50 protein-coding genes and 1 pseudogene (1 of these 51 running past the window's edge) are annotated in these 57671 nt (G+C 33.0%); 29 read left to right on the top strand and 22 right to left on the bottom strand.

Going from position 1 to position 57671, the window contains the following annotated elements; translation table 11 throughout:
- The 14 genes from dnaK to Q7C23_RS06990 all read left to right on the top strand — a co-directional run.
- On the top strand, positions 1-171 hold the 3' end of the coding sequence (dnaK, locus tag Q7C23_RS07055; RefSeq protein WP_194655646.1) for a molecular chaperone DnaK. 1713 nt of this gene lie to the left of the window's left edge; only the last 171 of its 1884 coding nucleotides appear in the window; its start codon lies off the left edge, out of view; it ends in the stop codon at positions 169-171.
- Between the two features lie 189 nt (positions 172-360).
- Complete coding sequence (locus Q7C23_RS07050; protein WP_375031847.1) at positions 361-915, top strand: hypothetical protein; 555 nt, start codon at positions 361-363, stop codon at positions 913-915.
- Positions 916-1097: 182 nt separating this feature from the next.
- A complete protein-coding gene (corA, locus tag Q7C23_RS07045; RefSeq protein WP_375031846.1) occupies positions 1098-2168 on the top strand; it encodes a magnesium/cobalt transporter CorA in 1071 nt (356 codons plus the stop codon).
- A gap of 53 nt (positions 2169-2221) precedes the next feature.
- Positions 2222-4315, top strand: coding sequence for a phosphate acetyltransferase (gene pta, locus Q7C23_RS07040; protein ID WP_375031845.1), 2094 nt, complete (start codon positions 2222-2224; stop codon positions 4313-4315).
- A 178-nt stretch (positions 4316-4493) separates the two neighbouring features.
- Positions 4494-5678 (top strand): acetate/propionate family kinase, encoded by a 1185-nt coding sequence (locus Q7C23_RS07035; RefSeq protein ID WP_375031844.1) that lies wholly within the window; start codon positions 4494-4496, stop codon positions 5676-5678.
- A gap of 95 nt (positions 5679-5773) precedes the next feature.
- A complete protein-coding gene (locus Q7C23_RS07030) occupies positions 5774-8518 on the top strand; it encodes a LuxR C-terminal-related transcriptional regulator (RefSeq protein ID WP_375031843.1) in 2745 nt (914 codons plus the stop codon).
- Positions 8519-8762: 244 nt separating this feature from the next.
- A complete protein-coding gene (locus tag Q7C23_RS07025; RefSeq protein WP_375031842.1) occupies positions 8763-11777 on the top strand; it encodes a SusC/RagA family TonB-linked outer membrane protein in 3015 nt (1004 codons plus the stop codon).
- A 4-nt stretch (positions 11778-11781) separates the two neighbouring features.
- Positions 11782-13236 (top strand): RagB/SusD family nutrient uptake outer membrane protein, encoded by a 1455-nt coding sequence (locus Q7C23_RS07020; protein WP_375031841.1) that lies wholly within the window; start codon positions 11782-11784, stop codon positions 13234-13236.
- 17 nt (positions 13237-13253) lie between these two features.
- A complete protein-coding gene (locus tag Q7C23_RS07015) occupies positions 13254-14153 on the top strand; it encodes a LamG domain-containing protein (RefSeq protein WP_375031840.1) in 900 nt (299 codons plus the stop codon).
- A gap of 74 nt (positions 14154-14227) precedes the next feature.
- Complete coding sequence (locus Q7C23_RS07010; protein WP_375031839.1) at positions 14228-15616, top strand: glucoamylase family protein; 1389 nt, start codon at positions 14228-14230, stop codon at positions 15614-15616.
- A gap of 52 nt (positions 15617-15668) precedes the next feature.
- The gene (gene bglX, locus Q7C23_RS07005; protein ID WP_375031838.1) at positions 15669-17969 is read left to right on the top strand and encodes a beta-glucosidase BglX; all 2301 of its coding nucleotides are present in this window, start codon (positions 15669-15671) and stop codon (positions 17967-17969) included.
- 93 nt (positions 17970-18062) lie between these two features.
- The gene (locus Q7C23_RS07000; protein WP_375031837.1) at positions 18063-18848 is read left to right on the top strand and encodes a glycerophosphodiester phosphodiesterase family protein; all 786 of its coding nucleotides are present in this window, start codon (positions 18063-18065) and stop codon (positions 18846-18848) included.
- A gap of 31 nt (positions 18849-18879) precedes the next feature.
- Positions 18880-20808: a discoidin domain-containing protein gene (locus Q7C23_RS06995; protein WP_375031836.1), complete on the top strand. Its 1929-nt coding sequence runs from the start codon at positions 18880-18882 to the stop codon at positions 20806-20808.
- An 85-nt stretch (positions 20809-20893) separates the two neighbouring features.
- On the top strand, positions 20894-22282 hold the full coding sequence (locus Q7C23_RS06990) for a M28 family peptidase (protein WP_375031835.1): 1389 nt from the start codon (positions 20894-20896) through the stop codon (positions 22280-22282).
- A 114-nt stretch (positions 22283-22396) separates the two neighbouring features.
- Here Q7C23_RS06990 and Q7C23_RS06985 read toward each other — a convergent pair whose 3' ends face one another.
- The 14 genes from Q7C23_RS06985 to Q7C23_RS06920 all read right to left on the bottom strand — a co-directional run bounded on the left by Q7C23_RS06985 (position 22397) and on the right by Q7C23_RS06920 (position 34923).
- Positions 22397-23074 carry a YiiX family permuted papain-like enzyme gene (locus tag Q7C23_RS06985; protein ID WP_375031834.1) on the bottom strand — a complete coding sequence of 226 codons (678 nt, stop codon included), beginning with the start codon at positions 23072-23074 and terminating at the stop codon, positions 22397-22399.
- A 97-nt stretch (positions 23075-23171) separates the two neighbouring features.
- Positions 23172-24086 (bottom strand): hypothetical protein, encoded by a 915-nt coding sequence (locus tag Q7C23_RS06980; RefSeq protein ID WP_375031833.1) that lies wholly within the window; start codon positions 24084-24086, stop codon positions 23172-23174.
- A 16-nt stretch (positions 24087-24102) separates the two neighbouring features.
- A complete protein-coding gene (gene kdsA, locus Q7C23_RS06975; protein ID WP_155100910.1) occupies positions 24103-24921 on the bottom strand; it encodes a 3-deoxy-8-phosphooctulonate synthase in 819 nt (272 codons plus the stop codon).
- Positions 24922-25163: 242 nt separating this feature from the next.
- Entirely contained in the window at positions 25164-25961 is a 798-nt protein-coding gene (locus tag Q7C23_RS06970) for an arylamine N-acetyltransferase (protein ID WP_375031832.1), read from the bottom strand.
- Between the two features lie 170 nt (positions 25962-26131).
- A complete protein-coding gene (locus Q7C23_RS06965) occupies positions 26132-26764 on the bottom strand; it encodes a hypothetical protein (protein WP_375031831.1) in 633 nt (210 codons plus the stop codon).
- 824 nt (positions 26765-27588) lie between these two features.
- Positions 27589-28041 (bottom strand): 2-dehydro-3-deoxyphosphooctonate aldolase, encoded by a 453-nt coding sequence (locus tag Q7C23_RS06960; RefSeq protein ID WP_375031830.1) that lies wholly within the window; start codon positions 28039-28041, stop codon positions 27589-27591.
- A gap of 128 nt (positions 28042-28169) precedes the next feature.
- Entirely contained in the window at positions 28170-28847 is a 678-nt protein-coding gene (locus tag Q7C23_RS06955) for a lysoplasmalogenase (RefSeq protein ID WP_375031829.1), read from the bottom strand.
- Between the two features lie 8 nt (positions 28848-28855).
- Positions 28856-30127 carry a sterol desaturase family protein gene (locus Q7C23_RS06950; protein ID WP_375031828.1) on the bottom strand — a complete coding sequence of 424 codons (1272 nt, stop codon included), beginning with the start codon at positions 30125-30127 and terminating at the stop codon, positions 28856-28858.
- Positions 30128-30191: 64 nt separating this feature from the next.
- Positions 30192-30467 (bottom strand): ATP-dependent Clp protease adaptor ClpS, encoded by a 276-nt coding sequence (locus tag Q7C23_RS06945; protein ID WP_074657446.1) that lies wholly within the window; start codon positions 30465-30467, stop codon positions 30192-30194.
- A 35-nt stretch (positions 30468-30502) separates the two neighbouring features.
- Positions 30503-31336 (bottom strand): 50S ribosomal protein L11 methyltransferase, encoded by an 834-nt coding sequence (gene prmA, locus Q7C23_RS06940; RefSeq protein ID WP_375031827.1) that lies wholly within the window; start codon positions 31334-31336, stop codon positions 30503-30505.
- Positions 31337-31492: 156 nt separating this feature from the next.
- Positions 31493-32245, bottom strand: a complete 753-nt coding sequence (tpiA, locus tag Q7C23_RS06935; protein ID WP_375031826.1) for a triose-phosphate isomerase — start codon at positions 32243-32245, stop codon at positions 31493-31495.
- A 59-nt stretch (positions 32246-32304) separates the two neighbouring features.
- Positions 32305-32805, bottom strand: a complete 501-nt coding sequence (locus tag Q7C23_RS06930) for a TlpA family protein disulfide reductase (protein ID WP_375031825.1) — start codon at positions 32803-32805, stop codon at positions 32305-32307.
- Positions 32806-33189: 384 nt separating this feature from the next.
- Complete coding sequence (locus tag Q7C23_RS06925) at positions 33190-34290, bottom strand: BT_3928 family protein (RefSeq protein WP_375031824.1); 1101 nt, start codon at positions 34288-34290, stop codon at positions 33190-33192.
- Between the two features lie 90 nt (positions 34291-34380).
- Positions 34381-34923, bottom strand: a complete 543-nt coding sequence (locus tag Q7C23_RS06920; RefSeq protein ID WP_072971155.1) for a DUF1599 domain-containing protein — start codon at positions 34921-34923, stop codon at positions 34381-34383.
- 224 nt (positions 34924-35147) lie between these two features.
- On the opposite strand from Q7C23_RS06920, the gene folP reads away from it, so the two are divergent.
- From folP to Q7C23_RS06905, 3 genes are read left to right on the top strand one after another with little or no spacing between them, the layout of a single operon-like run.
- A complete protein-coding gene (gene folP / locus Q7C23_RS06915) occupies positions 35148-35975 on the top strand; it encodes a dihydropteroate synthase (protein WP_375031823.1) in 828 nt (275 codons plus the stop codon).
- A gap of 17 nt (positions 35976-35992) precedes the next feature.
- A complete protein-coding gene (locus Q7C23_RS06910; RefSeq protein ID WP_375031822.1) occupies positions 35993-36625 on the top strand; it encodes a hypothetical protein in 633 nt (210 codons plus the stop codon).
- Positions 36626-36662: 37 nt separating this feature from the next.
- Entirely contained in the window at positions 36663-37313 is a 651-nt protein-coding gene (locus Q7C23_RS06905; protein ID WP_375031821.1) for a hypothetical protein, read from the top strand.
- A 40-nt stretch (positions 37314-37353) separates the two neighbouring features.
- Here Q7C23_RS06905 and rlmH read toward each other — a convergent pair whose 3' ends face one another.
- The 7 genes from rlmH to Q7C23_RS06870 form a co-directional block, all read right to left on the bottom strand.
- Positions 37354-37827 carry a 23S rRNA (pseudouridine(1915)-N(3))-methyltransferase RlmH gene (gene rlmH / locus Q7C23_RS06900; RefSeq protein WP_375031820.1) on the bottom strand — a complete coding sequence of 158 codons (474 nt, stop codon included), beginning with the start codon at positions 37825-37827 and terminating at the stop codon, positions 37354-37356.
- Positions 37828-37910: 83 nt separating this feature from the next.
- A complete protein-coding gene (locus Q7C23_RS06895; protein WP_375031819.1) occupies positions 37911-38213 on the bottom strand; it encodes an antibiotic biosynthesis monooxygenase family protein in 303 nt (100 codons plus the stop codon).
- A 50-nt stretch (positions 38214-38263) separates the two neighbouring features.
- Positions 38264-39682, bottom strand: coding sequence for an adenosine deaminase (locus Q7C23_RS06890; RefSeq protein WP_375031818.1), 1419 nt, complete (start codon positions 39680-39682; stop codon positions 38264-38266).
- A 246-nt stretch (positions 39683-39928) separates the two neighbouring features.
- Positions 39929-40213: a GNAT family N-acetyltransferase gene (locus Q7C23_RS06885; protein ID WP_375031817.1), complete on the bottom strand. Its 285-nt coding sequence runs from the start codon at positions 40211-40213 to the stop codon at positions 39929-39931.
- Positions 40214-40219: 6 nt separating this feature from the next.
- Positions 40220-40615: an OsmC family protein gene (locus tag Q7C23_RS06880; protein WP_072971149.1), complete on the bottom strand. Its 396-nt coding sequence runs from the start codon at positions 40613-40615 to the stop codon at positions 40220-40222.
- Between the two features lie 3 nt (positions 40616-40618).
- The gene (locus Q7C23_RS06875) at positions 40619-41500 is read right to left on the bottom strand and encodes a pirin family protein (protein ID WP_375031816.1); all 882 of its coding nucleotides are present in this window, start codon (positions 41498-41500) and stop codon (positions 40619-40621) included.
- A gap of 319 nt (positions 41501-41819) precedes the next feature.
- Positions 41820-42920: a DNA alkylation repair protein gene (locus Q7C23_RS06870; RefSeq protein WP_375031815.1), complete on the bottom strand. Its 1101-nt coding sequence runs from the start codon at positions 42918-42920 to the stop codon at positions 41820-41822.
- Positions 42921-43158: 238 nt separating this feature from the next.
- Between Q7C23_RS06870 and nadC the strand changes: the two genes are divergently transcribed.
- From nadC to priA, 6 genes are read left to right on the top strand one after another with little or no spacing between them, the layout of a single operon-like run.
- Complete coding sequence (nadC, locus tag Q7C23_RS06865; protein ID WP_375031814.1) at positions 43159-44016, top strand: carboxylating nicotinate-nucleotide diphosphorylase; 858 nt, start codon at positions 43159-43161, stop codon at positions 44014-44016.
- Positions 44017-44040: 24 nt separating this feature from the next.
- A complete protein-coding gene (locus tag Q7C23_RS06860) occupies positions 44041-44814 on the top strand; it encodes a hypothetical protein (protein WP_375031813.1) in 774 nt (257 codons plus the stop codon).
- Positions 44815-44853: 39 nt separating this feature from the next.
- Positions 44854-45777, top strand: coding sequence for a YihY/virulence factor BrkB family protein (locus Q7C23_RS06855; protein ID WP_375031812.1), 924 nt, complete (start codon positions 44854-44856; stop codon positions 45775-45777).
- Between the two features lies 1 nt (position 45778).
- Positions 45779-46207 (top strand): DUF2147 domain-containing protein, encoded by a 429-nt coding sequence (locus Q7C23_RS06850; RefSeq protein WP_375031811.1) that lies wholly within the window; start codon positions 45779-45781, stop codon positions 46205-46207.
- A 7-nt stretch (positions 46208-46214) separates the two neighbouring features.
- Complete coding sequence (bla-B1-FLAV, locus tag Q7C23_RS06845) at positions 46215-46961, top strand: subclass B1 metallo-beta-lactamase (protein WP_375031810.1); 747 nt, start codon at positions 46215-46217, stop codon at positions 46959-46961.
- Positions 46962-46987: 26 nt separating this feature from the next.
- Entirely contained in the window at positions 46988-49435 is a 2448-nt protein-coding gene (priA, locus tag Q7C23_RS06840) for a primosomal protein N' (RefSeq protein ID WP_375031809.1), read from the top strand.
- Here the strand turns inward: priA and Q7C23_RS06835 are convergent, their stop codons facing one another.
- Positions 49436-50134: a LytTR family DNA-binding domain-containing protein gene (locus Q7C23_RS06835; RefSeq protein WP_072971141.1), complete on the bottom strand. Its 699-nt coding sequence runs from the start codon at positions 50132-50134 to the stop codon at positions 49436-49438.
- 177 nt (positions 50135-50311) lie between these two features.
- Between Q7C23_RS06835 and rpsF the strand changes: the two genes are divergently transcribed.
- From rpsF to Q7C23_RS06805, 6 genes and pseudogenes are all read left to right on the top strand, one after another.
- Positions 50312-50653, top strand: a complete 342-nt coding sequence (gene rpsF, locus Q7C23_RS06830) for a 30S ribosomal protein S6 (protein WP_007810575.1) — start codon at positions 50312-50314, stop codon at positions 50651-50653.
- A 5-nt stretch (positions 50654-50658) separates the two neighbouring features.
- On the top strand, positions 50659-50955 hold the full coding sequence (gene rpsR / locus Q7C23_RS06825; protein WP_002987043.1) for a 30S ribosomal protein S18: 297 nt from the start codon (positions 50659-50661) through the stop codon (positions 50953-50955).
- Positions 50956-51021: 66 nt separating this feature from the next.
- On the top strand, positions 51022-51462 hold the full coding sequence (gene rplI / locus Q7C23_RS06820; protein ID WP_072971140.1) for a 50S ribosomal protein L9: 441 nt from the start codon (positions 51022-51024) through the stop codon (positions 51460-51462).
- 100 nt (positions 51463-51562) lie between these two features.
- Entirely contained in the window at positions 51563-54733 is a 3171-nt protein-coding gene (locus Q7C23_RS06815) for a carboxypeptidase regulatory-like domain-containing protein (protein ID WP_375031808.1), read from the top strand.
- A 111-nt stretch (positions 54734-54844) separates the two neighbouring features.
- Positions 54845-55318, top strand: a complete 474-nt coding sequence (locus Q7C23_RS06810; RefSeq protein WP_056185413.1) for a DUF6495 family protein — start codon at positions 54845-54847, stop codon at positions 55316-55318.
- A 1211-nt stretch (positions 55319-56529) separates the two neighbouring features.
- Positions 56530-57671 (top strand): annotated as a pseudogene (locus Q7C23_RS06805) (hypothetical protein); the annotation flags it as partial.

Raw genomic sequence — 57671 nt, 5'->3', positions numbered from 1 at the left:
TCTCAAGACATTCCAGCTATTCAAACTGCTCTTGACAACATCAATGCAGCTTGGAAAACAGCTACAGAAGCTATGTACGCTCAAGGTGAACAAGGTCAACAAGCAGCTCCACAACAAGAGCAATCGCAAGGTGACAATGTTGAAGACGTTGAATTCGAAGAAGTAAAATAATTCTTCTTTAATGATAATGAAAAACCGGACTAGAAATAGTCCGGTTTTTTTTATGCAAAAAAAGCGAGTGTTTCTCTATTAAAAGAAGGTTCTGTATATTTATTTTTAGGAATGAGGTTTTCCGTACTTTTTTTACAAGTTTTAGTGTTTAATTTGAAAAAAAAATAACCAAAACTTAACCTAAAAACTATGAAAAAAATTCTTGGAGGATTATTGTTATTATCTATCTTATTTACAGGCTGTAGCAGTGATGAAAACGACGACGATAACAGCTCAATTTCGGCAACTATAAACGGAGTAGAATGGAAGCCAACGAAAATTAATAGTGTTACTTTAATTAAAATTTCCGGAAGTGGACAAAGATTTGATATAAATATGCAAGATGGCTCGCAAATGCTTATGCTGGCTTGTGAAAGTGAGGTTACAAGTAACGACGCAATGCCATTGAAAGAATATAATTTTTATGAAGATTTAGAAGATACTGATGGGAATGAATGGATTCCTAGTGATGCCTTGTTTGTAAATACTTATTTAATAGACGGAAATACTTATACGGAGCATATGCCAGTGGTTGGAAAAATGACAATAACTGCAATGGATCCTGAGAAAAAAACAGTATCGGGAACTTTTAGCTTTAAGTCTGAAAAAGGTGGTGCTCTCCAAACTAAAATTGTAACTCCTGACATTTTTGAAGTAAAAAATGGAGTTTTTAACAATTTATCTTATACTGTCTTGTCTCAATAAAACTTTGTAGTGTACATAATTATGAACCGGACTACAAATAGTCCGGTTTTTTTATGACTAAGTTTTTAAGATCAAGAAGTTTGCAATAGCAGGTTTTTACTATTTGTATATCTTCACAAAATGACAAATGTCATTTCCCGTTCAAAATCTTTTTTGTAATATTACTATATAAATCATTTTGAATGAGAAAGATAAAATACAAAAAAGGACGCAAACTGCAACATACTAGTTTAGAGTATACTGGATCTCATAAAGATCATGAAACAGAAATGCAGCTTTTTGTATATAACGATGCTGACGTTATCGAATATGAGAAATTTACCGTTTTTGCCTTAAATACCTGCATAGATTACACTAAAAATAATTGGCTGAATATTCATGGATTAAATAATCTCGAATTAATTAAAACGATTGGAGCGCATTTTAAGCTTGATGATTTTTTATTAGCAGATATATTAAACACTACCAAAAGAACTAAATTAGAAGAACAACAAGATGTTTTGTTCTTTAATATAAAATCGCTTTTGCCTTCTGAATATTCTGATGGTCTTAAAGTAGAACAGTTGAGTTTTATTTTAAAAGACGGAATTCTGATTTCTTTTCAGGAAAAACGAAGCGATTTCTTCACTCATATACGGGAACGTTTACGCACGCACGCTGGAATTGTAAGAACAAAAAAAGTAGATTATTTGCTTTATTTATTATTAGACGCTGTAATGGAGAATTTTTACATTACAATTGAAGATGAAGAGGATAATATTGAAGAATTGATTGATCTGACTAAAAAAGGTGCTGATCCGATTATTTTGGAAAAGATAGAAAATCATCGTGATAATTTTAATTTTTTAAAGCGTTCCATTATACCATTGCGTGATTCATTATATTATCTGAAGACTATTAAAGATGATGATACAAACAGTTTGATTCAGAAAGAAACGTTCAATTTTTTTATAAGATTGCATCAAAAAAGTTTAGAACTATTGGAACAAATTGATTCCGATATGAGTTCATTAGAAAGTGCCTCTAACTTTTATTTTTCGGAACAAAGCCGAAAAATGAATGAAATAATGAAAACACTGACGATCATTTCTGCTATTTTTATTCCGCTTACCTTTATTGTTGGAGTATACGGAATGAATTTCGAATATATGCCGGAGCTTAAAGAGAGAAACGGCTATTTTATGGTCATGGGAGCCATGTTTTTATTGGTTATTGCCTTGATTATTTATTTCAAAAGAAGACGTTGGTTTTAATGCTTTTTTAATTAAAGAATTAAAATTACATATTAGTTTTAAAATAATAAATTATGAGTAAAGCGATATATATAGCGACAAGCGATCAAAATAGCGGAAAATCAATTGTGACACTTGGTTTGATGAGTATTTTGATTGGAAAGACAGCTAAAGTAGGCTATTTTAGACCTATTGTAGAGGATTTTGTAGATGGAGAATTAGACAATCATATCGAAACAGTGCTTTCGCATTTTAACCTTGATATTAAGTTTGAAGACGCCTATGCGATTACCAAAAGCAAATTAATCAAGAAGAAGAATAAAGGCAAAATAGGCGAGGTTTTAGATTTAATTATTGAGAAATATAAAAAGCTTGAAGAACGTTTTGATTTTGTTCTGGTTGAGGGAACAAGTTTTACTGGTGAAGGAACTTCAATCGAACTAGATACGAATGTTTTAATTGCTAAAAATCTTGGAATTCCAACTGTAATTATCGGGTCTGGAGTTGGCAAAACGCTTGATGAATTAGTAGACAGTTTGTATTTGGTTTATGATTCATTCAAAGTAAAGGAGGTTGAAGTATTGTCTGTTTTTGCCAATAAAGTGCAGCCTGAAAATATCGAATTGGTAACAAAAGGATTGCAGAAAAGTTTACCTGCCAATGTTTTGGTGAATACCATTCCGCTGATTTCCAGTTTGAATAATCCAACTATGCAGGAGATTGTTAATGAACTTGATGCAAAAGTAATGTTTGGTGAAAACTACCTAAACAATGAAATTGGGCATTTTAGTGTTGGTGCCATGCAGTTGCACAATTATTTAGTCCACTTACATGATAATGCATTAGTAATCACACCGGGAGATCGTTCAGACATTATTTTAGGAGCTTTACAAGCTAATGAGTCAGCTAATTATCCAACGATTTCCGGTATAATTCTGACTGGAAATATTATTCCCGAACAAAGTATTTTAAAGCTTATTGAGGGACTCTCATCTATTGTTCCGATTATAGCAGTTGAAGGAGGAACTTATAACGTAACAAATAAAATTGGATCGATAAAATCGAAAATTTACGCTAATAATACCCATAAAATAGAAACGTCGATTAATACTTTTGAAAAATACGTAGAGGTCGAAGCTTTGTCTCAAAGAGTAATTACGTTTGAAGCAGAAGGAATGACACCAAAAATGTTTCAATACAATATGGTGAAACGTGCAAAACAACATCGTAAGCATATTGTTTTACCTGAAGGAACTGACGAACGAATTATTATTGCAGCTTCAAGATTGCTAACCATGGATGTTGTTGATATTTCAATGATTGGCGATAAAAAACAAATAGAAAGTAAAGTTGCAGAACTCGGAATTACCTTTGATTTTTCAAAAATAAAAATCATCAATCCAATTGAATCTGAGTTTTATGAAGATTATGCCAATACATATTATGAGCTACGAAAAGCCAAAAATGTAAGTATTACTATGGCAAGGGATTTAATGGAAGATGTGTCGTATTTTGGAACGATGATGGTGTATAAAGGCCATGCTGACGGAATGGTTTCAGGAGCAGCACATACCACGCAACATACTATTTTACCGGCATTGCAATTCATAAAAACGAAACCAAATTCATCTGTAGTTTCTTCCGTGTTTTTTATGTGTTTAGAAGACAGGGTTTCCGTTTTTGGAGATTGCGCCATTAATCCAAACCCAACAGCAGAGCAATTGGCAGAAATCGCTATTTCATCAGCAGATTCAAGTTCGGCTTTCGGAATTGAACCTAAAATTGCGATGCTTTCGTATTCTTCGGGAACTTCAGGAAAAGGTGATGAAGTAGAAAAAGTGAGAACAGCAACAGAAATAGTGAAACAAAAGCGTCCTGATTTAAAAATTGAAGGACCAATTCAGTATGATGCCGCTGTAGATCGCGCTGTCGGAAAAAGCAAAATGCCGGACTCTGAAGTGGCAGGGCAGGCGAGTGTGCTTATTTTTCCGGATTTAAATACAGGAAATAATACGTATAAGGCTGTTCAGAGAGAAACCGGAGCATTAGCCATTGGTCCAATGTTACAAGGCTTAAACAAGCCCGTAAACGATTTAAGCCGCGGTTGCACCGTAGACGATATTATTAATACAGTTGTAATTACAGCGATCCAGGCTCAAGGACTTTAATTAATTATTAATTGTGAATTATAAATTATTAATCTTTGAGTTGGATTAAAAAAAACGTTTTTTATCCGCGTTTTTGCTTTAGCAAATCTGTTTCATCCGCGTTCAAATTCGCAGTCCAATAAATAAATTAAAAAAGCTCAGCAACTTAGAGTCTTAGTATTTTAGAAACTATAAAAAAATGAAAATATTAATAATAAATTCAGGGAGTTCATCCATAAAATATCAATTAATGGTAATGCCAACAAACGAAGTAATTTGTTCTGGTATGATTGATAGAATTGGTTTGGAAACTTCAAATATTACCTTTAAAACGACATCTGATTCGATAGAAGAAACATCTCCAATTTCCAATCATAAAGTTGGTTTGCAAAAAGTTGCTAATATGCTTTTGGATGTTGAAAAAGGAGTTATTAAATCAACCTCAGAAATTGCAGCGGTAGGTCATCGCGTAGTGCACGGAGGAAGTGACTTTAGTGATACTGTGAAAATTGATGAAAAGGTAAAAGCAAAAATAAAACAACTTTTTGAACTTGCTCCCTTGCATAATCCTGCCAATTTAGAAGGAATTAATGTTGCTGAGGAAATCTTTAGTTCAGCGGAACAAATTGCGGTTTTTGATACTGCTTTTCATCAAACAATGCCAGAAGTGGCGTATAAATATGCGATTCCAAATTATCTTTTAACAGAAAATAAAGTTCGTGTTTATGGTTTTCACGGAACGAGCCACAAATATGTTTCTGAAAAAGCAATTGATTTTTTAGAGCATAATTCTAAAATCATTACCATTCATTTAGGAAATGGTTGTAGTATGGCAGCTGTTAAAAATGGAAAGTGTATTGATACCACGATGGGTTTTTCGCCGTCAAATGGGTTAATTATGGGAACACGCTCCGGTGATATTGACCAGTCGATCGTTTTTTATATGATTAAAAATCTTGGTTATACGGCTGATGAAGTAAATGCAGTTTTACTAAAACAAAGTGGGATGCTAGGACTTACCGGTTACAGTGATTTGCGTGATATTGAAGCCGAAGCGGAAAAGGGTAATAAAGAATGTCAATTGGCTTTGTTAATGAATGCCTACCGTATTAAAAAGTTTATTGGTGCCTATGCCGCAGCATTAAATGGTTTAGATGCCATTGTTTTCACGGCTGGAATTGGCGAAAACTCTTCGTATATGCGTAACTTGGTTTGTATGGATATGGATTATTTTGGAATAGAAATAGACGAAGAAAAGAATCAGATACGTTCTAAATCAATAAGAGAAATTAATAAAGCAGCTGCAAAAGCTAAAGTTTTGGTCGTACCAACAGATGAAGAATATGAAATTGCAAATCAGGTGTATCATTTGCTTAAGCATTAGGTTATATACGTTCAGAACAAAAAAAGCTTCTCAATAGAGAGGCTTTTTTACTTATTAAATATTTGTCAGTATCTTTGGCTATAAAACTGAATATTTTGAAATCGATACTTCTAAAATCACTTTTCTTCTTTTTCATCGCTTCTCAAATTCAAGCACAAGAATTACTTCCTTTTGTTGAAAATTATAATAAATCAAATTATCAGGGCGACAACCAAATCTGGAATGTTGTCCAGGGAAAAGATAATGCCATGTATTTTGCCAATAATCATTATTTATTGCGATATGATGGCGTAAAATGGGAGAAATATACATTGCCCAATAAAACGATCATTCGTTCAATTCTGATTGAAGGAGATCGAATTTATTCTGGTTCTTATAAGGAATTTGGTTATTGGTATCGAAAAGAAGGTAAAATGAATTATGTCTCAATTACCAAAAATCTGCGTTTGTTTGATGAGAAAGACAATGAGGAAATATGGAAAATTTTCAGATTCAATGGTTCTTTATATTTCCAGTCTTTCAATGATGTTTTTATTTATAACGGAAAACACATTCAGAAAATTAAATTTCCATTTTTAATCTCGTACTGTTTTGTTGTCGATCAAAATCTTTATGTTGCGTCAGTAGCGAAGGGCACTTTTAAAATGAACGGTTCAAGAATTGCAAATCCCAATGGATGGAATGTTCTTAAAAATTGTGTCGTTCATGCTATCGAAAAGTATCAAAACAAGACTTACATTTTTACGCAGAAAAAAGGAATTTTTACCGCAGAAAAAGAGGGTTTAAAGCCTTGGAATAATCCATTAAATGAAATTTTAAAAAGCGCTACCATTAATGTGGGTAAGTTTACTAAAAACAATAAACTTATTGTAGGTACCGGAAACAGAGGTGTTTTTATTTATGATTTTAGCTCTGATACTTATAAAAATATTGACAGAAAAAATGTTTTAATGAATAACTCTATTCTGAGTATTGGTTTTGACAAAGAAAATGATTTGTGGCTGGGCTTAGATAACGGAATTGCTCATGTTGAGATTAATTCACCTATTGCAATCTTTTATGATAATTCAGGTATTTTAGGTTCAGTTTATTCTGTCGCCACAACTAACAGTGGTTATTTAATAGCGACAAACCATGGTGTTTTTGAGTTTGATTCGGGTAAATTTACAATGATGCCCAATACTCAGGGACAGGCATGGAATATTACAGAAATTAATAATAAATATATTATAGGCCATAATGACGGTACATTTTCTTATGCTAATGGTTCGTTATCTAAAATAAACAATATTAGTGGAGGCTGGAATTTATCTAAAAGCAGTATCAATAATACTTATTTTCAATCAACTTATAGCGGTGTTATCGCATATGATAATCTTTCAGATTTAAGTCAAAGGAAAGTTATTAAAGATCTTTCGAAACCAATTAAATATGTAGCCCAGAACAAAAAGAATGAAATTTGGGCAGCAGATAATTATCGTGGTTTATATCGTGTGGTATATGATGATAATTTTAAAACTAAAAAGGTTGAAAATATCACACAACAAAGCAAGATCAAAAATGATTTTGGAGTTAAAATATTTGAGTTTAGAAATGAAATTTTATTTCTCATCAATAATTCATGGTACACTTATAATTCAATAACCAACAAGTTAGAAGAAAACGAATTATTTAATCAGAATTTTAAAAATGTTTCTGATATAATTAATATTGATGAAGATCATTTTATGGTACTACAGGATGGAATTCTATACCATATTAAAGCGACCGGAAATAAATTTTTATGGAATATTATTCAGGCAAAGTATTACAAGGGAAAATTAATCAACGATAATTTAAGGATTTTTAAGCATGCCAACCATTATTTGTTAAATCTTGATGACGGTTTTATATCCTTACAATTAAAATACGAGAATAAACAAAATTCAGCCGTTAAGATTGAATCCTTTAATGATGAAAATTTAGTTCCAAACGATTCAAAAATTAAATATAATACGGAATTGCAAATAAATGTTATCTCTGGAATTTACGGAGCAAGCAAACCGAATTTGTTTTATAAATTGGATAATAATAAGGAATATATCCCAGTCTCAAACGGATTGATTGTTCTAAACAATTTAAGCAGTGGAAGTCATACTGTCAAAGTTTATAAACACGATGGAGCGAATTATGATAATGTTGCCAATTTTGATTTTAGTGTCGCCAAACCATGGTATTTTTCATTTTGGATGATACTCTTATACTTGCTAATAATAGGAGCGGTGCTGTTTTTCTACTACAAGTGGAACAAACTTCGTTATATGCAAAAATTAAGATTGCAGGCAGAAGAATTAAAACATCAGAGAGAAATTCTTGAAATGGAATTAAAAGCGGAGAATGAACTAAATATGCAGGAATATCAAAAGCATATTTTGGAACTTGAATTGCAAACGAAATCCTCGGAAGTTGCCGGAAAATCATTGTCAATAGCCAAACAAAGTGAAATGATCGAAAACATTCAGAATATTCTTGATTCTGAAAAAGACTTCAATAAACTAAAAAGTGAAATAAAGAAAGCGATTAAGATTAATGAAGTTAACAAACACGAATGGGAGATTTTTGAAACCAATTTGAATCAGATTCACAATGAATTTATTATAAACCTTTCAAAGAAATATCCAATCCTTACTCCCAAGGATATTAAACTGTGTGTTTACTTGAAAATGAACCTTTCTTCAAAGGAAATTGCACCTATGATGAATATATCTTTTAGAGGAGTAGAATTGCACAGATATCGTCTTAGAAAGAAATTAAATCTCTCGCAGGAAGAAAACCTGTCAAAGTTTTTATTAAGTGTGTAAGATTTGCATGTAAATTTTACATTTTTTATATTTTTGAATGTAATTTTTTATATAATTCCAATACATCATTACTACATCATAACGTTATGTTAAAGAAATAAATTTAACATTTATTATATTGGTTTTCAGTAGTGTATGATTGATTTTTAACATAATGATGTAGCTGTGTAGTAGTGGTATTTGATGTACTACAACGTTGTAATTGTTTAATTTGGCTCTACTAACTTAAACGATTACGAACTGTATGAAAAATTTTATTTTTAGCTTTTTAGCACTTTTGCTATTACCGGCATATATGTCAGGACAAGCAATTAAAGGAAAAATAGTAGATAGTAGTGGAATGGGTGTTCCTGGAGCAGTTATTAGTGCTCCGCAATCCCGAACATCTGCCGATGCTGATTTCGACGGAAATTTTACAATTAATGCTAAAGAAGGCGAGGTTTTAAAGGTCTCAATGCTCGGTTTTGACGCGGTTTCCGTACCAGCAACAACAGCTCCAATGACAATAACCTTAAAAGAAGCAGAAGATACTGCTTTAAAAGAAGTAGTTGTTATTGGATATGGTACCAGAAAGAAAATTGACAATACAACGGCAATATCTTCTATAAAGGCAGAAGATATTACAAAAACTAAGGTATTAAATGCTTCTCAGGCAATTCAGGGAAAAGCTGCCGGTGTGCAGGTAACCTCTTCTGATTTACCAGGAAGCACTCCCTCTGTGGTTATTAGAGGTTTAGGTACAGCATTGGGGGGTAGAACGCCACTCTATATTGTAGATGGTATGGCAACAGAAAATATCAATAATATTAATACCAATGATATTGTTACATATGATATTTTAAAAGATGCATCTGCATTAGCCATTTATGGTACAAGAGCTGCAAACGGTGTTATCATTATTACAACCAAAAAAGGTAAAGGAGAAAAAGTATCTATTGAGATAGAAAGCTTTGGAGGTGTAAGAACACCACTTAAGAAAGTAAAAATGGCAGGTAGTAATAAATATGCTTATTACACCAATACGGCTTTACAAGCTACTACATATTCTCAGGATCAACCTGTTAATACAGATTGGTTTGATGAGATAACAAGAACAGGATCGTATACTCAAAATAATATCTCTGTTTCAGGAGCTAGTGAAAACATAAATTACTTTTTCAGTTTAGGAAACTATGAAGAAAAAGCTATTTTAAACGGTTTAGATTATGGCCGTACTACTTTTAGAAATAATAATGAATTTAAAATTTCAAAGAAACTTAAGTTAACTCAAAACTTTAGTGTAACCTCTACTAAATCGGCTCCAAAGCCATTAGGAGCTTTTACAAATGCATATAAACAATCTCCTATAGTTCCTGTTTATTTTGCCGATGGTAAATATGGTGTGGCACGTGTTGGTGATGATGGTTTTGCAAGCGAAGTTGGAAATTCAATTAATAATGTTGGAAATCCGGTTGCTCAATTAGATTTTTATGACGAACAACAACGCAGTGTGATGTTGCAGGGTGGTTTAAAATTAGATTATGAAATCATACCTTCCTTAAAGTTTACCTCTCAATATAATGGTGAATACTATACATGGAATCAATATAATTTTGATGATACCAAAAATATCTGGTTAGCTGCTAATCCTAATAAAGAAGCAAGTGACTATGAAAAAGAATTTCCAAATGCTAATATCAACTTATTAACAAAAGGACGAGAAGAATACTATAACTGGAGTTTATCTAATTATTTGACTTACAATAAAGTATTTAATGAGATTCACGATATCGAAGCAACCGCTGGTGTTGAAACATATGTGAAAGGTGCCAGACAAAAATTAACTATAAAAAGAAAAAATGTTAATCCGGATTCTAACTATTGGGCGTTAAAAGATAATGAATACGCTACAAATGTTACAAGTTATAAAGATGAAGTTTTTAACGAAATTAAACTTGCATCATATTTAGGTCGTTTCCAGTACAAATTAATGGACCGATATTTAGTTACCGGAACAGTGAGACGTGACGGATCTTCAAATTTTGGTAAAGATTATCGTTGGGGAACCTTTCCAGCATTCGGTGCAGGATGGATCATCACCAAAGAAAACTTTATGGCTGATGCTAAAATGATCAATTTATTGAAATTAAGAGGAAGCTGGGGTAAATTAGGAAATCAAAATGTACCACTTAATAGTCAAGGTTATACTTCTGGTTTGAATGCTTACTTAGGAGGTTCAATTTTGAATGAAGGAACAACGATTAACTCTCAAATTGATCCAAGTTTATCTTGGGAGGTTACTGAAGAATCTTCAGTAGGTTTAGATGTTGAACTTTTAGACAGCAGATTAAAAGGAACTTTTGACGTGTATGATAAAAATACAAACAATGTAATTTTAAATACAAAACCTTATATGTCATCTGGAATTACGACTGCATCACCAGCACACGTTGGAGAAGTATCAAACAAAGGATATGAAATCTCTTTACGTTGGGATGATAAAATTGGTGAAAATTTCAGCTATTATATTGGAGGTAACTTTTCAAACAACAAAAATGAACTAACAGGCTTGAAAAATGTTGTTTTATCTCCTGTGATTGGTGGAGGTTTAGGAAACGGTCAGGATACAAAATTACTTGATAATACAACAATTGGTCAGCCATTAGGAAGTTTTTATATCTATGAATACGCTGGTTTTGATGCAGCAAACGGAAAAATGCTTTACTACAATGCTGCCGGAGACAAAGTTACTCAGGATGCATTGAGCGCTACTGCTGATAAAAAATATGTCGGTTCAAGTTTACCAAAATCTAACTATGGGGTTTCTTTAGGTTTCAATTACAAAAACTTTGATTTTTCTGTTGATGGCTATGGTACGTCTGGTGCAAAAGTTTACAATGGTAAAAAAGCACAGCGTTTTTATGGAGAAAACATTGAAAATTCACTTGCTACTGATTTCTGGACGCCAAATAATTTAACAGCTTCAAATCCTGCACCTTTTAATCAGGTACCAGTAGCTTCAACTTATTACTTAGAATCAGGTGATTTTTTCAGAGTTAATAATATCACAATAGGATATAAATTGCCTTTGCAAGAGAATTCTTTTATAAGCGCATGCAGAATTTATGTAAATGCAATTAACCCATTTATTACGCAAAAATTCTCAGGATTTTCTCCAGAATTAAACGGAGATGGAAATCCTTATGGAACTCAGGGTGTTGAGCTTGATGCTTATCCAACATTGAGATCATTTGTAATTGGTGCTAATTTAAAATTTTAATATTATGAAAAAGATATATATAGCAACGTTTGTATTTTCAGCATTCTTTTTTACAGGATGTGCAGACGATTATTTAGATGTAGACCAAACGGAGTCTATTTCGACAGACGATGTGGAGTTATTTAATAATGAAGCTGGGGCAGCGCAGTTTGTGACTTCAATTTATAACAAGTTTTTAAATTGGGACATGACCTCTTTCGGTTGGATTGGTTTATCAAGTATTACGTCTGATGATGCTGACAAAGGATCTTCTGCCGGTGATACAGGAACAGACAAAGATGTATTGGATGCTTTGACTTATAATGCTTCTAATCCTTCTGCTGAAAGTACTTTTATTGCGAATTACGATGGAATAAACAGATGTAATCAGGCTTTGAACATGCTTCCAAAATTAGATAAAGTAAATGCTGGTTTAAGAAACAGACTAGCTGGTGAAGCTAAGTTTTTAAGAGCTTTTATGTATTTTACTTTAGTAAAATGTTATGGAGGTGTGCCAATTGTAGATCATTTACCGGTTCCTGGTTCAGATTCTGACAGAATTATGCAGTTAACTCGTAAAACATCTGCTGAAGTATACGCATTTATTGAGGCTGATTTAAATGATGCTATCGCTGCGTTACCTGAAAAAACAGCTTATTCAGCTAATGAAAAATCAAGAGCTTCAAAAGGTGCTGCTTATGCATTGCTTGCAAAAGTAAGTATGTATCAAAAGAAATGGCAACAAGTAATCGATAATGCTAACAAAGTAACAGGTTACGCTATCGTTACTGATTATGCATCGATGTACAAAGCAACTGGAAAATTTGATTCTGAATCAATTTTTGAAATTTATGCACAAGGAGCTGTTCCAGCTAAGGGAATTGAAGGTTATTCTAACACGCAAGGTGCTCGTGGTACCGGTGGTTGGGGCTGGGGTTTTAATACACCATCTCAAAGTTTGGTAAATGCTTACGAGCCAGGAGATGTCAGAAAAGCAGCAACCATTATTTTTAGAGGTTCAACTTTATATGATGGAAGAGTAGTGCCAACAACAGTTGAAAACGAAAGATATAATTATAAAGCTTACTCATCAGCATATACAGATGCATGGGAAACGGATGTTGATATTAAATACCTGAGATATGCTGAAGTTTTACTAATGAAAGCTGAGGCTATGAATGAGTTAGGACAAACTACAGATGCGATTCCATTGTTGAACCAAATCAGAAACAGAGCTGGTTTAGCTAATACAACTTATTCTTCACAGGGAGATATTAGAAATGCAATCTGGAGAGAAAGAAGAGTAGAAATGGCTTTTGAACACGACAGATTTTTTGATTTAGTTCGTACAGGTCAGGCCAAAGCAGCTTTTGCTGTAGATGGAAAAACTTTTACTGAAGGTAAAAATGAATTATTCCCTATTCCGGCATCATTCATCAAACAGGCCGATGGTTTATCACAGCAAAATCCTGGTTATTAATTCTAAAGACATTAAAAATGAAAAAAAATAAATCCATTTTCTTGCTTTCTTTCGCTTTAACTTCAGCATTTTTTGTGAGCTGCGAGGATAGTATTGATAAAGTAAATAGCTCAATTCCTTACGAGTCAATTGGTGGTTATGATAATTCTGATGATGTTGCAGCTACTCATTTAGTATCTAAATTTAGTTTTGATGGTAATATTGCCGATTCAAAAAATGGCATAACAGATGGATCAGAAACTAATGTAACATATGGTACCGGTATAAAAGGAGAAGCTTATCAAGGATCTGCAAATTCTTTTATTGCATATAACACAGTTGCTAGTTCGATAGTAAATTTAAAAAGCGTTACAATTTCAATGTGGATTAAAACGGATCCGCATACTGGTGGCGCACAATCGTTATTTATGCTTCCTAAAAAAACAGATTTTTGGGGTAATATCTTTACACTTATTGAAGGAACAGGACCAGCAGCAACAATGTTGTTAAAAAATCATGTTCAAAAAGATGTTATGCCTAGTATTCCTTGGGCGGGACAATTTATTGAACATGGGGGAACAAATGTTCTGGCTAATATGTTTGGATCATGGAAACATTTATTATGGACTTATAATGGTACAAGCTCTACATATAGTCTTTATATTGACGGGCAAAAAATAGTTTTGCCTGAATCTATTTCGAAAAGGTATGCAAGTGATCCTTTAACCGGAGGTCTTCCTTATGGTGAATTAGCCAATTCTGAAGTTTCTAAATTTATTATTGGAGGTTACCAACAACATTTGGGAACTCCTTGGGGAGCTCCTGATGGGTGGATGCTTAATTATACTGGTTCAATGGATGAGTTCAGAATTTATGACGCAGCCTTGACTGATAATGAAGTTGTGGCTCTTTACAAATTAGAGAAAGACAAACGATAAATTTTCTTCAAAATACACCTGGAGTAAATTCCAGGTGTATTTTTTTAGTTATTAATATTACAAAATTTATAAAAATGAGAATTGGTTTATATATCATATTACTTGTTGGTGCTTTTTGCTCTTGTTCTTCTTCTTCGCCAGATGAAGGGAAAAGCGGCGGAACACCATTACCAACAAATCCAACAACTCCAACAAAACCTCTAACCGATAATGAGGCTATGGATCAGGTTCAAAAAGATGCAATTAAATATTTTTGGGAGTATGCTGATCCTAATTCAAAATTAGCTCGTGAAAGATATCTTACGGAAGACCCAAATTTTGAGTCAAACATTATTACTACAGGTGGTTCTGGTTTTGGGTTAATGACTATTGTTGTAGGTGTAGAAAGAGGTTTTTTGCCAAGAGCTGAAGCTGTTTCTAGACTTACTACGGCTTTAACTTTTCTTGAGAAAGCAGACCGTTTTCACGGTGCTTGGCCACACTGGATGGATAATAAAGAGGGAAAAGTAATTCCGTTTGGTACAAAAGATAATGGGGGAGATTTAGTAGAAACTTCTTTCGTTTGCCAGGCTCTAATTACCATCAGAGAATATTTTAAAAATGGAAGTGCGGCTGAAAAAGCATTGGCGGTGAAAGCTGATGAACTTTGGAAAGGTGTAGAATGGGATTGGTATACTCAGGGACAAGATGCATTATACTGGCATTGGTCTCCAAATTATGGATGGGAAATGAATTTTAAATTAGAAGGCTATAATGAATGTCTGATTACCTATGTAATGGCAGCTTCTTCGCCAACACATCCAATTTCTGCTGAAGCTTATCATAAAGCATGGGCGAGAAGTGGAGCTATTGTGAATGGAGGTTCTCAATATGGAATTCCGGTTATTTTAAATTATAATGGAGCGACAGGAAATGTAGGCCCAATGTTTTGGTCACACTATTCTTATTTAGGTTTAGATCCAAATAATTTAAAAGATAAATATGCTGATTATTGGGCATTGACACAAAATCATGCTAAAATAATGGTTCAGTATAGTGTCGCTAATCCAAAAGGATTTAAAGATTATTCAGATAAATGCTGGGGATTAACAGCAAGTTATACCCGTAATCCTGATGGAACTACTGGATACACAGCTCATCAGCCTAACAACGATAACGGCGTTATTTCTCCAACAGCTGCATTATCTTCTTTCCCATATACACCTGTAGAATCTATGAAGTTTTTGCATTATTTGTATGATAATAATAAATCAAAATATGTTGGAGTCGCAGGGCCTTATGATGCTTTTTCCCCACAATACAATTGGGTAACAGCTCGTTATTTGGCAATCGATCAGGGAACAATTGCTCCTATGATTGAGAACTATAGAAGCGGTTTGTTATGGAAACTGTTTATGAATGCATCAGACACTAAACAAGGATTAGTAAAACTTGGATTTAAATCTGGGAAGTACGGAATTTAAGTTGCTTCAATACTAGATGTTTAAAAGAATAAAAATAAATAAATAGAATAGAATGAAAAACAAATTAGTCTTACTTTTTTTAGGATGTGCTGTTTTGGGTTATGCTCAAAAAAAGAACACTAAAAATACAGTAACAATTAAACCAAAATCAGAGTTTGTAGCTGAACTATTATCTAAAATGACTTTAGATGAAAAATTAGGTCAGCTTAATTTACCAACTTCTGGAGATATTACGACAGGACAAGCAAACAGTTCTGATGTGGCTAAAAAAATTGCTGAAGGTAAAGTAGGTGGTTTATTCAATATTAAATCTGTTCAAAAAATTAAAGAAGTACAAAAAATTGCTGTTGAAAAAAGCCGTTTAAAAATTCCATTGATTTTTGGTATGGATGTTATTCACGGTTACGAAACAACATTCCCAATTCCGTTAGGATTATCTTGTACATGGGATATGGGTTTAATCGAAAGAAGTGCCCAAATTGCTGCTCAGGAAGCAAGTGCTGACGGAATCAACTGGACATTTTCGCCAATGGTAGATATTTCTCGTGATCCTCGTTGGGGAAGAATTTCTGAAGGTTCAGGAGAAGATCCTTACTTAGGAAGCCAAATTGCAAAAGCAATGGTAAACGGATATCAGCAACATGACCTTTCTAAAAATAACTCTATTATGGCGTGTGTTAAACATTTCGCTTTATACGGAGCACCAGAAGCAGGTCGTGATTACAATACGGTTGATATGAGTCATATCAAAATGTTCAACGATTATTTTCCTCCTTACAAAGCAGCAGTTGATGCTGGTGTAAGTTCTGTAATGGCTTCTTTTAACGAAGTAGACGGAATTCCTGCAACTGGAAACAAATGGTTAATGACAGATGTTTTAAGAAAACAATGGGGATTTAAAGGTTTCGTAGTAACTGATTTTACAGGAATCAACGAAATGATCGAGCACGGAATGGGAGATTTGCAAGCGGTTTCAGCTTTATCGCTTAATGCCGGTGTTGAAATGGATATGGTTGGAGAAGGTTTCTTAACAACTTTGAAAAAGTCTTTAGACGAGAAAAAAGTAACCATCGAGCAAATCGATAATGCTGTGAAACTTATTTTGGAAGCAAAATACGATTTAGGATTATTCCATGATCCATATAAATATTGTGATGAGAAAAGAGCTAAAACGGAGATTTTTACATCAGCAAGTAGAAAAGAAGCACGTCAGATTGCAGCACAGTCATTGGTTTTACTAAAAAATCAAAATCAGGTGTTGCCTCTTAAAAAATCAGGAACGATTGCACTTATCGGGCCATTGGCAGATGCAAAAGAAAATATGCCGGGTACCTGGAGTGTAGCCACTAAAATGGAAAATGCTATTTCATTATTAGCTGGAATCAAAGAAGTAGCAGGACCTTCTATAAAAGTATTGTATGCAAAAGGAAGTAATTTAGATTATAATGAAACTTTCGAAACTAATGCGACAATGTTTGGTAAAACCTTACACCGCGATGGCCGCTCTAAAGAAGAATTATTAGCAGAAGCTTTAAAAGTAGCCAATCAATCAGATGTAATTGTTGCTGCATTGGGAGAATCTGCAGAAATGAGCGGAGAGTCTAGCAGCCGTACGAATTTAGAAATTCCACAAGCTCAAAAAGACTTATTAAACGCCTTATTAAAAACGGGAAAACCAGTTGTTTTAGTTTTATTTGACGGACGTCCGTTAGTATTAAAAGAAGAGAACGAAACTGTTCCTGCTATTTTAAATGTTTGGTTTGCCGGGACTGAAGCTGGTTATGCTATTGCTGATGTCTTATTTGGTGATGTAAATCCTTCCGGAAAATTAACGACAACTTTTCCAAGAAGCGTTGGACAAGTGCCAATTTATTATGCACACAAGAATACTGGAAGACCATTAGCAAATACAGAAGGTAAATTCGAAAAATTCAGATCAAATTATATTGACGAAAGAAACGAACCTTTATTTCCTTTTGGATTTGGGTTAAGCTATACCAACTTTGACTATTCAAACCTAAAAATTTCATCAGATAAGATGAATGAAAGTGGAAAATTGAAAGTAACTGTAGATGTTACCAATACAGGAAATTATGATGGTAGAGAAACCGTTCAATTGTACATTAGAGATTTAGTAGGTTCAGTAACAAGACCAGTTAGAGAATTGAAAAATTTCCAAAAAATAACACTTAAAAAAGGTGAAAAACAAACTGTGACATTTGATATCACGGTTGAAGATTTAAAATTTTATAATTCTGACTTACAATTTGTAGCAGAACCTGGACAGTTTGATGTTTTCGTTGGAGGAAACTCAGCTGCCGATAAGAAAGTTAGTTTTGAATTAACTAAATAGTTGGTTTGTTAGATTTGTAATTAGCCCTTCGTCTGGTTAACGAGGGGCTTTTTCATAAAAGAACTTTTTGTAACAATGATAAATTTTATGACAATGAAAATTTCTAAAGGCTTTCAAGTATATGTTTTATTCATAATGGCACTTCTTTTTCATTCTTGTGGAGTAGAAAAAAATGCTATTGTGGCACATCGCGGAGCATGGAAAAAGAATAATCTTCCTGAAAACTCTATCGCTTCTTTGAGACATGCGATTGATTTAAAACTTCCTGGTTCTGAATTTGATGTTTGGAGAACGGCTGATGACTCACTTGTAATCAATCACGATGCACATTATAACAAATTGCTAATTGAGGAAACCAGTTATGCAGATTTAATAAAATTCAAACTTTCAAACGGAGAGAAGTTGCCAACGTTATACGAGTATATTACGGAAGGTAAAAGAAATAACAAACAGACTCTTTTAGTCTGCGAAATAAAGCCATCAGAAATAAATAAGGAAAGAGGTAAAAAGACAGCTTTAAAAACGGTTGAAACGATTAAAAAAATGCAAGCTGATAAAATTATCTGTTATATCAGTTTTGATTACGAAATCTTAAAGCAAATTAGAGAAGTGGATCAGAAAACAGTTTTACAATATTTGGAAGGTAATAAATCTCCAAAAGAGGTAAAATTAGATAAGATTTCTGGAGTCGATTATCATTATTCTGTTTTTAAAAAACATCCGGAATGGATTAATGAAGCAAAAGAAAATAATATTATACTGAATACCTGGACAGTAAACGAAGCTTCTGATATGGATTGGATTATTGTACATAAATTCAATTACATAACGACAAATGAACCTGAACTATTAAAAGAAAGACTAAAAGAGAAAAGATAATCTTTTTAAACTTTCCAAATAAAATGAAACTATGAAAAAAGTATATCAATTCACACTATCAATTCTATTGTTTTTGATGATTTTCAACAACAATGTTTTCGCACAAAAAACGAATATTCCGGGTAAAACAGAATGGTTCGATCCTAATAGGCCGGCAACAACGTATTGCAATCCAATTAATATTGGTTACAATTACACAACACACAATCATAACGGAATTCCGGAATCACGCCGTTCAAGCGCGGATCCGGTTATAATAACTTTTAAAGGTGAATATTATTTATTCGCGACAAATCAGGCTGGATTCTTTTGGAGTAAAGACATGTCAGATTGGAAATTTGTTTACGGCAGTTTTCAAAGAAAGCCCGGAGATGATGATCAGTGCGCACCTGCTGCATGGGTTGTAAATGATACTTTGTTTTATGTAGGTTCAACCTGGAAAAGAGATCATCCTATTTGGAAAACAGCTGATCCAAAATCAGGACAATGGCTTAGACACGTGGATAAAGCAATGCTGCCAACCTGGGATCCTACCATTTTTCAGGATGATGATAAAAAGGTTTATATGTATTATGGTTCAAGTGGAAAACTACCTCTTGTTGGAGTAGAAGTTGATTATAATACATGGCTTCCAAAAGGAAATCAAGCCGATTATGAAAAATTATACAAAGCGACAGAAGTCGAGGATATTCAGCGTCCCTACGGCCAGATAAAAGAAGTGGCTATTTTGGATCCTTCAAATCATGGTTGGGAGCGATTCGGACCAAACAATGATATGGAGCCTGCACCTTGGGGGAATTTTATTGAAGGAGCCTGGATGACCAAACATAATGGTAAATATTATATGCAATATGGTGCACCAGCAACTGAATTCAAAGGCTATGCCAACGGTGTCCATGTAGGAGATAATCCTTTGGGACCATTTACATATCAAAAACACAATCCGATGTCATACAAACCAGGCGGATTTGTAATTGGAGCCGGACACGGAAATACTTTTGCTGATAATTACGGGAATTACTGGAACACCGGAACCTGTAAAATCTCCATAAAGGACCGCTTTGAGCGTCGTATAGATATGTTTCCTGCGGGATTTGATAAAGATGATGTAATGTATTCCATTACGGCTTACGGTGATTTTCCGATCGTTCTGCCAACTTCTCAAAGAAATCAGGAAAAAGGAGCTTCTTCAGGATGGATGCTGCTTTCATATAAAAAACCTGTCACCGTTTCTTCTGCTGAAGAATGCATGGAAGTAGAAACGCACAGAATGGACAACGGTGGAAAAAAAGTATATGAGAAATTCTGTTATGGTGCTGAAAATTTAACCGATGAAAATATTCAAACCTATTGGTCAGCAAAAACAGATGCACCTGGCGAATGGATGCAACTAGATTTAGGCAGGCCGATGGAAATAAAAGCGTTACAAATCAATTATGCAGATCATAAAGCGACACAGTACAACAAGGCTATGGATATTTATTATCAGTATAAAATCTTCATGTCTGATGATGCTCAAAACTGGACATTAGTAGTAGATAAATCGCAAAATGCAAAAGATGTTCCGCATGATTACGTAGAGCTGACAAAATCAATTAAAGCGCGTTACATCAAAATGGTAAACATGCACAATGCTTCAGGATTGTTCGCCGTTTCAGATTTTAGAGTCTTCGGAAATGGCTTAGAAACAAAACCAAAAGCAGTATCTAACTTTAAAGTTACCAGAAATGCAAAAGATTCCCGAAATGCAATGATTAGCTGGAAAAAACAATCTGATGCGGTAGGTTATAACATTTATTACGGAATCTCTCCAGACAAATTATACAACAGTATTATGGTGTATGATAAGGCGTCGTATGACTTCAGAGGTTTAGATAAAGGCACAAAATATTACTTTACAATTGAGGCATTTAATGAAAGTGGAATTGGTGCACAAAACAAGTTAATAGAGGTAAAATAATTTAAGAAAAGTTGTACTGAAATCTGTGGCAGGTCTAAAGAATTTTGTTCCTTTGTACAACAACCCAAAAAACATAATTAAACCTATGAAAAAAACGATTCTTTTAACTGTTTTAGTTTTAAACGGATTGACATCTTTTGCACAGTCAAATGATGAGAAAAACATTAAATTATTCTATAAAAAGGCTTTAACCGAGTCAAAATGCTATACTTGGCTTGAGTATTTATCTAATGATATCGGAAGCCGTTTATCGGGTTCTCCAAGTGCTGAAGAGGCAGTAAAATACACAAAATCTCAGTTAGAAAGTTTGGGACTTGATAAAGTATACCTTCAGGAAGTTATGGTACCTCATTGGGTTCGTGGCGAAAAAGAAACTGCTTTTATTTTAGATAATAAAAACAAAACGGCAGTGCCTATTTGTGCTTTGGGAGGATCAATTGCAACGCCAAAAGCGGGACTTACTGCTGAAGTTGTTGAAGTACAAGGTATTGAGGGATTAAAGACTTTAGGAGATAAAGTAAAAGGTAAAATTGTGTTTTTTAATAGACCAATGAACCCTGAAAATATCGAAACTTTTACATCATATGGTGCTTGTGTAGATCAAAGATTTGCAGGAGCAAAAGAGGCAGCTAAATTTGGAGCTGTAGGAACCATTGTTCGTTCAATGAATTTACGTTTGGATGATTTTCCACATACGGGAGCACAAAGTTATGGCGATCTTCCAAAAGAGCAATATATTCCAACCGCTGCAATAAGCACAAATGGAGCTGAATTATTAAGTAAATCTCTAAAAGTTAATCCTGCTTTAAAGTTTTATTTTAAACAATCTTGTGAGACTTTACCAGATGTATTGTCTTATAATGTAATTGGAGAATTGACAGGAACAGTAACTCCGGAGAACATTATAGTTGTTGGTGGTCACTTAGATTCCTGGGATCTTGCAGATGGTTCTCATGATGATGGAGCAGGAGTAGTACAAAGCATGGAAGTAGTGCGAATTCTTAAAAATTTAAACTATAAACCTAAAAATACAATTCGTGCAGTATTATTCATGAACGAAGAAAACGGCGGAAAAGGTGGTGCTAAATATGAAGAAGTTTCTAAACAAAAGAAAGAGAATCATATTTTGGCTGTAGAAAGTGATTCAGGCGGATTTACTCCAAGAGGATTTTCAATACAAGCTGATGATGCCAACTTCAAGAAAATACAAGGATTTAAAGACTTTTTCGAGCCTTATTTAGTACATAGTTTCACAATTGGTCACGCAGGTTCAGATATTGGTCATTTAACGTCTAAAACAATCGTTAAAGCAGGTTTAAAACCAGATTCACAACGTTACTTTGATTATCATCACGCGGCAAATGATAAATTTGATGCCATCAACAAAAGAGAGTTGGAATTAGGAGCTGCAACCATGACGTCATTAATTTATTTAATTGACCAATCAGGAATTGTTCTTCCAACAGCGAATTAATAGAGATTTAATTTATAAAAAAAAGCGATGAGTAATCATCGCTTTTTTTTATGGAATCTATTTGTACAAATCTGTTTTATACATAAAATCCCTGGTCTAAAAACATTTTGTTTTTTAATATGTATCAATAACAGTTTTTAGTAAATCAGAATCAACGAGATCAGAAGGAGCAACAACTTTTTCCTTAAGCGGAACATCATTTCCATATCTTTCCTTCAATATCTTTTGGACTCTTTCATCAGTCAAATTAAAATCCTTCAATTGTTTTAATTTTGATAATTCTATTCCGGCGCCATTTTTATAAATCTTCCAAACTAATTCAGAACAATAAATTCTTGTATCCGTCCATTCAAAATAGGCATCGTATTCCTTGCCCAGAAGTTGTTTGCCATAGATTTTCATTTTGTCAAGAGTTTCCTCTGTTAAAATAGTTTCAGCATTCTTGAGTCTCTTAACAACATATTTATGCTCTTTTCCGTGAGAGATCCATTGCTCAAGAGGTGTTATTTTTACAGGCTGTACCGCTTCCAAAACAAATTGTCCGCCATTAACAAAGAAAATAATGCCGCAATGCGAAAACTTAGAGTTTGTTGCAATTCTTACTGCTTCACACTGTTTAGATTCTGACGTCTGAAAAATAAGATCTCCATCATGAATTTTATCCGATACAGCATTTTCCGGCTTTTTTCCAGAAAATGGATTGTTCGGAAAAACCTTCATCGCAACAAACAAAGCACAACCAAAACTCAGTAAAAATGTAATGATGGGAAATAGATATTTTGATTTTTTCATCGTTTGACTTTTATGAATAAAGTATGATCTGGCAAATTAAGAGCAAAAAAAATAGTTACCAAAATGATAACTATTTTTAAGTATACTTTGTGAAATATTAGATTCTAAAAATTCCTCCTACAGCAATAATTCTTTGAAAGAAGAAAAAGTCTTGCGAAGCTTTGTCTTCATTACTAACCGTAGTTCTAATGTCCTGCATGTTAATGTAACCTCCTTTTAACTCACCTTGCAAGTAGAAGTACTTGAAAAAAGTAAAGTTGATTCCGGCTTTTGCAGAAACACCAAAACCAGAAATATGAAAATCATCGTGGCGTTCTTTTCCTAATAGGGTTGTATTGGTTTTAGGATATAAAACTCCGGCACCCAAACCTTCAGTTAAGTTAATCTGAACCTTATCTATATTTGGTAAACCAAACCATTTCGAGATATCGTCATGTCTGGAAACCTCAGTATTAACATAGTTCAAACCATCTGTATGTTCGTACATTAAAAAAGCAGGACCATTTTGCGGAGTAACACCGTTATCATAACCACCTTCCTGAGCACCGCCCTGAGACATATCTACAGGTGTATTATTATAGTCTCCGTTGTAAATATGTCCAGCCTGATCATCAGGTAAATTAATATAACCTGTAACATTTGCTGTTTGATTTTGTGTCATTACATATTTCATGTGATCTACACCAATGGCAACGCTATAGTGGTCATTAATGAAATAACCAAATTTCAAATTCGTTTGCGGAATTGTCATTTTAGCTGGATTAATATAATCAACATGCCATCCTTTAGGCTTGTCGTGTGCTGTCATATTGTCAACCGTAAAGTTATAGTCTTTACCTCTAAAAGTAACATCAGATTTAGAGTAACTATCTCTATTACCACCCCATGAAACAAAGAACTTTCCTTTATTGTGTGCTGCGTATTTATCTTGTATTGCAATCTCTTCCTGAGCAAACGTATTTACAGCGAAACACATTAAAAAAAAAGGCAAGAATAAAAATTTATTTTTCAATTATGGCTTATAAAAATTAGAATGAATTAACTGTTTTTCTAATGGCAACTAATTTAGTCATTAAACCTTCAAAATAGTCTAAATGAAGCATATTGGCACCATCGCTTTTTGCGTTAGCAGGGTCAAAATGAGTTTCGATAAAAATACCGTCAACACCTACAGCAATACCCGCTTTGGCAACAGTTTCAATCATATCAGGTCTTCCGCCCGTAACACCGGCAGTTTGGTTAGGCTGTTGCAACGAGTGTGTTACATCAAGAACCGTAGACGCATATTGCTGCATAGTCGGAATTCCTCTAAAATCAACAATCATGTCCTGGTAACCAAACATAGTACCACGATCTGTAACCATAACATTCTCATTATTACAGTCTAATACTTTTTGAACCGCATGTTTCATGCTTTCCGGACTCATAAATTGTCCTTTCTTCAAGTTTACTACTTTTCCTGTGTTGGCCGCAGCTACAACAAGATCAGTTTGGCGCACTAAAAAGGCAGGAATTTGTAATACATCAACGTATTGAGCAGCCATATCAGCATCTTCATTGGTATGAATATCTGTTACAGTTGGAACGTGAAAAGTCTCCGAAACTTTTCTTAAAATTTTTAATGCTTTTTCGTCACCAATTCCCGAAAAACTGTCGATTCGAGAACGGTTGGCTTTTTTAAATGATCCTTTAAATACATAAGGAATCTGAAGTTTGTCGGTAATACCAACTAATTTTTCAGCAATTCTGAGAGCCATTTCTTCTCCTTCAATAGCGCAAGGTCCCGCCAATAAAAAGAAATTACCACTATCAGTATGCTTAATTTGTGGAATATGTTGTATGTTCATAATATGATTTTTTGACAGTGCAAAGGTAGTTATGATTTATGAATAGCGGATGAGGATTTAAGATTATTTTAAGAAGCTAATCCTGCTGCCCTTCCAAACGAAGTTCACTGAACTCCAATTAAAATAAATTTAATGTGAAGTAATCTTTTGTGCCGAACCCCGGCACAAAAGGGTTTTCCCTCCCATCAGGGCTAGGGTTTAGTGGAATTACGAGTTTTCAAGAAGTTTTGAATTGTAAAGTTCTAAGATTGTACTTTCAAATTGAATTCTGAAACTAATATAGTTTCTAATTGTTCGTCTTCAAAAGAAAGAAGTTCAGTTACTCCGTTTGTTACTGATTTTAAGGAATTTTTAGATAATATCTTTTTGCCCAACGGATTTTGTAAAACCACAATTAATTTTTGTGTAAAAACCGAATCCGGATGCGAGTAATTGTAATAATTGGCAGGTTTAAAATCGATCCATCTTTGCGTTGCCAAATCAAATGAATATAAATTAGTCCATTCTTGTCCAATCAGTATTTGCAGTAGATAATCATTATCTTCTGTTTTCACCAATGTAAAAGTATCAGAATCGTGCTGAATCTCAGTTCCAATTTCGCTCAATTTCAAAGGTTGTCTAATACTGTTTCCTCCAAAACCTAAATCAATCAGATAATCTTCATTTTCGATAGTTACAATAATACCCAAATGCGTTTTCGCATTCTGTCCGGGATTTACCAAAGGGCGTGCCGCAACATAATAATGCGGAATACCAATTTCCTGCAAAGCCAGTGAAAACAAACCATTAATCTGATAACAGTAACCGCCTCGATTTAGATTCACAATTTGATTTACAATATCATCACCGTTTAACGATATAACTTTTCCGGCCTGAACATCAATATTCTCAAAAGGAACACTGAATAATTGGCTGCGCATTAATTTTGTAATGCCTTCAATATTTAATTCAATTTCTCCTGAAAATTTGATTCTGTCTAAGTATTGTTGCAAATTGAAGCTTGTTGCTTCAATTTTATATTGATTTTTTGATTGATTCATTAATTATATTTTTTCTATACAATCAAAATTAAAGCATTTAAACAAGTAGAACGAAGAGTTTAACTTATTTTTTAGGCGTTGCAAGCCTGGGCTTCAATAAATTTACCTTCTCAATAATCTAAATATCTTGTTATTCGGGTAATTTTTTTTGCTTTTAATTTAATAATACATTAATCATTATTAATTTCTTTTTTCCTTAAAAGAGTTTTAACTACTCTATATAAAACATTGGTATTCCAGTCGTTTAAATAACTATAACCACGATTTACATTAACTGCATCATCTTTGGAATAAATGGCAAAATAAGTAGTGTAACTTCTGGTTCTAACTTTTTCCCATGGAATAAATTCATTTTTAGGTTTTAAAGATGCAGTATTTAAAATGGTCAAACCGTCCTTAGTAACGATCACTTCACCGATTTTAATATCTTCTCCTAATTCGTGTTTTTGGATGTATTTTGTTGCTATTTCTTCGAAATAAAGTTCCCATAAAGAGTCTAAAATTTCATTGCAAAGCTTATGATATTCATCTTTCTTTCTGCCAAAATAAGTTTTAAAATTGATCTTAATAATTTGATTATCATTACTACGAATCGATATAACATATTCTCTTCCGAAAACGAATTTATATCTCATGAATTTTACTCCAAAATTATATTCAGCAATTTCATCTTTTTGAAAAGTGATAAAGGAATTATTTCTTAAATCTTTGCTGTCAAATTTTATTTGGTTTTGCTCTAAGATTAGTTTTCTAGGATAGTTGTCTGTAATGCCTCTTCGGATGATAAACTCTTTTGGATTCATTTATTATTTATTTTTTTGCTTTGTGATTGTTATTGAAAGGCTCGTGTTCTCTTAAATCTAACATAAAAAATCCAAAATAGAATCTGTCCGGTAAAAAATAAAATATTCATAAAAACATGAAAATAGACGACGATATAAATCTGATTAATAAAGTGATCCGGATCAACGGAATGGAAGTTAAGGAGGTCATAAAAGATTTATTTTACCAAATAATACTCCGGGAATAGTTAACGAAAAATGGATTAGGAATTTCTTATCACTGATCTCTTTAGTTAATTTTGAAAGCTTCCAATAATGAAATGTTACAATACTTAAAATTATAAATTTGATTAAATTTGAAATTGTTTGACCAGGAATAATAGTAGTATTCCATCCGGGAATTATCGAATAGAAAAAATCAGAATTTATAGTTAGAATAGCAATGTAATAAGGAAATACGGCCAGTGATAAAAGGGTGAAAATTATAAAAGCTGTTTTTGTTTTGATCATTTTATTCGTCGTATGATTTTTTTATAAAATATTGAATGATTATAAAGACTATGAGTATAAAAGTAAGAAGTAAAGACATCATAATAAGTCCGAGGATTCCCATCCCGCATCTAAAACTATTTGGGTTTTGCTCAAAATATTTATTAAGATTATAGGAAGCAATATAAAAAGATACAATAGATAAAATAATCTGTGAGATTAAGCTAATAAAACATACCGTTCCAAACTTTAATGAAATTGTTTCACCAATTGCTTTTCTACCAATTATAATTTGAAATAATAGTGGTAAAATAATTAAAAGTAAAGGAATATTTCCCAACATAGATTATTTGTGTTTACTCCTTCTTCAAGCTTAATCCCATCGGGACCATCAAAATTCCTTTTTCATAAACATTCAAATAAAGGGTAACAGGTTTCTTTTGTCCTGGCCAGGTCAATTCGTAAACATTTAAAAACCCTGCACCCATATCGCTTCTTTTGGTTGGAAAAGGACAACAGGTTTCTAATCTTTTATATGTGATTTTTTCACCATTTGGTCCTGCAAGAGCATTTAGAAAACGAGTTTCGTTTAAGGTTTCATTTCTAGTATTTTGGTAGAAAATATTTATAGGATAATCTGGATTATAGCCGTATTTTTTGTCGTTGCTAAAAAGTGTAATGGCAAAAGTATTGTCTTTCTTCAATACCAAATCGGGAGCGTTATCATCAACATTTTTTAAAGTCGATTTTGAACTCACGCAGGAAGTTGCAGTAATTAGTAAAATGATAAAAAAAGCTATTTTTTTCATGGTTTAAGAGTATTGGTCTTACAAATGTAAAGAGTAAAATAGTTTTTGCCACAGATTAAAGGATTAAAAGATTAAAAAAATAAATCGATGAAAACCTGTCCTATCCGTTTGATCCGTGTGCCATTAAGTTATTCTGCCTTTTTTGGATTCAGTTTTAATATTCCAACCACAATCAGATATTGTGCCACAAGATAAGTCAGCATGATAAAAAAGGAACTTCTTTCTATTGGTGCATAGAATTTGTTGATTGCCAAAATACTATCTGAAATTACAAAGACAATTGCACCTACAAAAATGTATTTATTCCCTGGGGTTTGCCAAACTAAAAATCCGTTAAAAGCAAATAAAAGCATAATTGAGATTACACTTGCGTAAACGATAACAGGTATTTTTAAATCGCCCAAAGAAGGTAATAATACCATAAGCATCCCAATAAGATAGAAGGCGACAAGAAGGCTTCCAATTCCGAAAGTAACTTTATTTTTATGAACTCTGGATTTTATCTGCTTATTAAATAATGCACAATAAATAATATGTGCCGTCAGAAAAGAAACAAGACCAAGTATAAAATAGATTTCAGCGATATCTGCAAAAAGCAAAATCACATCTCCAATCCATGAAAACAATAAAGCCGCTAAAAGCGCTTTTTTAGTAGAGAAACTACGATAAAAGTAAGTGCCAAAAGCTAATAGCGGAATTAAGACAGGTTTTAAAAATAAATCTAAATTTTCATATCCGGCAAGTAAAATAAGTAGATAAAGTGCACTAAAAGCAATGTAGGTTTTAAAAATGGTAGAATTTTTCATAATTGGGGTTATGAATTTATTAATTGATTTTGGGGAGTTTTAAAGTCTTTCATAATAAAATAAGCGTAAGTCAGAAATGACAGACTTAAGTAACCTAAAATAATATAATTGGAGAAAGGAAAAACTTGGTTTAAGCCAAACCAGTCTCCGTAATAAGAGATAATGGCAATGGCTGTAATGAAGCGCAATCCTTCCCAAAAAATGGCATATTTATTTTTATCCATCAATTCACAATAACTGTAAATAGTAATTAGAATAAAAAAGCCATAAATAAAGATGTTTGGCAGACCAATTTTGGCAATATTATCAAACAAATAAGTCACAAATAAAAGTGTTATTAATACTTGTGCCACAGCCCAGTAAATTAATTTTTGAGAGTTTTGTGTACCGTATTTTTCAAAATCATAGACATTCTCAATCTTGTGTACAGGATATTTCTCTTCAAAATTTTCAGGACGCCAGCCGGTTGGTTTAAACCAGATGGTGAGTTTGTCTTTCCAGTTCTCTGCACGCCAGGCATCTTTAATTAATAAAGTAAGATGCTGAAAATTTATCTTAATCGGGTTCCAGGTATGTGCAGGTCTTGTGATTCCAAAAACTGGCGGAACATCATCAAGTTCAGCCTGAAAAGTACCAAAAAGTTTATCCCAAAAAATAAAGATTTGCGAATGGTTTTTATCTAAATATTCCGGATTTATGGCATGATGTACACGATGATGCGAAGGAGTTACCAAAATTTTTTCAAGAAAGCCCATTTTTTTAATGTGCTTTGTATGATACCAAAATTGCAGAAATAAATGCAGCGGTAAAGTAATAGCAATTACAGAAGCGGGCACGCCTAATAATGCTGCCGGAATCAATAAAAAAGTAAATAAGTTTGCTAAACTCGCAATGGGCTGGCGTAAGGCGCAGGCTAAATTAAACTCTTCACTACTGTGATGAATAGCATGTTTGTTCCAAAAGAAATTAATTTGATGTGCCCATCTATGGCTCCAATAACCATAAAAATCGATAACGAAAAAAGCAATGCAATAGGAGAGGACATTAGCTTCAAGGTGATAAATTGCAATATTAGAAACCAGCCATTCGTAGGAAATAAAAGTAAGGCTCAAACCTAAAACATCTTTCACCGAGTTGGTAATTCCGGAGCTGATACTCGATACGCTGTCTATTAAAGGTGCAGTGTCTTCTTTTTTATAGATGCCGTAAATTTTTTCAATTATAATTAGAACCAAAAAAACAGGTGTGGCGATAATTAATATTTTTCCGTATTCTTCCATAAAAAAACATTCTATTTTATTCCAAATATAGAATAAAATAGAATGTTTTTTAAATTATTTACAATTAAACAATTTCGGCGCTAAGTCCAGCTTCCAAAAGTTGTGTACATTGAGGTTTAAGTTTGTCCATTGGCCCTGTTTTTACAGTGCATTTTCCATTGTAATGTACAATTAAGGAACATTGTTCTGCTTGTTCAGCCGTGTGACTGCAAACACGCATTAAAGTGTCAATTACGTGATCAAAAGTGTTTACATCGTCGTTATAAACAATGATTTCATTATTGAAACCAACTGCTTCTTTAACCTGAACTCTTTCTCTTACTTTTTCTTTAGTACTCATGTTTTTAGGTTTTTGTACTGTTGTAATTACTAAAACTAATTTACGTATTTTAATGAAACCCAGTTGTTTCTTTGAAATTTTTTAACATATGTCAATCCTTTTTCAGTGCAGGAAGCATCAATAAAAGGAATATCTTCTTCGTAAAAACCGCTAAATAAAATGATTCCATCTTTATTTAAACAGTCTACATAACTTTGCATATCATTCAACAAGATGTTTCTGTTGATGTTGGCAATGATTAAATCATATTTTTTACCAGCTAATAAAGCAGCATCGCCTTCATAAACGGTAATGTGTTTGCAGTTATTGCGTTCTGCATTTTCGATAGAATTCAAATAACACCAATTGTCAATATCAATTGCATCGATCGGCTGAGCTCCTTTCATTTCGGCTAAAATAGCTAGAATCGCAGTTCCGCAACCCATGTCTAAAGTTTTTAAACCTTGAACTTCCATTTCTAATAAATGCTGAATCATCATATGTGTTGTTTCGTGATGACCTGTTCCGAAACTCATTTTTGGTTCGATTACAATATCAAATTCAGCATCCGTTTTTGGATGGAAAGGGGCACGAACGTGACATTTCCCGTCAACATCAATCGCTTCAAAATTTTTCTCCCATTCTTCGTTCCAGTTTACCTGATCGATTTCTTCAACTGTATACTCTATTTTAAATTCTTCAGACTGTAAAATATAAATGTCATCCAGAATGTTTTCATCCCATAGATCTTTCTTCACATAAGCAGAAATTCCGTTGTCCGTTTCTGTAAAAGTTTCAAACGCTTTTTCGCCTAATTCAGCAATTAAAATTTCTGATCCCGGTTCTTTTGGCACAATCGTAAAATGATATCCTAAATATATATTTGACATAAATAATTTTTTTGCAAAGGTAACAATAGAAAGTAGAAGTTGCTTATAAATCTGGGAGAACATTGTTAATTTAGGAATAAATTAAAGCGCAAAAAAAGCGTTCGCTGATGCGAACGCTTTTTTTATAAGTAAGATTTTAAAATCTAAAATCTAAAATTAGATTGCTGTAACAATTGCTAAGAAATCATCAGCTTTTAAAGCTGCTCCTCCAATTAAACCACCATCTACGTCTGGTTTACCAAAGATTTCTTTTGCGTTGTCCGGTTTTACAGAACCACCGTATAAAATAGAAACTTCGTCAGCGATATCAGCACCAAATGCTTTACGAACAACTTCTCTAATGAATTCGTGCATTTCCTGAGCTTGTTCTGGTGAAGCAGTTTCCCCAGTTCCAATTGCCCAAACTGGCTCATATGCTAAAACAACATTTGCCCAAGATTCTTTTGCGATATGGAATAATCCATCACGCAATTGATTCTCTACAATATTGAAGTGATTTCCTGATTGACGGTCTTTTAATTCTTCTCCAAAACAGAAGATTACCGTCATATCATGTTTCAAGGCTGTATCCACTTTGTTTGCGATTAATGCATCAGTTTCATGGAAAATAGCACGACGCTCAGAGTGACCAAGAATTACTGTGTTTACACCAATACTAGTTAACATATCTGCAGAAATTTCTCCTGTAAATGCTCCGCCTTCAGCCTGGTGAACGTTTTGGGCAGCAACGCTAATTGTTGTGTTTTTAACTTTAGCAACTGCTGCCTGTAAGTTTACAAATGTTGGAGCAACAATTACCTGAGCAGTTGTTTGTGCAGGTATTTTTGTAATTAATTCGCTTAATAATTCTTGAGTTTGTTCTGCGTTTTTATGCATTTTCCAGTTTCCTGCAACAATCTTTTTTCTCATTTTGGTAGTTTTTATTATTCTTTTAATTTTTGTTTTTTGTGGGTAATTTGTGAAGGTATTTAGGCCTGTTTTAAACTTTTTAAGGTTTCATTGATTTTATCAAAATCAGTTTCGATAGCGCGGTATAAAACGATTTTTCCTGTTTTATCGATGATAATATATCTCGGAATCCAATCCAGATCAATTGCTTTTCCGAAAATACCTTTCATTCCGTCATTCATCATAAAATGATCGCCTTTTATTTCGTGTTTTTCAATTCCGATTTTCCATTTTTCAGCCGTTTTATCAGCAGAAAGGAATAAGTAAGAAACGTCGGGATTGTTGGCTTGTAATTCTTTTACTTTTGGCATTGCTTTTACGCAATCGCCACACCATGAAGCCCAAACTTCAATAACCAAAGTTTTTCCTTTGTATTTTTTTAAAATGTTTTTGAAAGAAGTCTGACCTCCATCAACAGTTAATAATTTTTCAGACAGAGCTTCTTTAGAGAAACTGGTTTTCTGCGCTTGAGAACACGAAAAAGTAATCAGTGCAATAACAACTAGAGCTATTTGTTTCATATTTAAATAATAGTTTAAAAATATTATGAATTGTATTTTCTGAACTGAATCTGCAAATTCAAATCAGAGCAATTTCATAAATTAAGGTTCCGAACAAAGTTAAACAAACAAATTGAATGCCAAATGGAGATTAACAAAATTTGAAGAGTCGTTTATTTTGTAACAAAACTGGAATTTTCGGTTAGAAAAACGCGATTGAAATCGTAATAGTTCGCCTTAAAAATGAAAAAATCTACTAATCATTTTTTTAGAAACTAAAAAATCGAACTATTTTTTTGCTAATGAAAGGATTTTAGGAACTAAAAAACGTCTGATTTTAATAAAAAAATCGGCAGACTAAATTATTTTATAGCCTACCGATTTTTATTTTTTATTTAGAGAAAATTATAATTTCAAATCTCCAGTATCATTGTAATGCACTTTTTGAAATACCGTTCCGTTGTGTAAAACAACGATACTTGGGTTTGCTCTTTCAATCGTTTTTAAAGCTGTTGCATCACAAAAATAAAAATCAACATTTAAGCCGTATTCTTTTTTAGCCTTTGCAATTTCATCAGCTCCAGAAGCTGTCATAGCAACCACTTTGTATCCTTTTGCTTGTGCTTCTTTGTTTAAAGCCTCTAATTTTTTCATTCCCGCCGGGTCAGATAAAGTCAAATCATAAGTAACAAAAAGTAATAATTTTGGTTCTTTTAAAAGTTCTGCTTTATAGTCAGAATCGTCTTTTGTCATTGTGAAATCGTGAATTGGCGGAACATATCCTTCGGTAATCACTTTATCTTTTCTATCTACAAAAGTAGCGCCTGCAGGAATATTTGCTAAATCTTTTTCACCAAATTCTTTATCAACACCGTTTACTTTATAAATGAAAATCATTTCAACTACAGACTTTGGAGCGCCTTCCGGAATTTCCATTCCTTTCTCAATATTGGTTCCCACTTTGTAAGGACGGAAATCTTTTATCGGATTGTGATTTAAAACCCAAACAGCCATAAAAGCACATAAAACAACGCTTACATAAACAGCAAAATTAGTTTGTGGAGTTGAAAACAATGGTTTTAATAATTTTTGATTGAAGAATAAGATCAAAATAAAGAAAAGCAATACCACATCTTTTGTGAACGACTCCCATGGTGTTAAATGTAAAGCATCTCCAAAACACCCACAATCTTTTACGACATCAAAATAAGCAGAGTAGAAGGTAAGGAAGGTAAAGAAAACAATTAAAAGCAATAAAGCCCATATCGTAGTTTTTACTTTATAACCAACCAATAACATTACACCTAAAACTACTTCCAAAATCACTAAAAAGATAGCTAATCCTAAAGCAAATGGCTCTAAAAAAGGCATATTGAAAACCGGCTCGCTAAAATATTCAGCCAGTTTATAAGAGAAACCAACCGGATCATTTAGTTTTATTAATCCTGAAATGATAAATAATACGCCGACGAATATTCGGGAGAATTGAGTAATGATATTTTTCATAATATAGGTTTAGTTTAAATTCCTCCCGATAGCTATCGGGACCAAATTTCAAAGATTAGGATTGGAATTTGGAATTTATTTTTTGGAATTTTATTTATTTATAGGCTCAAGAATTAGTGCAAAAACAGCATAATTTATCATATCCTGATAATTAGCGTCAATACCTTCAGAAACTAAAGTTTTACCTTTGTTATCTTCAATTTGTTTTACGCGAAGTATTTTTTGCAGAATCAAATCAGTTAAGGAACTCACGCGCATATCACGCCAGGCCTCGCCATAATCATGATTTTTGGCTTCCATTAATTCTTTGGTCAGTTTAATTTTAGCATCGTATAATTCGGTTGCTTTTTCTACATCAAGATCTGGCTGTTCTGCAACACCCAATTCTAATTGAATCAAAGCCATGATAGAATAATTGATAATTCCGATGAACTCTCCTTTTTCATCCTCATCTACTTTACGGATTTCGTTTTCCTGTAAGCTTCTGATTCTTTGCGCTTTTATGAATATCTGATCGGTTAGTGAAGGCAGTCTTAAAATTCTCCATGCACTACCATAATCTTTCATTTTGTTGATATATAACGTACGGCAAACTGTAATTACATTATCAAATTCAAGGGAAGTATTCTTCATTTATTGCTGTATATTTGCTAAAATTTCTTCAAAAATAAGGAATTTTTCAAGAGTTTCAAGTTTCAGGTTTTCTTTGTTTCAAGTTTTTTCTAAACAAATTGTTAATGCCGCAACTTTAAACTAAAAATTAATGTTTCAAGTTTCAGGTTTCAAGTTTCAAGTTCTGGAACTTACACAATCTACGTCAGCCTGAAACTTGAAACCTGAAACAAAAATAACAACAGATGACGATTAACTGCAAAGGTCAACTTATTGATTTGTCAATTCCTAAAGTAATGGGGATTTTAAATGTGACGCCGAATTCCTTTTTCGATGGAGGAAAGTATAAAAATGAAGAAGAGATTATCGCTCAGGCAGGTAAAATGCTTTCTGAAGGCGCGACATTTATAGATATTGGGGCTTATTCGAGCAAACCAAGTGCTGAATTTGTTACTGAAGCTGAAGAAATTGAACGTATTGTTCCGGTAATTAAATTGCTTTTAAAACATTTCCCCGAAGCTTTATTATCGATAGATACTTTTAGAGCTGAAGTTGCAAAAGCAAGTATAGAAAGTGGAGCAGCGATTATAAATGATATTGCAGCAGGAGAACTAGACGATAAAATGTTTGATTTAATTGCAGCATACAATGTTCCGTATATCATGATGCACATGCGTGGCAATCCACAAACGATGCAGACATTAACACAATACGATGATATTGTAAAAGAAATGCTTTTCTATTTTTCTGAAAAAGTTAAAAAGGCGCGTAGCCTCGGAATTAATGATTTGATTCTCGATCCAGGTTTCGGTTTCTCCAAAACAACAGATCAGAATTATGAAGTTTTGCAAAAAATGGAGCTTTTTAATTTGTTGGATTTGCCTGTTTTAGCGGGAGTTTCAAGAAAATCGATGATTTATAAAACGTTGAATAATACAGCACAAGATGCCTTAAACGGAACGACAGTTCTAAACACCATTGCGTTGGCAAAAGGCGCGAAAATCCTTCGAGTTCACGATGTTAAAGAGGCAATGGAATGTGTGACCTTGTTTGAGAAAATGATTTCGAAATAAGATCTAAAGAAAATAACATGACAAAAAGAATACTCTCTTTACTTTTTATGGCAATTTTTTTATCGGGCTGTGATGATAAAAATTTATCAGATTTGAAAAGAAATTGTGAGGATAAATCTAAGGATATAAAAGGGTTAAAAGAATATTTTGATAAAATAATTCCAGAAAAGTATTCGGTTAGAATACGTTATAACTCTTCTGATAATATTGATTTGGTTGTTTATGAACCAAGAAATATTTCAGATAAAAATGATTTACTTTTTCAACAATGGAATGTTGATTTTGAAGATTATGAAGAACCGAAAGATTCGCAGTATAAAAGCGAATATGACGGGAAAACGAAATCATTAGATGTAGTTAAAAAGAAACTTAAATGGAACAACAATACTTTTAAAGAGCTTTACGAAAAGTTAGAAAATGTAAATTGTATTGGTATATCAGATGGAAATCCTACTACACTTGAATATGGATACCGAGGAATGGGAGTTTTAAGTTATTTACTTTTTGATCATAATCTTAATGAGAAAGAACAAAAAGAACATTCAGATGATTGCTCGCAAATTTTTTATAAAGATAATATTGTATTTACATTTAGCTCTGGAGCCATAGGAAGTTTTTGCATTCCTGATTTTAAGAAAATTAATAAATGAATATTTATCTTTTAGCTAATTTAAACGAGATTTAAACATGAAGTACTTTACTCTAATTATAGCTTTTCTTCTTTTTTCATGTCAAGAAAAAAAAGACGTTTTACTCCCAAAAGCAAATGTGTCAATTGTAAAAGACGTTCAGGATCATTCGCCAATTTACCTCTTTTTCAAAACTGAAGGTAAAGATACAATTGCCGAAGTAAATAGAAAAAACAGCATTATCTCCACCAATTGGATTTTCAATATAGACAAGCGTTTGCCTTTAAAATTGGTAATTCAGGAAGTTATTAAATTACAAGAAAAAAAGCGAGGAGACAGCGCTCATAAAAATGAAAAAGCCGAAAATTATTATTCTTACGCAGATTCCATCGGAAAGAATTTGGCTTTTTTGCCTTTTACGAAAGTGTATTATAAAATAGAAAATGTCAGTAAAAATACCAGTCAGTTGTATTTCAGAAAAAATGGAATGATAGAATACAGAGGAAGAAAAACTTATGATTTTCCTAAAAATAATTTGAAACCCTTTCTGGATAGCTTAGTAATAAATCCAAAAGCTGAAATTATATTTTCATACGATAAAAGTATGCTTTATGGAGATTACATTCAATGTAAAATCCTTGTAAAAAACATTGTTGATGAAAAGATTCCATTTGTTTTTATAAGTGAAGAAGAAGAGTATATCTATTAAAAATTTTTAACTTGAAACAAAGAAAACCTGAAACAAAAGTCTACTGATGATGATAAGGTTCATTTCGTAAAATCGTAAATCCGCGGTACAATTGTTCAATAAAAAACAAACGCACCATTTGATGTGAAAATGTCATCAGCGAAAGCGAAATTTCCCCCTGCGCTTTACTGTAAACGGTGTCTGAAAATCCGTAAGGGCCGCCAATGACGAACACCAGTGTTTTAATTCCGGAATTCATTTTCTTTTGCAATTCTTCAGAAAAACCAACACTGGAGAAGTTTTTCCCGTTTTCATCCAATAAAATCAATTGATCAGTAGGAGAAAGTTTTGACAAAATCAATTCGCCTTCTTTTTCCTTTTGCTGACTTTCAGATAAATTCTTTACGTTTTTGATATCCGGAATAATCTCCAAATCAAATTTGATATAAAACGACAAACGTTTGGTATAATCGTCGATTAGAGTCTGTAACGATTTATTGTCGGTTTTGCCAATGGCGATAAGTTTGATGTTCATTGTCTTGTTTTTTTGCCACTAATTGCACGAATTTACACAAATTAAAATCTGTGTGAATCTTTTCGATCCGTAAAATCTCTGGACTATTTTTTATTCTCAAAAACGGTTTCAAAATGCTCTACAATTGGAAAAGGCTCGTAATAATGATGCAAAATCTTTTTCCATTCTAAGTACGCTTCTGAACTTCTAAAACCTATTGTATGATCTTCCAACGTGTTCCAATCGACCAGCAGAAGATATTTATTTTCGATCTCCAGACATTTCTCTAAGCGATGTCCCAAATAGCCATCAATGGAAGAAATATATTGACTTGCTTTTGCAAAATCAGCCTCGAATTGATTTGCTAAATCAGGTTTTATAAATAAGAAAACGGCTTCTAGAATCATAGTTTAATGTTGGGCAAACCTAACAGGTTTTTAAGACCTGTTAGGTTTCGTTAGTTTTTAGAAAATTTATCTTCAAAAGTTTTAAATCTTACATCCAAATTTTTTAATAATTGCTTTTTGACAGAAGCATCCTGAATAAAACTGTAATTGATACTGTTGTAAACATATTGCTTTATTGTCGTATAGGAAACATCAGGGTATCGTTTAGCTAATAAAACATATTGTTCTGTCATATTGGTTCTCAAGATTCCCGCATCGTCCGTGCTGATTACAATTGGTACATTAAATTCTTTGTAAAGCGTAAACGGATGACGACCGTCTTTTACTTTCAAAATGAATTCGTTACTCGTCAAATTAATCTCAATCGGAATATTGTTTTTTGCCATATAGCGCAACAGATCATATGAATTTTGTTCGTATGCGATATCAACTCCGTGACCAATTCTGTTGGCTCCTGCAATGTGAATGGCATCGTTAATATGCCAGGTTAAATCTTCTGGCTGAACCAAACCTAAAGTTAATTCGCCAGCATGAAGCGTATATTTTACATCCGGAAATTTAGAGTGACAGTACTTAAACATCAACATATGTAACCAATAATCTTTCATCGAATTTTCGCCATGTTCCGGAGAAACGATATTTACACCCGCAACTAATTTACTATCGCTTGCTGAGATAAAAGCAATTGTCAGATTTTTGAATAAATCAACCGGATCCATAAAACGAAGCACAAAGTTTTGATAGCGCATCGTAAATTTATCGTCATCAATTTTTAAGTCTTTGTGTAGTTTTGCTATGCAATTAGTATTGAAATCAGCCGCATATTTTTTAGCATCTTTCTGCTGAATCGCTTTGTACAATTCGTCTAAAAGTTTCATTACCGCTTTTTCATCTTTTTGAACAGAAGCCTGACGTAGTTTTGAATTGAAATCAGTTAAATCTGAAACATTCATATCACACGGAATCGTAGATAATTGTGTTTCGATGTAACTTACATTTTCTGAAAGAGCGCGTTTTTTTAATTCAAGCATTCCTTCTGCAAAATGCCCCTGGATAGTAGGCTCGAATTTTTGAAAAGAGTCAAAAAACAAATCGTCGGAAGGAACCGAAACGCCGTTATAATCCTTAGCCGACCAGGTTTGCATTACTTGTTGTTGATAGAAAGGTAATTTTCCTTCGTTTTTAAGAGAAGAGAAAGTTTGCCAATTGCCGTTTGAAGGTTTTGTTTTAGCGACTGCCATGGTTTCTAAATTCAAATAAAAATCTTCTGCAATAGCTCTCTCTAAAAGAGGTTCTGCATAAATTGATCCTGAAAAATGATGGTGTAAATCGCCTCCTTTAGGCATTTGTTGAAAAAAAGCTGTTAAGAGAGCTTCGTTGTTTCTGATTTTTTCTAAATAGTCGCCAGCCGTTTGAGAAAAGCCGATTTGCGCTATAAAAAAACAGAAAAGTGTAATTATCCTCGTCATACTCTAAGTTTAAATTACATGCAAATGTAAGGCTTTTCGAGGAGATTTGAAAATGTGTTTTGAAATTGGTTTTTCTTTATGTTGATTTAACCGCAAAGATCGCAAGGTTTAGTTATATGCTAAAACTGAATATAAACACAAAGTTCGCAAAGCTTTACCTAAAACTTTGCGAACTTTGCGTAATTCTTTGCTTGCTTTGCGGTTAAAAAAATCTTAGAACCTTAGCAACTTAGAATCTTAGCACCTTTAAGAAAAAAGTACATCACGAATATCCTCAGTCTTATCAAAAACACTTTTTGCAAAAGGACAAAGTGGAATAATTTTCAGGTTATTATTTCTGGCATATTCTACGGCTTTCATTACCAGTTTTTTGCCAACCCCTTTTCCGTTGAATCCTTCATTTACTTCGGTGTGATCAATAATGAATTTTGAATCTCCTGCCCAGGTATAGGTCATTTTCCCGGCTTCTTTTCCGTCTTCTATAGCTTCAAAATAGCCTTTTCTTATATCGTTGATTTGATTTATTTCCATGATAAATTATATTAATGTGGTTTTAATTTCTATTGAATGGGTTAGCGTTTTATGAATTGGACAGCTGTTGGCTATGGTTTCCAATCTTTGTCTTTGCGTTTCGTCAACTTCACCAATTACTTCTATTTTTCTTGTGAAAACGGATACACTTCGCTCAGAATCTCTTTCAAAATCAATTTTGACGTTTATTTCTGATACGTTCCATTGTTTGCGATTGATGTACATTCGCAAAGTAATTACGGTGCAGGAAGCTAATGATGCAGCCAAGAGCTCCGTCGGATTTAGACCTAAATTTTTACCGCCCAGTTCTTGGGGTTCATCAGATATTAAGACATTATCACTTGCTGATTTTACTTCAGTTCGATACAAACGTGTATCTATTTTTGCTGAGATCGTATCCATATTTTATTTGATTCTTGGTTCAGGTAAAGGCACAAATTCGGTTTCGCCCGGAACTTTCGGGAACGTTTGTTCTGTCCAGTCTTTTTTTGCTTTTTCGAGTAATTCTTTATCCGAAGAAACAAAATTCCAAAAGATAAAATGTTCTTCAGGAAACGGTTGTCCACCAAAAATATAAACAGTAGAGTTTTCGGCAATTTCAAACTCACATAAAGTGCTGTCAGTCGTAATTAGAATCTGTTTTGGATCGTAAATATGTTCGCCACTTTTAATACTTCCTTCCAAAATATACAATCCACTTTCGCCGAATAAATCTTTTCCAATATTGATTTTTTTAGCTTCCTTACTTTTTATTTCAATAAAATAAAGCGGACTATAAACAGGAACTGGCGATTTTTTACCAAAAGCTTCTCCGGCAATTAGTTTATAAGAAACACCATCTTCTTCCCATTTCGGAATATCATCTGCTTCAACATGTGCAAAATTCGGATCCATTTGTTCCAATTCTTTTGGAAGCGCCACCCAAATTTGTAAACCGTGAAGCATTTTGTCAGAATGTCTTAAATATTCCGGGGTTCTTTCAGAATGGACAATTCCTTTTCCGGCTGTCATCCAGTTTACGGCGCCGGGCTTTATTTCTAGTTCGGTTCCCAAACTATCGCGGTGCATGATGCTTCCTTCAAATAAAAAGGTTAATGTTGAAAGTCCGATATGCGGATGCGGAGGAACATCCATATTTTCATGATCACTTAAATGAGCAGGTCCCATATGATCGATAAATAGAAATGGTCCGACAGCTCTTTTTTCACGGAAAGGCAATAATCTCCCTACCATAAAATTGCCAATATTGGCAGCACGTTCTTCGATAATTAAACTAATATTTGACATGGTTATATTTGATTTGAAAACAAAATTACAGTGGTAACCCCGATCTATAACTTAATTTAGATTAAGAAAATTTGTTTTGTATTTATAAAAGTAGGGAAAATGTTTGGGTTTGTTTTTATGGCATTGATTTAATTTTGATTTATCCTAGAAAAGTCTCGGAGAGACGAAATGTTTATAGAAAATTCAGATACGAATTCTCATAAGCCACAGCGTGTCGAAATAAGTGTGAGAAGATATCGCTCCGCTGGAGCTTTTGTTGGTGCGTTTTCTCTTTGCTATAAACATAACACTCCTCTGGAGTATTACTGGTTCGTTGAAATTATTCAACTAACTCAAATTTCAAAGACTCACTTTCAGTTCCATTAATAATAATCGACAATTGATGCATGCCCGTATGAAAAACACGAGTTGTAATTAATTTAAAAGATTGCTTTCTTTCAACTTTAGTCAATTGATGTGGTTGATACATTTTTTCACTGATTTTAAAAACCTTTTTAGCCAAATGGCCTTTTGATTTTTTATAATGAACGGCGTATTCTAAACGAATGGTTTTGGCCTGGTCATTTTTATTATTTAAGTGAAATTGAAACTGTAAATAATCTCCAATTTTGACTTTTGACGTTTTGATTTCGAAATTTGAAAGTTCAATATTAGTGCTTTCCAAACCATAATGACTCAGAATTTCAGGATGACCTTGTTTTAATAAAGTACGACAGCCGTGTTTTATAATTGCATCTGTTTCCTTGCTGATGCCTTTCCATTTTTGCGCAATTTCAAGTACAATTTCAGGATTATCTTTTACAATATCATTTAAATTATTGGCGACACTTCGACGAACATATTCTGAGGGATCATTTTTTAGATTTTCTAAAATAGGCAGAATTGAAGTTGGATCTTTCTTTAAAAACGGAATCGCCATTGCCCAAGGTAATCTCGGGCGAGAGCCTTCGCTGGCTAATCTTCGCACATGATGATTTTCATGTAACGACCATTTTGTCATTTCATCAACCATCTTTTCTTTGTATTTTAAAATGAAAGGACGAACAGCAAATTCACAACTAATAAATTGTGTTATAGAAACAAAGGCTTTAGCCGAAGTTTTAAAATCTTCTAAACCATATTTTTCAATATAATCGGCAAAGAAAATGAAGGCCAGATTGCCATCTGTAAAACTGTTTTTCTTTAAATTTTGAATGATTTTATCAATTAAAGCAACAGCTTCTGGAAAACTTTCAGGTATAAATTGATGCAAGACAACAGTAGTGTGTTTCATGCGGTCTTTCCATTCTTTTTGTGCAAAATCGTCTTCGTAAATGGCTTCAATGAATTTTTGTTTGTTGAAAGATGGATGTACTTCGGCGACAGCCTGACCAAATTTTTCGTAGAAAGAAACCGAATAAATATCTTTAATTAATCCCATGGTTTTATTTGAATGAACTTCAAAGATATTTAATGTTCTCTATTAGTGGCGAACAAAAAATAAAAATATTTGAACATTAAGAGATTAACTTTTATTAAAGAGAAAAGCTTAATTTTTCTTAATATCTTCATGGTAAATAAAAAGAGATAATTAAGATACTAATTGACTTTTCGTGTTAAAGGAGCTTTCAAATCCCCAAAATAAGTCCTACTTTAGCATCTTATAAAATTTAAGAAAAATGATTAGCGAAGCACAATTTCAAGCCGAATTACAATTATTGATCAGCAATGCAATTCGAGAAGATGTAGGCCCGGGAGATTATAGTTCATTGGCCTGTATTCCTGATACAGCGCACGGACAAGCTAAATTATTGGTAAAAGATCAGGGGATTATTGCCGGTGTTGCCCTGGCAAAAATGATTTTTGAATATGTTGATCCAAAATTAAAAATAAAGACTTTCATAGAAGACGGAACGAATGTAGAATATGGCGATGTGGTTTTTGAAGTTTCAGGTAGTTCACAGTCTATTTTAAAGTCGGAAAGAGTGGTTTTGAATACCATGCAGCGTATGTCTGCGATTGCTACCAAAACCAGTCAGTTAATGCAGCTTTTAGAAGGAACGGGGGCTAAAATATTAGATACACGCAAAACAACGCCAAATTTTAGAGTAGCCGAAAAATGGGCTGTAAAAATAGGAGGTGGCGAAAATCATCGTTATGCTTTATATGATATGATCATGCTGAAAGACAATCATATTGATTTCGCTGGCGGAATAACACTTGCTATAAAGAAAACAAAAGAATATTTGAAAACCAATAATCTCGATTTAAAGATCATTGTTGAAGCACGAAATTTAGATGAAATTCGTGAAATTCTTTTAAGTGATGGCGTTCACAGAATTTTGATAGACAATTTTAATTATGAAGATACTAAAAAAGCAGTGGCTTTAATTGGTAAAAAATGCCAAACAGAATCGTCTGGAAATATCAATGAAAAAACCATTCGTGAGTACGGTCTTTGCGGAGTAAATTATATTTCTTCTGGCGCATTGACGCATTCGATTTATAACATGGATTTGAGCCTGAAAGCATTTTAAGAAGTTAACATCAATTCAAAGGAAATGAAGTTTAAAGTTCTATTCTTAATTTTATTTGCACAATCTCTTTTTGCTCAAGATAAGCCCATTGTTTTTGTAAATAATTCTAAAGCTTATTATAATGCGAAAACTGATTTTGATTTTGTAAATGAACCTACTTTTAGTGAAATTACTATAAATCCAAATTCAACATTTTTTTTTTACAGTAGACCCCATGTTAGTTGTTTTACATGGAGAGAAGTTAAAGGAAAATGGAAAAAAGAAAAGAATATCTACACATTTATAAATCAATATGAAATTATTGAAAATGACATTAAATTTACTTTTAAAAGAGATCCAGCAGAAAAATATGTACTTAAGTTTAAAACAGACAGAAAATCAGAATTAAAAAACAGAATTATTAAAATTCAATATTTATATAATTTTGATGATAAAATAGATGATTTTGAAAAATTAATCAACTTAAATCAAGAGGATTTAATAATCATTCCTTTTAGCGAAATTCCCAATCTTGGAAAGCTAGCTTCAATAAGAATTGAATATCAATTAAATGGTAATGAAAAACGTTATGGGTATATTACTGAAAATAAAGTAATAAATATAAGAGAGAATAGTATCCCAAATAATATTGAAATTGAATTTATTGAATTTCCAAAAAAAGAGATTGTTTACAGAACTACAAAAGCAAATGTAAACAATGGAAATCTACAAATTATTTCATCTGAAAAAACAAAAATCAAAATGATTGATTATTCAGATGAAATTGGATTTGAAAAGAATTATAAATTGGAAAAATAAAAGTTTTAAAATCTGAAGTCTAAAATCTAAAATAAATATATGTCTCAAGAAATTGAAGATCAAATTGAAAAGGTCCCGATTGTACGTTCTGTAGCTCGTCTTTTTAAGAGTATAAAATTTCCATGGCTTGAAGGGTTTTCGTTGTACGATTTGCTTGAAATGTATGTACTCGGAATTTTGGAAGGGGCTTTCTCGTATCATGCGAGTGCTGTTTCTTTTAGCTTTTTCATGGCTTTGTTTCCTTTTGCATTATTTATTTTAAACTTAATTCCGTTTATTCCTATTGAGGGATTTCAGGATGATTTTCTTCAATTTGTACAGCAGGGAGTTCCGCCAAATACATACGATGCAATTAGCAAAATCATTAGTGATATCTTAAATAATAGTCATTCTGGATTACTTTCTTCCGGATTTTTGCTTTCTATCTTTTTGATGGCAAATGGTATTAACGGAATCTTAAGTGGGTTTGAGTCTTCTAAACATGTTTTTGATAAACGCGGATGGTTTAGTCAGTATTTAGTTGCGTTGGCGATTTCGCTCATCATGACTATTATATTATTCGTTACCGTGGCTACAATTGTCGTTTTTGAGGTGTTTATTCAAAAAACGATCATTCAGGATGTGTTGAGTGATCGTATTCCGCTCATTATTTTAGGGAGATATTTGTTCGTTATTTTAATGATTTTGATAACATCTTCAATATTATTACGTTATGGTACAAAACAGTATAACAAAGTGCCTTTTATTAGCATAGGATCTGTTTTTACAACGATCTTAATTGTTATATCTTCGTTCTTTTTTGGGATTTGGGTTATAAAATTCTCAAAATATAACGAACTTTATGGTTCAATTGGGACATTATTAATTCTAATGTTTTACATTTGGATCAACTGTATGATTCTGCTTTTAGGGTTCGAATTGAATGCTTCTATCAGAAAATTAAAACAAAAAAAAAATAAATAATATGAAAAATTGGATGTTAGCAATTGGTGTTTTTTTCTTGACATTAAGTACAATGCAAGGTCAAAGCGTTATTGGAAAATGGAAAACCATTGATGATGAAACTGGTGAAGCAAAATCAGTAGTAGAGGTTTATGAAAAATCTGGAAAAATATACGGTAAGGTCGTAGAGATACTTCGTGAAAATCATAAAAAGGATGTTTGCTCTAAATGTGAAGGTGCAGAAAAAAACAAACCAATTTTAGGTATGGTTATCATTAACGGACTTAAAAAAGATGGTTCTGAGTACAATGGAGGATCAATCTTGGATCCAACAAATGGTAAAAAATACAAGTGTTATATTGAGTTAGAATCAGCAGATAAATTAAAACTTCGTGGTTATGTTGGGATTTCTATTATGGGAAGAACGCAATACTGGACACGAGTGAAATAAAAAGAATATGCGAAAATTAGCTTCGATAATTTTATTCTTAGCAATACTATCCAATAGTTTTGGACAATCTAAGAATTCGCCATTACAAATAAGTCATCTTACAGGTGACTTTTATGTTTATAAGACATTTCATGATTACAAAGGAACTTTGATTTCTGCCAATGCATTATATCTTGTTACAGATAAAGGTGTTGTGTTGTTTGATGCGCCTTGGGATCAAACACAGTTTCAGCCTTTATTAGATACAATTAAAGTAAGACATAATAAGGATGTTATTATGTGTTTTGCGACACATTCTCATGATGATCGTGCGGGAGGTTTAGGTTTTTACAAACAAAAAGGAATTAAAACGTATACTATAAAAGCAACGGACAAAATCCTTAAAGAGAAAGATCAAAATAGGGCTGAATTTGTAATACCAAATGATACTACATTTACTGTTGGCCAACATACTTTTCAGGTTTATTATCCTGGAAAAGGACATGCGCCGGACAATATTGTAGTTTGGTTTGATAAAGAAAAAGTGCTTTACGGAGGTTGTTTTATCAAGAGTGCAGAAGCAAAAAAATTAGGATATTTAGGTGATGCTGATGTAAAAGAGTGGGAAAAATCGATAAAAAAAGTGCAGTCTAAATTTATGAATCCTAAATATATTATTACAGGTCACGATGATTGGAAAGATCTTTCCTCTTTAAAACATACTTTGAATTTGGTTCAGGAATATAATGCTGAAAAAATTTCGGCCAAAAAATAATTATCTCAATCCTATAAAAAAATCGCATGTTTTTTGTCGAAGTTATTTTACCACTTTCCTTAGTTAAGCCCCTTACTTATCGTGTTTCTGAGGCCGAGTTCCATTTTATTAAAAAAGGAATGCGGGTGGCGGTGCCTATTAAAAGTAAAATCTATACGGCACTTGTTTTGGATATTCATGAAAATGCTCCGACTTTGTATGAAGCCAAAGAAATTCATCAGATTTTAGACGAAAAACCAATCGCTACCGAAACTCAGATCAAACACTGGCTTTGGGTGGCAAACTACTATATGTGTGGTATTGGCGATGTATATCGCGGTGCTTTCCCTAGTGGATTATTGCTTGAAAGCGAAACTATTATTTCGCATAAAGTAGATGTTGTTGTGAATGAAAACGAGCTTTCTGACGATGAATTTCTGGTTTATGAAGCCTTACAACAGCAGAGTTCACTAAAGGTTCAGGAGATTATTTCGATTTTAAATAAAAAAAATATTCTTCCTGTTCTTCAAAAATTAATGGAAAAGGATATCATTGTTTTAGAAGAAGAAGTAAAAGAAAATTACAAGCCAAAACTGGTTCGATATGTAAAATTGCACTCTAAATATGAATCAGATAATGGCTTAAGTGAGTTATTAGAAGTGTTGAAAAGTGCCAATAAACAAAAAGAAATTGTTATGGCTTACTTTCAGATTAGTGCTTCAGAGAAAAAGCCTATCACAGTTAAGAAATTGACTGAAGTTTCAAATTCAACTTCGACGATTGTAAAAACATTAATTGAAAAAGAAATTTTTGAAGAATATTATCTGCAACACGATCGGGTTTCTTTTGATGGAAAAGCTTCAGAAAAACAATTGCAATTGAGTGATGCGCAGGAAACAGCTTTCAACGAAATTAAAAAGAATTTAACAGAAAAGGAAGTTTGTCTGCTTCACGGAGTTACATCAAGCGGAAAAACGGAAATATACATTAAGTTAATTGAAGAATATTTAGAAATTGGAAAACAAGTTTTGTATCTATTGCCTGAAATTGCATTGACAACTCAGTTGGTTTCTCGTCTTAGAAATCATTTTGGAGATAAGGTTGCTGTTTTTCATTCTAAATATAGTAACAATGAAAGGGTAGAGGTTTGGAAACAAACTCTTGAGGATTCTGATAAAGCTCAAATTGTAATAGGAGCAAGGTCGGCTTTGTTTTTACCTTTTAATAATCTTGGATTATTGATTGTTGACGAAGAGCATGAACAAACTTTTAAGCAAACAGATCCTGCGCCGAGATATCATGCTCGCGATTCGGCAATTGTTTTGGCTAATTTTCATAATGCCAAAGTGCTTTTGGGATCAGCAACTCCAAGTATTGAAACGTATTTTAATACACAAATTGAAAAATTTGGTTTAGTTACGATCACAGAACGTTATAATAATGTTCGAATGCCTGAAGTTGTTTTGGTTGATTTAAAAGACAAGCATTTCAGAAAAAGGATGACGGGTCATTTTAGTGATCTTTTAATAGAAGAAATTGCAGAAGCTTTGTCTTTGGGCGAACAAGTGATTTTGTTTCAAAACAGGAGAGGATATTCTCCTATAATAGAATGTATGACTTGTGGTCACGTTCCGCATTGTCAACAATGTGATGTGAGTTTGACTTTTCATAAAAATAAAAATCAATTGAGATGTCATTATTGTGGGTATTCAATTGCTAAGCCAACGCATTGCCATAGTTGTTCAAGTATTGATTTAACTACAAAAGGTTTCGGAACAGAGCAAATCGAACAGGAATTGATTTCTCTTTTCCCGAAAGCTAAAACCGGAAGAATGGATCAGGATACTACAAGAGGAAAATTTGGTTTTGAAAAGATCATTGATACTTTTAAAAATAGAGAAATTGATATTTTAGTTGGTACACAGATGCTGGCTAAAGGCTTAGATTTTGATAATGTAAGTCTGGTTGGGATTATGAATGCCGATAATATGTTGCATCATCCTGATTTCAGAGCTTTTGAACGCAGTTTTCAGATGATGACACAGGTTGCAGGAAGAGCCGGAAGATCAGAGAAACAAGGAAAAGTTGTGATTCAGACTTATAATCCAAATCATAATACAATCCAACAGGTTACAACACATAATTATGTAGGTATGTATAAGGAGCAATTATACGACCGACAAATCTATAAATACCCGCCTTATTTCAGAATTATAAAGCTCACTTTAAAGCACAAAGATTTTGAAAAATTAAAAGAAGGATCGATGTGGTTGTACCAGGTTTTGAGCCAGAATTTAAATATGCCGGTTTTAGGTCCGGAAGAACCCGCAATCAGTCGAATCAGAAATGAATATATCAGAACGATTTTGATTAAGATTCCGCAAAACCTGCATTTAGGAAACACAAAAAAAACTATTCAGAAAATGTTGAATAGTTTTGAAGCTGTTGCTCAGTACAGAGCTATAAAAGTAATTGTCAACGTCGATTTTTATTAATTACGACGAAGTTGACAATGCTTTAACTAAATCTTCTTTTTTGTTTCGGCTTAATGGAATTTTTGTGATTCCAATTTCAGCAAATTTACTGTTGAAGCGTTCTACTTTGTCTATATTAATAATATAGGACTTGTGAACACGAATAAATTTGTCTTTTGATAAATCATTTTCAAAAGATTTCATTGTCGAAAGAACTAAGTTGCTGTCGTCTTCTGTGACTACTCTTACGTAATCTCCAAAAGCTTCAATCCATTTAATTTTCGATGTGAAAATTTTAAGCTTTTTAAGATTACTTTTAATAAAGATATGTTCGCCTTCTTCTTCTTTTACTTCTTTTTTAAGCAGATGCATGTCGATTGCTCTTTTTACAGAAGCATTAAAACGGTCAACGGCAATAGGCTTCTGAAGATAATCAGTAGCATCGTAGTCGAAAGCTTTTAAGGCATACTCGGCTTTAGAAGTAATAAATATAATCTGAGGCTTAGATTTTAGTCCGTCAAGGAAATCAAAACCATTGATAACAGGCATTTCAATATCTAGAAAAATTAGATCGATATTATTTAAAGAGATACAACTTTTTGCTTCTATTGCATTAGAAAAGTCCCCGATTAAGTGCAAACCTGGGTGATTATTAACTAATTTTGCAATAATTGTCCTCTGTATAGAACTATCATCTACAACAACACAGTTTAGTTTCATAACATTTAAATTTAGAATAAATTCAGGATAGCAGTAGTAAATGTATTATTTTTCTAGAAAAAAAACTAAACTTAAGCCTTATTTTTTACATTACAACGAATAAAGATAAAAAAGTGTTGTATATATAAAAATAATGGTTACTTTTGCACCCAATTTTAACAAATAAATATTGTATTTATGAATCATTATGAAACTGTTTTCATTTTAAATCCCGTTTTATCTGAGGTTCAGGTGAAGGAAACAGTAACGAAATTTGAAGAATTTCTTACTAGTAGAGGAGCTGAAATGGTATCGAAAGAGGATTGGGGTCTGAAAAAAATGGCTTACGAAATCCAAAACAAAAAAAGTGGTTTTTACCATTTATTCGAATTCAAAGTAGCTGGAGAAGTTCTAATTGCTTTTGAAACTGAATTTAGACGTGACGAAAGAGTTATGCGTTTCTTAACTGTAAGTTTAGACAAACATGCTATTTCATGGGCGGAGAGAAGAAGAGCTAAATTAAAATCTACTAAAGCGTAATTATTATGTCTACAATCGAACAATCTGCAAAAGGAAAAAAAGACGGAGATATCAGATATTTAACGCCTTTAAACATTGAAACTAACAAAACTAAAAAGTACTGTCGTTTCAAAAAATCAGGAATCAAATATATCGATTATAAAGATGCTGATTTCTTATTGAAATTCGTTAATGAGCAAGGAAAAATTCTTCCTCGTCGTTTAACTGGAACTTCATTAAAATACCAAAGAAAAGTTTCTGTAGCTGTAAAAAGAGCTCGTCACTTAGCTTTAATGCCATACGTGGCCGATTTATTAAAATAATTAAAAACTCTAGTCGCTGGTTTCTGTTAAAGCAGAACCTAACTTCTAAAATATAAGGACAACAACATGGAACTTATTTTAAAACAAGACGTACAGAACTTAGGATTTAAAGATGATGTAGTATCTGTAAAACCTGGTTACGGTCGTAACTTTTTAATTCCTCAAGGTTTTGCTTCATTAGCAACTCCTTCTGCTAAAAAAGTTTTAGCTGAAAACCTAAAACAAAGAGCGCATAAAGAAGCTAAAGTGGTTGCTGATGCTAAAGCATTAGCTGAAACTTTAAAAGCTCTTGAGATTAAACTTACTGCAAAAGCTGGTGGAGAGAAACTTTTTGGTTCTATCACAAACATCGACATTGCTGAAGCATTAGAGAAATCAGGTAACGCTATTGATAGAAAATTCATCACTAGTGGTATCGTAAAACGTACTGGAAAATATTCTGCTAGCATCCGTTTACACAGAGATGTTATCGTTGACTTACCATACGAGATTATTGCTGAAAAATAACATTTTGTTAACTTCTTGTTAATAAAATATAAAAACCACTCTTAGGAGTGGTTTTTTTTTGCCTAATTTTGAGAATAATAACTCATTCAAAATCAGGAAAATGAAAAAAATCTTTGCATTATTGTTATGTTTGCTGGCCTTAACCGCAGCCGTAGGGCAAACAACGACGTCGAGTATTAAGGGTATTGTAAAAAGCTCCACCAATGAGCTACTACCAGGTGCTACGATCTTAGCGATTCATACTCCAACAGGAGGTAAGTATTCAGCCGTTTCCAATGAAGATGGAAGGTTTAGTATTTTAAACATGAGAATTGGAGGTCCTTACAAAATTGTAGTAAGTTTTGTAGGTTTTCAAAATCAGGAATATGATGATATTTATCTTGATTTAGGTAAACCTTTTAATATTGATGTTGTCTTAGCAGATGCGAGTCAGGCATTGGAGGAAGTTAAAATTGTAACTAAGGACAAAGTTTTTAAAAGCGGAAAAACCGGTGCTGAAACTACAATTGGCAGAAGGGAATTAACAGCTTTACCTACAATTTCAAGATCTGCTGAAGATTTTACACGTTTAGAACCAACAGCTAGTGGTGGTTCTTTTGGAGGAAGAAACGATCAGTACAATAATTACTCTTTAAATGGGGCTGTTTTTAATAATCCATTTGGATTAGATGCTGCAACTCCGGGTGGTCAAACTGGAGCTCAACCTATTTCATTAGACGCAATTGAGCAAATTCAGGTAGCGACCGCACCTTACGATGTAACATTATCAGGTTTTACAGGAGCTTCTGTAAATGCCGTGACGAAATCGGGGACGAATGAATTTCACGGTACAGCGTATGCTTTTTATAGAAATCAGGATTTAACGGGAAGTAAGATTAAAGGCGAAAAAATATTTGTGCCAACGTTAGAGCAAACTCAGGCAGGATTTAGCTTAGGGGCGCCAATCATTAAAGATAAATTATTCATTTTTGGAAATTTTGAAATTGACAAACGAAGCGATTTAGGATCAAATTTCGTTGCAAACAACAATGATGGTGTAACAGGAATTAATGAATCAAGAGTTATGGAATCTGATTTAATTGCGGTTTCAAAAGCACTATCAGATTTGGGATATGATACAGGTGCTTATCAAGGATTTTTGCATGAATCTAATTCTAATAAAGGAATTATTAAAGTAGACTGGAATATTAATGACAATCATAAACTGGCTGTTATTTATAACTTTCTGGATGCTTCAAAAGATAAACCGGCTCACCCAACAGCCTTAGGTTTTAGGGGACCAAATGCTTCAATATTACAGTTTAGAAACTCAGGTTATCAAATCAATAATAATTTAAGTTCTTTTTTAGCGGAATTAAATTCAAAATTCAGTGAAAAAGTTTCGAACAAACTACAGGCTGGATATTCTCATTTTAATGATTACAGAGTGCCATTTTCTGTTCCGGCTCCCGTAATTAATATTCAGGATGGTGCAGGTTCTAATTATATCATTGCCGGGCATGAGCCTTTTTCTATCAATAATACATTAGACCAAAAGGTATTTCAGATTACAGATAATTTGACTTATACAGTTGGAAAACATGTATTTACTTTTGGGACTTCTTTTGAAAAATTTGGATTTAAAAATTCTTTCAATTTAGCTGGATATGACAATTTTGGAAATCCAAATGGTTATGCAGGAACTTTTTTTACTCCTTATTTCACTACTCAGGATTTCTTAAATGATGCCGCTCAGCCTTATGCAACGAGTATCATTGCGCAAAACCTAAAATATGCACAAGATACATTTAATACAAAAAGTCAATTTGAAGTTGGAGCAGACGGTGGTTGGAAACTAGCCGAGCTAAACGTAGGGCAATTAGCATTTTATGCACAGGATGATATTAGTTTAAATGATGATTTTAAATTGTCTGTAGGTTTAAGAATAGATAAACCACTTTACTTTAACACCGCTGATTTGATTCAGAAATATATAGATACTGATAATGGAGGCGCCGGTAGAGACAATGGTATTGATTATTATGATCCTCAAACAGGAGAAGCTGTACCTTTAATCTCAACAGATTTGCCAAGCGATCGAATTTTATGGTCGCCAAGAATTGGATTCAATTGGGATGTTAAAGGCGATGCGACTTCTCAGCTGCGTGGAGGTTCTGGAATTTTTACAGGAAGAATTCCTTTTGTATGGTTAGGGAATCAGGTAAGTGGTGCTGATGATAGTTTCCTGCAAATTATGGATCCTGATTATAAATGGCCGCAAGTTTGGAGAACAAGTTTGGGGTTTGATCACAGATTTGAAAGTAATTATATAGTAACATTAGATTTGTCTTATAATAAAGATATCAATGCTGTACATGTTCAAAACTGGGGGTTAAAACCACCAACAGGAACTTTAGCGGGGGTAGACAACAGAGCAATTTATGTTGCGGCAGATCACGGAGAAAATGATGCTTATGTAATGACGAATTCTGATAAGGGAAGCGCTTTTAACGCAACGGTTAAATTGCAAAAAACATTTGAAAATGGTTTGTATGCCAGTGTTGCGTATAACTATTTAAAGTCTAAAGATGTAAACTCTATTGAGGCGGAAATTACAGGAGATGCTTTTGCTTTTAATCCGGCGCTTGGAAATGTAAATAATGATGTATTATCAAATTCCAAATACGGAGATAATCATAGATTTATTGGTGTAGCTTCTAAAAAATGGAAATACGGACATGACAAATGGGCTACCACAGTGTCAACATTCTTAGAATATGCTCAGGGAGGACGTTTTAATTACACCTATGGAGGTGATATTAATGGAGACGGTTCAGCTGTAAATGATTTAATATATATCCCTACAACTGCAGAAATTGGTCAGATGACTTTTAGCGGAGCGGGTCAGGCTGAGGCTTTTGATAAATTTATAGCTCAGGATAAGTATATGAGAGATAGGAGGGGACAGTATGCAGATCGTTATGGTGCAATATCTCCGTGGAGAGGAAGATGTGATTTAAAACTATTACAGGATTATAATTTTAGAGTGTCATCTGCTTCAGAAAAGAAGAATACAATTCAATTTAGTATTGATATTTTGAATTTCGGAAATTTGATAAATTCAGATTGGGGAGTTGTTCAGGTTCCAACCAGTGTGCAACCAATTGGAGTGACTGTGGCAGGAAATACACCAACTTATACTTTCAATAATGCACCAACAAAAACGTTTAGCTATGATGCCAGTTTAACATCAAGATGGCAAATGCAATTTGGTATAAGATACATTTTCTAGTAAACGAAAAAAAGTTATAAATTTGCCCTCGCATTTGCGGGGGCTTTTTTTTGAATAATTACAGCAAAAAAATAGGAAGGCTCTTTTTAGAATGTTTAAAGAAAAAAATAAATGAAATACGCAAGACTTACAAAAGAGCAATTTGATGAATTGCACGCAGAATTTGCCAGCTTTTTGGCTACACAGGCTATTGACAAAGCAGAATGGGATTCTCTTAAAATAAATAAACCTGAGGTTGCTGAACAGGAACTGGATGTTTTCTCTGATTTAATCTGGGAGGGTGTTTTATCAAGAGCGGAATTTTTGGAGCATTTCTCGAAAAATCATATCTTTTTATTTCAGTGTTTTGAAACACATGTTCAATCAATAGTGTTAAAATCACTGGTTCCGGAAACAGATTTTCTAACTAAGGAAGGTTTGCAATGGTTAAGTGATAATATGTTTACAGAAACGATTGAAATGAAAGTTGGAAAAAAAGTATTTACTGAAGACAGAAATGCGTCTATTTTTGAATTGATTCAGCAGGGTGCTTTTTTAAGTGACGGTCAATTGTTCAAACAAATTAATACTATTTTGGAATCTTAAGATTTTAGTGAGACAAAATTAAGTTGAATGAAAGGCAAACAATGAATGTTAAATTGTTTGCCTTTATTTATTTTTTTAACTTTTGTTTAAACTTTTAATTTTTTTTTGGCCCGTATTTCTACGTGTTTTTTGTAAATAAGTGCAAAAACAGCCTTGTCGCTTGATAATCATTGAAATAGCTGATAATTGTGTTTGTTTAAGCTTATTTTAACCAATCAATATGTTGATTTTGTAAGTTTTTACTTTCTTTTTTATGATATGTTAAAATTAATTATATTTTTTGTGATATTTATAACATCATTTTTCTTCTTAAAAGCGCCATTTTTTCTGGTATTTTAGATAGTATTTTAACATTTAACCTTTTTTTACATTTTAAAAAATAGGAATTTTATTCTTGTTTTATATTTTCCTTTTAATTAATTTTAGTGGAGGAAAGATTAAACAAAATGTTGATAAAAAAAACTTTTCTTTCTTAAGTGAAAAAATATAATAAAGATTTTTTATTGCATTAGAGTTTAAAGGTTTTCTTAAAATAACTTAATTAATTTGCTTATGGAATTGACAATTACTCTACTTATCAAATTTGCATTAGGTCTTCAAATTACTTTAGCTTTATTTTTTATTCTTTCAGATAGAATTAAGCTTGTGCGAAAAAAAGCAAATTTCAATCTAACTATAAACGTTTTTCAAAAAAGCCAATATTACGTCAGCTTTTTATTTAACAAGCCCAGTCTGTGGTTTTGTATATAAAAGTATTGTCGTGATTTTTTATTGATAATCCTTAGTATTAAATAATGTTTCAAATTTTAGAATTTTGTAAATTTTCTAAATAAGGATAGACTGTCTAATCAGCATTTTATCGAATTGAAACATACTCTCAATATTTAATAGAATTCCCCAAATTCTGCTAATAGACATAGATTTTCTTTCTGAAAATTAACCTTCTACAAATCACTCTATTTATTTGGAAATTGATTCATATCAGTATTCCACAAAAGTTTAAGATGTTTTTTATTCAAAAGAATAAGAAGTGGTCTTTGTATACTTCAGTATACGTGATATTTTTTAATGAAATGTGGTTTAAAGTAGTAGACAACTGTTATTTTAAATTTCATTTTAAGTAGCTGATTATTAACGTTTTTTAAAATTGCCTAAGTATACGTACTTATCGCAACAGGTATTTTATTGTCCATTTTCTAATCTTCCAAATTATGAAAAAAACTTTTACTTTTTATGATCTCATCGTAAAGAAGAGATTATTGTTTTTGGTATTTTTATTGCTTTTAAGCAGTAAAAACTTTGCACAAACCTTTTGTAGACCAATATCAAATACAAATGGTACTTCAGGTATTTGCATTGCTTCTGTAACAGATCCAACAGCTGCCTATGATAATGACGCGGGCTTAACAACATATGCAACGCTGAGTACAGTCGTCGGGGTGTTTTGTTCTGTTCAAGAAACTTTGGTTCTCAACCAAACAGCAAAGGCTGGAGATGAAATTGTTTTATATATTGGTAGTGGTGCTGGTGTGCTTAATCTATCATTATTATCTACAGGTATTATTCAGCCTAAACTTAATGGTACAAATTCAGGATCAGCAGTAGCGATAAATAATCCTTTGCTTAATTTGGCATTATTACCAGGAAACACTATTGGAGTATTAAGATATACTTTGACAGGTGATACTAATCAGGTTCAAATACAGTTAGGTGGGGCCGTAAGTGCGCTAACTGATTTAAGAATTTACGATGTTCGTTTAGAATTTGCTGCACCAACGGTAACAGGAGGTTTAAATCAAACAATTTGTTCAGGAAGTTCTACCACATTAACTGCAACTCCTGCAGCCGGAACAACTATAGCTTGGTATAGTTCACCAACCTCAACTACAGCTTTAGCTACTACAACTTCGTATACAACTCCAATTTTAACTACAAACACAACTTATTATATAGGTGTTGCAAGAGTAGCTGGTTGTGAGGGAAATGAACGTGTACCAGTTGTTATTAATGTATCAAATCCGTTAGCTCCTGTGATTAGTACAGTTGGTACAGCAGTTTGTTCTTCAGGACCAACTCAGTCCACGACATTATCAGTTTCAAATCCGGTAGCCGGAACTACCTATTCCTGGTTTAGTTTAGCAGCTGGAGGTGTTGCTCTGGCAAGTGGAAACTCTTATTCTCCAATTGTTCCAACAGGGGTTAGTAATTTTTATGTAGAAGCATCAATTGGCACATGTAAAGCACCAAGCCGAACTCCAGTTACTGTTACCTCTACACCAGTTCCTGCACTAGCATCGGTACTGACACAAAGTGTATCGATATTATCGGGTCAAAATGCGACTTTAAATGCTTC

Origin of the sequence: Flavobacterium sp. LAR06, assembly GCF_041946075.1 — a bacterium.
In the GTDB taxonomy this organism is placed as follows: domain Bacteria; phylum Bacteroidota; class Bacteroidia; order Flavobacteriales; family Flavobacteriaceae; genus Flavobacterium.
The sequence above is the reverse complement of the archived record's forward strand: the minus strand, read 5'-3'. Positions and strand labels throughout refer to the sequence as shown.

Coding starts and splice junctions, on each gene's coding strand:
- Q7C23_RS07050 (WP_375031847.1), top strand. CDS start 361: ATGAAAAAAATTCTTGGAGGATTATTGTTATTATCTATCTTATTTACA.
- corA (WP_375031846.1), top strand. CDS start 1,098: ATGAGAAAGATAAAATACAAAAAAGGACGCAAACTGCAACATACTAGT.
- pta (WP_375031845.1), top strand. CDS start 2,222: ATGAGTAAAGCGATATATATAGCGACAAGCGATCAAAATAGCGGAAAA.
- Q7C23_RS07035 (WP_375031844.1), top strand. CDS start 4,494: ATGAAAATATTAATAATAAATTCAGGGAGTTCATCCATAAAATATCAA.
- Q7C23_RS07025 (WP_375031842.1), top strand. CDS start 8,763: ATGAAAAATTTTATTTTTAGCTTTTTAGCACTTTTGCTATTACCGGCA.
- Q7C23_RS07020 (WP_375031841.1), top strand. CDS start 11,782: ATGAAAAAGATATATATAGCAACGTTTGTATTTTCAGCATTCTTTTTT.
- Q7C23_RS07015 (WP_375031840.1), top strand. CDS start 13,254: ATGAAAAAAAATAAATCCATTTTCTTGCTTTCTTTCGCTTTAACTTCA.
- Q7C23_RS07010 (WP_375031839.1), top strand. CDS start 14,228: ATGAGAATTGGTTTATATATCATATTACTTGTTGGTGCTTTTTGCTCT.
- bglX (WP_375031838.1), top strand. CDS start 15,669: ATGAAAAACAAATTAGTCTTACTTTTTTTAGGATGTGCTGTTTTGGGT.
- Q7C23_RS07000 (WP_375031837.1), top strand. CDS start 18,063: ATGAAAATTTCTAAAGGCTTTCAAGTATATGTTTTATTCATAATGGCA.
- Q7C23_RS06995 (WP_375031836.1), top strand. CDS start 18,880: ATGAAAAAAGTATATCAATTCACACTATCAATTCTATTGTTTTTGATG.
- Q7C23_RS06990 (WP_375031835.1), top strand. CDS start 20,894: ATGAAAAAAACGATTCTTTTAACTGTTTTAGTTTTAAACGGATTGACA.
- Q7C23_RS06985 (WP_375031834.1), bottom strand. CDS start 23,074: ATGAAAAAATCAAAATATCTATTTCCCATCATTACATTTTTACTGAGT.
- kdsA (WP_155100910.1), bottom strand. CDS start 24,921: ATGAACATACAACATATTCCACAAATTAAGCATACTGATAGTGGTAAT.
- Q7C23_RS06970 (WP_375031832.1), bottom strand. CDS start 25,961: ATGAATCAATCAAAAAATCAATATAAAATTGAAGCAACAAGCTTCAAT.
- Q7C23_RS06965 (WP_375031831.1), bottom strand. CDS start 26,764: ATGAATCCAAAAGAGTTTATCATCCGAAGAGGCATTACAGACAACTAT.
- Q7C23_RS06960 (WP_375031830.1), bottom strand. CDS start 28,041: ATGAAAAAAATAGCTTTTTTTATCATTTTACTAATTACTGCAACTTCC.
- Q7C23_RS06955 (WP_375031829.1), bottom strand. CDS start 28,847: ATGAAAAATTCTACCATTTTTAAAACCTACATTGCTTTTAGTGCACTT.
- Q7C23_RS06950 (WP_375031828.1), bottom strand. CDS start 30,127: ATGGAAGAATACGGAAAAATATTAATTATCGCCACACCTGTTTTTTTG.
- Q7C23_RS06945 (WP_074657446.1), bottom strand. CDS start 30,467: ATGAGTACTAAAGAAAAAGTAAGAGAAAGAGTTCAGGTTAAAGAAGCA.
- prmA (WP_375031827.1), bottom strand. CDS start 31,336: ATGTCAAATATATATTTAGGATATCATTTTACGATTGTGCCAAAAGAA.
- tpiA (WP_375031826.1), bottom strand. CDS start 32,245: ATGAGAAAAAAGATTGTTGCAGGAAACTGGAAAATGCATAAAAACGCA.
- Q7C23_RS06930 (WP_375031825.1), bottom strand. CDS start 32,805: ATGAAACAAATAGCTCTAGTTGTTATTGCACTGATTACTTTTTCGTGT.
- Q7C23_RS06925 (WP_375031824.1), bottom strand. CDS start 34,290: ATGAAAAATATCATTACTCAATTCTCCCGAATATTCGTCGGCGTATTA.
- Q7C23_RS06920 (WP_072971155.1), bottom strand. CDS start 34,923: ATGAAGAATACTTCCCTTGAATTTGATAATGTAATTACAGTTTGCCGT.
- folP (WP_375031823.1), top strand. CDS start 35,148: ATGACGATTAACTGCAAAGGTCAACTTATTGATTTGTCAATTCCTAAA.
- Q7C23_RS06910 (WP_375031822.1), top strand. CDS start 35,993: ATGACAAAAAGAATACTCTCTTTACTTTTTATGGCAATTTTTTTATCG.
- Q7C23_RS06905 (WP_375031821.1), top strand. CDS start 36,663: ATGAAGTACTTTACTCTAATTATAGCTTTTCTTCTTTTTTCATGTCAA.
- rlmH (WP_375031820.1), bottom strand. CDS start 37,827: ATGAACATCAAACTTATCGCCATTGGCAAAACCGACAATAAATCGTTA.
- Q7C23_RS06895 (WP_375031819.1), bottom strand. CDS start 38,213: ATGATTCTAGAAGCCGTTTTCTTATTTATAAAACCTGATTTAGCAAAT.
- Q7C23_RS06890 (WP_375031818.1), bottom strand. CDS start 39,682: ATGACGAGGATAATTACACTTTTCTGTTTTTTTATAGCGCAAATCGGC.
- Q7C23_RS06885 (WP_375031817.1), bottom strand. CDS start 40,213: ATGGAAATAAATCAAATCAACGATATAAGAAAAGGCTATTTTGAAGCT.
- Q7C23_RS06880 (WP_072971149.1), bottom strand. CDS start 40,615: ATGGATACGATCTCAGCAAAAATAGATACACGTTTGTATCGAACTGAA.
- Q7C23_RS06875 (WP_375031816.1), bottom strand. CDS start 41,500: ATGTCAAATATTAGTTTAATTATCGAAGAACGTGCTGCCAATATTGGC.
- Q7C23_RS06870 (WP_375031815.1), bottom strand. CDS start 42,920: ATGGGATTAATTAAAGATATTTATTCGGTTTCTTTCTACGAAAAATTT.
- nadC (WP_375031814.1), top strand. CDS start 43,159: ATGATTAGCGAAGCACAATTTCAAGCCGAATTACAATTATTGATCAGC.
- Q7C23_RS06860 (WP_375031813.1), top strand. CDS start 44,041: ATGAAGTTTAAAGTTCTATTCTTAATTTTATTTGCACAATCTCTTTTT.
- Q7C23_RS06855 (WP_375031812.1), top strand. CDS start 44,854: ATGTCTCAAGAAATTGAAGATCAAATTGAAAAGGTCCCGATTGTACGT.
- Q7C23_RS06850 (WP_375031811.1), top strand. CDS start 45,779: ATGAAAAATTGGATGTTAGCAATTGGTGTTTTTTTCTTGACATTAAGT.
- bla-B1-FLAV (WP_375031810.1), top strand. CDS start 46,215: ATGCGAAAATTAGCTTCGATAATTTTATTCTTAGCAATACTATCCAAT.
- priA (WP_375031809.1), top strand. CDS start 46,988: ATGTTTTTTGTCGAAGTTATTTTACCACTTTCCTTAGTTAAGCCCCTT.
- Q7C23_RS06835 (WP_072971141.1), bottom strand. CDS start 50,134: ATGAAACTAAACTGTGTTGTTGTAGATGATAGTTCTATACAGAGGACA.
- rpsF (WP_007810575.1), top strand. CDS start 50,312: ATGAATCATTATGAAACTGTTTTCATTTTAAATCCCGTTTTATCTGAG.
- rpsR (WP_002987043.1), top strand. CDS start 50,659: ATGTCTACAATCGAACAATCTGCAAAAGGAAAAAAAGACGGAGATATC.
- rplI (WP_072971140.1), top strand. CDS start 51,022: ATGGAACTTATTTTAAAACAAGACGTACAGAACTTAGGATTTAAAGAT.
- Q7C23_RS06815 (WP_375031808.1), top strand. CDS start 51,563: ATGAAAAAAATCTTTGCATTATTGTTATGTTTGCTGGCCTTAACCGCA.
- Q7C23_RS06810 (WP_056185413.1), top strand. CDS start 54,845: ATGAAATACGCAAGACTTACAAAAGAGCAATTTGATGAATTGCACGCA.